General features: G+C 64.8%; 52 protein-coding genes and 2 pseudogenes (1 of these 54 running past the window's edge). 28 read left to right on the top strand and 26 right to left on the bottom strand.

Annotated elements, in window-relative coordinates; genetic code table 11:
* A protein-coding gene (locus ON44_RS41640) for a Gfo/Idh/MocA family protein (RefSeq protein WP_245567540.1) crosses the window boundary here: on the bottom strand, nucleotides 1–894 show its 5' portion. It extends 33 nt beyond the left edge of the window; 894 of the gene's 927 nt are visible here — the first part of the coding sequence; the start codon lies at nucleotides 892–894; the stop codon falls past the left edge of the window.
* A 44-nt stretch (nucleotides 895–938) separates the two neighbouring features.
* On the bottom strand, nucleotides 939–1,064 hold the full coding sequence (locus ON44_RS53620) for a hypothetical protein (protein WP_281005845.1): 126 nt from the start codon (nucleotides 1,062–1,064) through the stop codon (nucleotides 939–941).
* A gap of 188 nt (nucleotides 1,065–1,252) precedes the next feature.
* Between ON44_RS53620 and ON44_RS41635 the strand changes: the two genes are divergently transcribed.
* The 6 genes and pseudogenes from ON44_RS41635 to ON44_RS53210 all read left to right on the top strand — a co-directional run.
* Nucleotides 1,253–2,560, top strand: a complete 1,308-nt coding sequence (locus ON44_RS41635) for an NsdA family TPR-like regulatory protein (RefSeq protein ID WP_245567539.1) — start codon at nucleotides 1,253–1,255, stop codon at nucleotides 2,558–2,560.
* Nucleotides 2,557–3,438 (top strand): phosphotransferase enzyme family protein, encoded by an 882-nt coding sequence (locus tag ON44_RS41630; RefSeq protein ID WP_040700429.1) that lies wholly within the window; start codon nucleotides 2,557–2,559, stop codon nucleotides 3,436–3,438. Before ON44_RS41635 ends, ON44_RS41630 begins: the two co-directional genes overlap by 4 nt.
* Before the next feature lie 357 nt (nucleotides 3,439–3,795).
* Entirely contained in the window at nucleotides 3,796–4,833 is a 1,038-nt protein-coding gene (locus tag ON44_RS41625; RefSeq protein ID WP_174415259.1) for a serine/threonine protein kinase, read from the top strand.
* On the top strand, nucleotides 4,830–5,486 hold the full coding sequence (locus ON44_RS41620) for an ABC-three component system middle component 2 (RefSeq protein ID WP_083898494.1): 657 nt from the start codon (nucleotides 4,830–4,832) through the stop codon (nucleotides 5,484–5,486). Before ON44_RS41625 ends, ON44_RS41620 begins: the two co-directional genes overlap by 4 nt.
* A complete protein-coding gene (locus tag ON44_RS41615; RefSeq protein WP_218007764.1) occupies nucleotides 5,483–7,606 on the top strand; it encodes a hypothetical protein in 2,124 nt (707 codons plus the stop codon). Before ON44_RS41620 ends, ON44_RS41615 begins: the two co-directional genes overlap by 4 nt.
* Before the next feature lie 41 nt (nucleotides 7,607–7,647).
* A pseudogene (locus tag ON44_RS53210) lies at nucleotides 7,648–7,950 on the top strand (transposase); the annotation flags it as partial.
* Nucleotides 7,951–8,003: 53 nt separating this feature from the next.
* On the opposite strand, the gene ON44_RS53205 reads toward ON44_RS53210, so the two are convergent.
* The 17 genes and pseudogenes from ON44_RS53205 to ON44_RS41540 form a co-directional block, all read right to left on the bottom strand.
* Entirely contained in the window at nucleotides 8,004–8,957 is a 954-nt protein-coding gene (locus ON44_RS53205) for a hypothetical protein (RefSeq protein ID WP_040700427.1), read from the bottom strand.
* A gap of 250 nt (nucleotides 8,958–9,207) precedes the next feature.
* Complete coding sequence (gene mobF, locus ON44_RS41605; RefSeq protein ID WP_245567538.1) at nucleotides 9,208–14,826, bottom strand: MobF family relaxase; 5,619 nt, start codon at nucleotides 14,824–14,826, stop codon at nucleotides 9,208–9,210.
* Nucleotides 14,827–14,891: 65 nt separating this feature from the next.
* Nucleotides 14,892–16,472, bottom strand: coding sequence for a hypothetical protein (locus ON44_RS41600; RefSeq protein WP_040700425.1), 1,581 nt, complete (start codon nucleotides 16,470–16,472; stop codon nucleotides 14,892–14,894).
* A gap of 342 nt (nucleotides 16,473–16,814) precedes the next feature.
* A complete protein-coding gene (locus ON44_RS41595) occupies nucleotides 16,815–17,312 on the bottom strand; it encodes a single-stranded DNA-binding protein (RefSeq protein ID WP_040700424.1) in 498 nt (165 codons plus the stop codon).
* Between the two features lie 299 nt (nucleotides 17,313–17,611).
* Complete coding sequence (locus ON44_RS53200; protein WP_051183209.1) at nucleotides 17,612–17,905, bottom strand: DUF4192 family protein; 294 nt, start codon at nucleotides 17,903–17,905, stop codon at nucleotides 17,612–17,614.
* A 58-nt stretch (nucleotides 17,906–17,963) separates the two neighbouring features.
* Nucleotides 17,964–18,661 (bottom strand): annotated as a pseudogene (locus ON44_RS54325) (DUF4192 domain-containing protein); the annotation flags it as partial.
* 283 nt (nucleotides 18,662–18,944) lie between these two features.
* Nucleotides 18,945–19,808, bottom strand: coding sequence for a bifunctional DNA primase/polymerase (locus tag ON44_RS41585; RefSeq protein WP_051183202.1), 864 nt, complete (start codon nucleotides 19,806–19,808; stop codon nucleotides 18,945–18,947).
* A 113-nt stretch (nucleotides 19,809–19,921) separates the two neighbouring features.
* The gene (locus ON44_RS41580; RefSeq protein WP_051183200.1) at nucleotides 19,922–21,757 is read right to left on the bottom strand and encodes a ParB/RepB/Spo0J family partition protein; all 1,836 of its coding nucleotides are present in this window, start codon (nucleotides 21,755–21,757) and stop codon (nucleotides 19,922–19,924) included.
* 142 nt (nucleotides 21,758–21,899) lie between these two features.
* Nucleotides 21,900–22,115, bottom strand: a complete 216-nt coding sequence (locus ON44_RS41575; protein WP_157187582.1) for a hypothetical protein — start codon at nucleotides 22,113–22,115, stop codon at nucleotides 21,900–21,902.
* A 118-nt stretch (nucleotides 22,116–22,233) separates the two neighbouring features.
* Nucleotides 22,234–23,472, bottom strand: coding sequence for a hypothetical protein (locus tag ON44_RS41570; protein ID WP_040700421.1), 1,239 nt, complete (start codon nucleotides 23,470–23,472; stop codon nucleotides 22,234–22,236).
* A gap of 74 nt (nucleotides 23,473–23,546) precedes the next feature.
* Nucleotides 23,547–24,089 carry a hypothetical protein gene (locus ON44_RS41565; protein WP_040700420.1) on the bottom strand — a complete coding sequence of 181 codons (543 nt, stop codon included), beginning with the start codon at nucleotides 24,087–24,089 and terminating at the stop codon, nucleotides 23,547–23,549.
* A 166-nt stretch (nucleotides 24,090–24,255) separates the two neighbouring features.
* Entirely contained in the window at nucleotides 24,256–24,537 is a 282-nt protein-coding gene (locus tag ON44_RS41560; RefSeq protein WP_040700418.1) for a hypothetical protein, read from the bottom strand.
* Nucleotides 24,534–24,674: a hypothetical protein gene (locus ON44_RS51100; RefSeq protein ID WP_157187581.1), complete on the bottom strand. Its 141-nt coding sequence runs from the start codon at nucleotides 24,672–24,674 to the stop codon at nucleotides 24,534–24,536. The genes ON44_RS41560 and ON44_RS51100 overlap by 4 nt, the downstream gene beginning before the upstream one ends.
* Nucleotides 24,675–24,753: 79 nt before the next feature.
* On the bottom strand, nucleotides 24,754–25,158 hold the full coding sequence (locus ON44_RS41555) for a hypothetical protein (RefSeq protein WP_157187580.1): 405 nt from the start codon (nucleotides 25,156–25,158) through the stop codon (nucleotides 24,754–24,756).
* Nucleotides 25,159–25,724: 566 nt separating this feature from the next.
* Nucleotides 25,725–26,561 carry an alpha/beta fold hydrolase gene (locus ON44_RS41550; RefSeq protein WP_083898499.1) on the bottom strand — a complete coding sequence of 279 codons (837 nt, stop codon included), beginning with the start codon at nucleotides 26,559–26,561 and terminating at the stop codon, nucleotides 25,725–25,727.
* A 246-nt stretch (nucleotides 26,562–26,807) separates the two neighbouring features.
* Nucleotides 26,808–27,509, bottom strand: coding sequence for an SDR family oxidoreductase (locus ON44_RS41545; RefSeq protein ID WP_040700412.1), 702 nt, complete (start codon nucleotides 27,507–27,509; stop codon nucleotides 26,808–26,810).
* 49 nt (nucleotides 27,510–27,558) lie between these two features.
* Complete coding sequence (locus ON44_RS41540) at nucleotides 27,559–28,803, bottom strand: NADH:flavin oxidoreductase/NADH oxidase family protein (RefSeq protein WP_040700411.1); 1,245 nt, start codon at nucleotides 28,801–28,803, stop codon at nucleotides 27,559–27,561.
* Nucleotides 28,804–29,013: 210 nt separating this feature from the next.
* Here ON44_RS41540 and ON44_RS41535 point away from each other — a divergent pair, with 210 nt between their 5' ends.
* A complete protein-coding gene (locus ON44_RS41535) occupies nucleotides 29,014–29,598 on the top strand; it encodes a TetR/AcrR family transcriptional regulator (protein ID WP_040700409.1) in 585 nt (194 codons plus the stop codon).
* 47 nt (nucleotides 29,599–29,645) lie between these two features.
* Here the strand turns inward: ON44_RS41535 and ON44_RS41530 are convergent, their stop codons facing one another.
* The 3 genes from ON44_RS41530 to ON44_RS41520 are packed head-to-tail and all read right to left on the bottom strand — an operon-like array spanning nucleotide 29,646 to nucleotide 33,096.
* Nucleotides 29,646–31,163 carry a class I adenylate-forming enzyme family protein gene (locus ON44_RS41530; protein WP_040700408.1) on the bottom strand — a complete coding sequence of 506 codons (1,518 nt, stop codon included), beginning with the start codon at nucleotides 31,161–31,163 and terminating at the stop codon, nucleotides 29,646–29,648.
* Between the two features lie 11 nt (nucleotides 31,164–31,174).
* Complete coding sequence (locus tag ON44_RS41525) at nucleotides 31,175–32,122, bottom strand: alpha/beta hydrolase (RefSeq protein ID WP_040700406.1); 948 nt, start codon at nucleotides 32,120–32,122, stop codon at nucleotides 31,175–31,177.
* An 8-nt stretch (nucleotides 32,123–32,130) separates the two neighbouring features.
* Entirely contained in the window at nucleotides 32,131–33,096 is a 966-nt protein-coding gene (locus ON44_RS41520; protein WP_040700405.1) for an enoyl-CoA hydratase/isomerase family protein, read from the bottom strand.
* A gap of 168 nt (nucleotides 33,097–33,264) precedes the next feature.
* Here ON44_RS41520 and ON44_RS41515 point away from each other — a divergent pair, with 168 nt between their 5' ends.
* The gene (locus tag ON44_RS41515; protein ID WP_040700403.1) at nucleotides 33,265–33,969 is read left to right on the top strand and encodes a TetR/AcrR family transcriptional regulator; all 705 of its coding nucleotides are present in this window, start codon (nucleotides 33,265–33,267) and stop codon (nucleotides 33,967–33,969) included.
* Here ON44_RS41515 and ON44_RS41510 read toward each other — a convergent pair.
* From ON44_RS41510 to ON44_RS41495, 4 genes are all read right to left on the bottom strand, one after another.
* Nucleotides 33,941–34,543 carry a hypothetical protein gene (locus ON44_RS41510; RefSeq protein WP_040700400.1) on the bottom strand — a complete coding sequence of 201 codons (603 nt, stop codon included), beginning with the start codon at nucleotides 34,541–34,543 and terminating at the stop codon, nucleotides 33,941–33,943. The two genes, ON44_RS41515 and ON44_RS41510, sit on opposite strands and share 29 nt — an antisense overlap.
* Before the next feature lie 14 nt (nucleotides 34,544–34,557).
* Nucleotides 34,558–35,493 (bottom strand): NADP-dependent oxidoreductase, encoded by a 936-nt coding sequence (locus ON44_RS41505; RefSeq protein ID WP_040700399.1) that lies wholly within the window; start codon nucleotides 35,491–35,493, stop codon nucleotides 34,558–34,560.
* The gene (locus ON44_RS41500) at nucleotides 35,490–36,404 is read right to left on the bottom strand and encodes an SDR family oxidoreductase (protein ID WP_040700398.1); all 915 of its coding nucleotides are present in this window, start codon (nucleotides 36,402–36,404) and stop codon (nucleotides 35,490–35,492) included. The genes ON44_RS41505 and ON44_RS41500 overlap by 4 nt, the downstream gene beginning before the upstream one ends.
* A gap of 96 nt (nucleotides 36,405–36,500) precedes the next feature.
* Nucleotides 36,501–37,202, bottom strand: coding sequence for a TetR/AcrR family transcriptional regulator (locus ON44_RS41495; RefSeq protein WP_051183199.1), 702 nt, complete (start codon nucleotides 37,200–37,202; stop codon nucleotides 36,501–36,503).
* Nucleotides 37,203–37,434: 232 nt separating this feature from the next.
* Here ON44_RS41495 and ON44_RS41490 point away from each other — a divergent pair, with 232 nt between their 5' ends.
* The 20 genes from ON44_RS41490 to ON44_RS41390 all read left to right on the top strand — a co-directional run.
* A complete protein-coding gene (locus ON44_RS41490) occupies nucleotides 37,435–38,409 on the top strand; it encodes an enoyl-CoA hydratase/isomerase family protein (RefSeq protein WP_040700396.1) in 975 nt (324 codons plus the stop codon).
* 5 nt (nucleotides 38,410–38,414) lie between these two features.
* Nucleotides 38,415–39,353, top strand: coding sequence for an alpha/beta hydrolase (locus ON44_RS41485; RefSeq protein WP_040700395.1), 939 nt, complete (start codon nucleotides 38,415–38,417; stop codon nucleotides 39,351–39,353).
* Nucleotides 39,354–39,425: 72 nt separating this feature from the next.
* On the top strand, nucleotides 39,426–39,923 hold the full coding sequence (locus ON44_RS41480; RefSeq protein WP_169338162.1) for a hypothetical protein: 498 nt from the start codon (nucleotides 39,426–39,428) through the stop codon (nucleotides 39,921–39,923).
* 1 nt (nucleotide 39,924) lies between these two features.
* Entirely contained in the window at nucleotides 39,925–41,505 is a 1,581-nt protein-coding gene (locus tag ON44_RS41475; protein WP_245567537.1) for a linalool dehydratase/isomerase domain-containing protein, read from the top strand.
* A gap of 35 nt (nucleotides 41,506–41,540) precedes the next feature.
* Nucleotides 41,541–42,218, top strand: a complete 678-nt coding sequence (locus tag ON44_RS41470; protein WP_040700391.1) for a DUF169 domain-containing protein — start codon at nucleotides 41,541–41,543, stop codon at nucleotides 42,216–42,218.
* A 97-nt stretch (nucleotides 42,219–42,315) separates the two neighbouring features.
* Entirely contained in the window at nucleotides 42,316–43,068 is a 753-nt protein-coding gene (locus ON44_RS41465; protein ID WP_040700457.1) for an MlaE family ABC transporter permease, read from the top strand.
* An 11-nt stretch (nucleotides 43,069–43,079) separates the two neighbouring features.
* Nucleotides 43,080–43,964, top strand: a complete 885-nt coding sequence (locus tag ON44_RS41460) for an MlaE family ABC transporter permease (RefSeq protein ID WP_040700389.1) — start codon at nucleotides 43,080–43,082, stop codon at nucleotides 43,962–43,964.
* A complete protein-coding gene (locus ON44_RS41455; protein ID WP_040700387.1) occupies nucleotides 43,961–45,127 on the top strand; it encodes an MCE family protein in 1,167 nt (388 codons plus the stop codon). Before ON44_RS41460 ends, ON44_RS41455 begins: the two co-directional genes overlap by 4 nt.
* Entirely contained in the window at nucleotides 45,124–46,143 is a 1,020-nt protein-coding gene (locus ON44_RS41450; RefSeq protein WP_040700385.1) for an MCE family protein, read from the top strand. The genes ON44_RS41455 and ON44_RS41450 overlap by 4 nt, the downstream gene beginning before the upstream one ends.
* Before the next feature lie 7 nt (nucleotides 46,144–46,150).
* Complete coding sequence (locus tag ON44_RS41445; RefSeq protein ID WP_040700384.1) at nucleotides 46,151–47,140, top strand: MCE family protein; 990 nt, start codon at nucleotides 46,151–46,153, stop codon at nucleotides 47,138–47,140.
* Entirely contained in the window at nucleotides 47,140–48,345 is a 1,206-nt protein-coding gene (locus tag ON44_RS41440; protein WP_063721719.1) for an MCE family protein, read from the top strand. Before ON44_RS41445 ends, ON44_RS41440 begins: the two co-directional genes overlap by 1 nt.
* On the top strand, nucleotides 48,342–49,466 hold the full coding sequence (locus tag ON44_RS41435; protein ID WP_040700383.1) for an MCE family protein: 1,125 nt from the start codon (nucleotides 48,342–48,344) through the stop codon (nucleotides 49,464–49,466). The genes ON44_RS41440 and ON44_RS41435 overlap by 4 nt, the downstream gene beginning before the upstream one ends.
* Entirely contained in the window at nucleotides 49,463–50,932 is a 1,470-nt protein-coding gene (locus ON44_RS41430; protein WP_040700382.1) for an MlaD family protein, read from the top strand. Before ON44_RS41435 ends, ON44_RS41430 begins: the two co-directional genes overlap by 4 nt.
* Complete coding sequence (locus tag ON44_RS41425; protein ID WP_040700381.1) at nucleotides 50,908–51,483, top strand: Rv1363c family protein; 576 nt, start codon at nucleotides 50,908–50,910, stop codon at nucleotides 51,481–51,483. The genes ON44_RS41430 and ON44_RS41425 overlap by 25 nt, the downstream gene beginning before the upstream one ends.
* Nucleotides 51,480–52,010: an Rv1363c family protein gene (locus tag ON44_RS41420; RefSeq protein ID WP_063721718.1), complete on the top strand. Its 531-nt coding sequence runs from the start codon at nucleotides 51,480–51,482 to the stop codon at nucleotides 52,008–52,010. Before ON44_RS41425 ends, ON44_RS41420 begins: the two co-directional genes overlap by 4 nt.
* 456 nt (nucleotides 52,011–52,466) lie before the next feature.
* Nucleotides 52,467–53,978 carry a long-chain-fatty-acid--CoA ligase gene (locus tag ON44_RS41410; protein ID WP_040700379.1) on the top strand — a complete coding sequence of 504 codons (1,512 nt, stop codon included), beginning with the start codon at nucleotides 52,467–52,469 and terminating at the stop codon, nucleotides 53,976–53,978.
* 51 nt (nucleotides 53,979–54,029) lie between these two features.
* Nucleotides 54,030–54,458, top strand: a complete 429-nt coding sequence (locus ON44_RS41405; protein WP_040700378.1) for a tautomerase family protein — start codon at nucleotides 54,030–54,032, stop codon at nucleotides 54,456–54,458.
* A 12-nt stretch (nucleotides 54,459–54,470) separates the two neighbouring features.
* The gene (locus tag ON44_RS41400; protein ID WP_051183193.1) at nucleotides 54,471–54,956 is read left to right on the top strand and encodes an RsbRD N-terminal domain-containing protein; all 486 of its coding nucleotides are present in this window, start codon (nucleotides 54,471–54,473) and stop codon (nucleotides 54,954–54,956) included.
* Nucleotides 54,957–54,994: 38 nt separating this feature from the next.
* The gene (locus ON44_RS41395; protein WP_040700377.1) at nucleotides 54,995–55,996 is read left to right on the top strand and encodes an NADP-dependent oxidoreductase; all 1,002 of its coding nucleotides are present in this window, start codon (nucleotides 54,995–54,997) and stop codon (nucleotides 55,994–55,996) included.
* Between the two features lie 210 nt (nucleotides 55,997–56,206).
* A partial coding sequence (locus ON44_RS41390) for a serine/threonine-protein kinase (RefSeq protein ID WP_157187578.1) occupies nucleotides 56,207–57,362 on the top strand: 1,156 nt, incomplete at its 3' end.

Here is a 57,362-nt window from a genome sequence, read left to right as displayed (position 1 = left end):
GGTGCGCGCAGCCTCGTAGCAGGCGGCGACAAAGGCCATGTGCGCGAGGTTTTCGGCTGGACCGCTGAGATTGGGTCGGGTGCCGTCGATGACGCGTTGGAAGTAGTCGATCTGGCAGGCCGCGGCCGAGGGCCAGGCTTGTTCACGATGCAGTGACTCGATGACCTCGCCGCTGTTGGTTAGTCGGCGGATTCGCCCACGCTCCAGATGCACGACGCCGTCAGACCCGACGAGTCGGATCTCTTCGGTCTTCGGCCCGATGAACCGCGAGAGGAGCAACGAGCCGTATAGGCCGCTGTCGTAGGAAAAGTGAATGAGCGCAGTGTCTTCGGCGTCGTAACGCCGGTCCGGTCGCGCACCGACCGACAGCTCGGCAGCGATACTGTCCGGCAATCCGAAATACCACAGGAGCAGGTCGATGAGGTGGTAGCCCATGTCGATCACGCAGCCGCCGCCCGCCTTGGCGGTCTGCCCGCGCCAGCCCTCGGACGGGTCATCGACATGCACGGTGTAGCGCGCGTCGATAAGAAACGGTGCGCCGATCTGATCAGCGAGCTGCGGGAAGCTCGTATAGATCGGATTGAATCGCCGTTGCAGCGTGACCATCAGCTCGATGCCGGATCGTTCGCACAAATCCGCTAGTTCGATGGCCTCGATCAGGTCGGTGGCGAACGGCTTTTCCTTGAGGACATGGACCTTGTGCTCCGCGGCCGACTCGATGACCGCCCGACCGGCGTCGTGTGGCACGCAGACCACCACCAGGTCGAGCGGCTCCGCCTCGAACATCTCGCGGTGATCAGCGAAGCCCGGCACTTGATGCAACGCTTGCTGCTCGCGCATGACGTTCGGGTCCTCATCGCAGACGGCGACCAACTCGACGTGATGCGAGGCCACCAGCGCAGGTAGGTGATCGTTGACAGCCTGATGCCCGAGGCCCACTACACCAGCGCGCAGTGTCGCGCTGCGGTCAGCGCCACGGCGCGCTGTGCGCCACCCGGATCCAACGTCCGGGCGGACGGTACGCGACGCTGGTGCCGCACCGAGAGCGCCCCGGACCGATTCACATGGTCTCATTGGTTCCCCCAACTGATCACGTTGTGCATGACGGCCCCCGCCAAATCGGAGCCGTTGTTTCAGCCTCACGCACGTGGCGCTTCCAAAAGAGGGCAAGTTACGGGGCAGATAATCTGCCCCGACTCAGGGTCGGTGCCGCTGGATAGACTCAACGGACCGATACCGGCAAGGGAAACGCATGCAACCAAACGTGCAACTCCAGCAGCGACGGGAAGCCACACCGTCGCAGGTGACACCTGGTCAGGTAATGGGCCGCGCCGAGCTGGCCGAGGCCGTCAACACCTACATCTGGCGCCAGCACGGTCAGCGGCGCGAACTCGATGCCCACACCATCGCCCGCTACGAGCGCGGCACTGTCCGTTGGCCCAACGAGCTCTACCGGGAAGCCTTCCGCGCCATCCTGCACGCCACCGAAAGCGAACTGGGCTTCGTACCGAATCGTCGGCGACGCGAAGTGGCGGCACAGCCAGACGGGTTGCTCGCGATAAACCTGTTCAGTCCTTTCGATCCAGGCATCGGTCCCGCCCACTATTTCGGCCCGAACGCCGACGACAAGCCGATCCGCCGTGTCGGCACAACCGAAGTCATCGACATCCAAACTGCTACGCGCACAATCGCTTCGGCGGAGAATTTGCGTGGTGGCGGCGCGATCAGCCTTGTCGCGGGCAGACAACTTGGCCGCTTCGTCCGCCTGTTTGATGGAAAAGCGTCGCCAGGCACCCGCCGGGCCCTGCTCGAAGCGATCGGCAACTTCGGCAGCGTCGCCGGATATGCAGCCTTCGACATCGGCGATCATGCGGCGGCCGAGCGCAGGTTCCGGCTCGCCCTATGGTGCGCCGACACAGCCGGATCATGGGAACTGCGCGCCAGCACAATCGCCGACATGGCACGCAAGATGGCATATGTCGGCAATCCTGATGGCGGATTGTCGCTCATCGAGCTGGCCCAGGTGCGATCCGACCGGCTCTCCGCCACAACACGCGCCATGCTCAGCGCTCTGCGTGCCCAATACTTTGCCGCCATGGAACGCCCTGACGACGCACTCTCCGAGGTGGCACGCGCCGACGAGTACTTTGCCCAGCGCAGCCCCGCCCCCGACGCTCCCTGGCTGTGCTTCTACGACGAGGCCGAGCACCTCGGCAGCACCGGCAAGGCCCTGATCCCGATCGCGCGGGCCCGCCACCGAATCGAGTTGGCAGCCCACCGGATTCGACAAGCCGTCGAACTTCAAGCCGCGGAATACCCCCGTTCCCAGACGTTCTCGCTCACCCGACTGGCTACTCTGACCATGCAGCTCGGCGACCCGAAAGAAGCAGTCGCCCTCGGAACCCGCGCCGCCACGCAGGCGAGCCAATTCGATTCCCATCGCATCCAGAAGGAACTGCAGCGATTGGCCGCTGCCTCGTCACGTCACCGGCGAATGAGGGACGTCGTAGAACTGTGCGAGATCATCACCAGCCGATCTGCGGCGAAAGCAGCGCTATGACCGCCACACCGTCATCCGAGGCAACACTGGCGAAGGCTGCCCGACGAGCTGGTCTTGCCCTGAACGAGCAGGAGATGATCCGCGAGGGATCCCACGCCATTTACCGCGTCGGTGACATCGTGGCACGTATCGGGAGACCGGGCAGCCTGAAGGATGCTGAGCGGGAGTTACGAGTGTCGCAGTGGCTCAACAGTTCCGGCATCCCGACCGTGGAGACGGTATCGGAACTGCCTCAACCGATCGTTGTCGACGACCGACCCGTCACCTGGTGGCATCTTATCCCGGACCATCGGCCCGCCACCCCTGCCGAACTGGGAGCAATGCTGCACGCACTGCATTCCTTGACGCCACCGGCCGATTTTGTGCTGCCGACATACGACCCGTTCGGTGACCTTCGCGAACGATTGGCGACGGCGCACAGGGTGGACGCCGATGACCGAACGTGGCTACTGACGCGATACGACGAACTACATCAGCAATATGACAAGCTGCCGGATCCGCTACAGCTCACGGTGATTCATGGTGATGCCTGGCAAGGCAACCTGGTCGTGCCGCCATCGGGCACTCCCACAGTCCTGGATTTGGACAAGGTGTCGATTGGCCGACCTGAATGGGATCTCATTCAACTCGCCGTCGACTACACCGACTTCGCGCGGATTCCCGCGGCTGACTACCTGTCGCTCGTGAACGCTTATGGCGGCCAGGACATCACGGGATGGTCGGACTTCAGACTCTTCGCCGATATCCAAGAGCTACGTTGGGTGGGGTTCGCGTTAGAGCGAGCAGCAGCGAATGAGAATGCGGCGCAACAAGCGAAGCATCGAATTGCTTGCGTGCGTGGGCAAGTACCGCAACCGTGGATATGGAAGGCACTCTGAGTAAGCCTGCTTGTCGTCGCGATTGATATTGGGACAATGTTTCGGGTGCGTGCTCGCTGCCCGGCCCTCACTCTAACGTGCGTTGCTGATAACGGCAGGGTGTGACGCTCAGAATCCGATCTCTCAAGCGTTAATCGGCTGTCGCAGGTTCTTGCCGTGGGCGCGGGAAACGGGGGACAGGGCCTGAGGTTTCGGGTGTTTGGCTGCTGAAAGTCGGCATCGAAACGGCTCGGACATCCATGATCAGCGGTAACGTACTGAACTGATCACGCGATGCGTTTGACGGACGGCGCGACGTCGGTCGTCGGGCTTCGCCAATCGGGTCGGAGGGGTTCGCCAATGCCACAGGACGCTGTCGTGACGGCGCAACCGCCCTCCGGGGTGCCTGCTGGCGGCTTCCCCATAAACTTCGCGGCGCACCAAGTGCGCGCCAATGTGCATGGGGCCCGGCAGGACTTTGAAGAGATGATCGGCCAACTGGTCCGTGCGGTCCGGCCTGGGGTGGCAAGGGTGGTCGCGGCGAACCCTGGCGACTGGGGTATCGACGTCTTCGTCGGCAACCTCGGCGGCGTGGTGACAGTCTGGCAGTCGAAGTACTTCTATCCTGAAGTCGGCAAAAGTCATCAGGAAAAGATTCGCGAATCTTTCAGCTCGGTAGTCAAGAATGCGAAAAACCAGGGCTTCGCACTATCTCAGTGGATCCTTTGCGTTCCGTCGAGCATGGACGGTCCTACGACGAAGTGGTGGGACAACTGGAAGCGGAGGAAAGAACGTGAGTTCGGGATCGTTATCGAGCTGTGGGATGAGACCGAGCTGCGCAGGTTGCTGATCTCGCCTGACGCGGAATGGGTCCGCCGACACTATTATGGGCCTTCCCGATCTGCGCGGCCTACAGTCGAAGTCGTGGGCCTAGCCGAGGCGGAAGCCGATAGGCTGGAGACGGCGCTGTTCGTTCGACAATTGCGGGAAGCTGGACATACGGAGGTTATGACCTCCAAGCAGCAGTTTTTCAATGCAGAGCTCATGGCACGGGAGATAGTCGACAAGGGTGTACCTGCTGAAGTCGCAGCACTCTCCTCAGCCGATGCCGTTGTACACAGCGTGTGGGAGGACAACTTCAACGAGGCGTGTCAAGCAAGCGAGGACGCGCTTCTGCTCGGATTGCATAAGGCGGTGATGAGCGAAATTCGTTCACAACACACAACTTTGGGCGCGGGTCTGCCCGGCGGCCCTGTGCACACCTGTGGACTGATGCACCGTGTGGTTGACAGTCGGCGAGCAGGGTGGGTGAGGCACTGGCGTCAGATTGCCGATGAACATGTGCAGGCTGACGATGTGCTCCGACCGGATCAAACCACCAGTATTTCTGAGCCGTCAGTTACCGAGACGTCATGACGACACCTCCTGTCCTAGTTGCGGAAGTACCTGATCGTCCACCGGTTGTGGTGCCGGAAGACGACGTCGTGTTCCGTCTTGCCCAGTTGCTTCTCCTCCTGGCGTCGTTGCAACGGATGCGGGAGCCTGGTATCGCGTTGGAGCGATTGGGTTGTTATGACTTCTTGGTCGCCAATCCCTTGCTCGTACTCACCGACGAAAAAGACATGGACCGAAAACGCCTGCTGCTGGCGGGCTTCGACGGGCGAGCGTTGAATTATGCAAGCCCAGCGCACCGGTTCACTACTCGCAGAGAGCGCCTCCAACACGACCTGGCCCTTCTGATCGCCTACGGTCTGGTCACGCCCACCGTCGACAAGAGCATCTTCTACACAATCACGCCATCGGGTATCGACCTGGCGGGGAAATTCACAGCTGTCTACGCACGGTCTTATTGTTTGTCAGTGGACATCATCGTCCGCCGCCTTGAACGACTGAGCGACAAGCGTCTTCGTGAAGCGGTGCATACCTGGACCACCGTCGAATGTGACACCCCTCGACCGGAGATGCTGAACCTGCTCGACACGGTCGTTCTGCTGCACAATCCGTCGGCCATAGATGGCCTACCGGGCGTCGGGGCCGCCTCATCCACTGACGACGGACTGCCGATATGAGCGCACAAGAAGAGCCCATAAACACTGAGCCGCAAGCGACAGCAATCCCGGATACCCAAGAAGAGCGGCCCTATGGCTCCGGACAGGAACCCAGCCTTCGACAAGGCATCCGAGTTCTTCGACTGAGACTGAAGGGAATCGACCGCGATTACGAAGTCGACTTTCGGGATGCAAAGGACGGACGTCCGCGGTCGCTGTCGGTGATCGCCGGAGCGTTCAGCACGGGCAAGTCCTCGGTACTCGAGTTCATTGCCTACTGTCTCGGCGCCGACGTTCATCCGCGACACCCCGAGATCCTTCGCAAGGTCAGGGCGGCACTGCTTGAGGTGGAACTCGGCGATCAGCCGCACGTCATCGAACGGGCTGTGGGGGAAGCCTCGACGACCGCGTTCGTCCGATGGGGACGCCTTGGCGAGATCGAAACTCCGCCAATGGAAAAGCGCGTCGTCAAACCCGCCGGCGACCCGAAGAGCCTGTCCAGCCTGCTGCTGTCCTATTGCGGCCTGGAGGGGGTGGAACTGCGGGAGGCGCCCACGCAAGCAGAGTCCGCCACAGATCCGCTCAGCATTCGAGACCTGATGTGGCTGTGCTACATGCCCAACGAACGCCTCGACGACAAGAACCTGTTGTTCGAAAGCTCTCACCAAGTGAAGAAGCTCAAGCTGCGGCAGGTCGTGGATGTGGTATTCGGAATCCACGATGACAAAGCAATCGAACTCGGCCGGCGTGTGAAAGAACTGGAATCCAGACTAAGTAACGCACGCGGCGAATACACCACGACTCAGGTGTTTCTCGATGAACAGGAACTTGGAACCCGCATCCAGGTCGAACTGGCCCGTGACGACGCTGAACACGCATCCTCCGAAGCGATGCGCGCATTGGCAGACGTGGATCACCAAATCCACGCGACATCGACATTTGCGACGGAGCTGCGGACCCGGCATCGCGACGCAGCACGTCGTGCCCTGGAAGCTGCCGCGCTGCTTCGTGACCGTGAGACGCAACTGCGCCGGTTCATTCCGCTGAGAGCTCAGTATGCAGACGACGTCACCAAACTTACGATGCTCGCCGAAGCGCGGATGCTTTTCGATCCACTTCGCGTAAAGGTGTGCCCGGCATGCCTGACCGCCCTGCAGAATGCTCCACATATCGCCGATGGACACTGCACTCTCTGCGCTGCCAGAATTATGGCGCCTGATGCCGTGCAGAGTGCAACGTACGACAGTCGAATCGGCAATGGCGCCATAGAGATAACCAGTTCGGACGACGCGATGACAGAACCTAAGTTCGACGTTTCTTCAGAGCTGAGGGCCACCAAAGCCCGCCTAGCGGAGATCACCAAGTACGTCGAAGACCTGGACGCAGAATTAGCTAGTCTTCGAACGGTCGCAACAGCAGCCAACAACGAAGAAGCTAGGCTTGCTCGGTCGGTCGATATTGCCACAAACGAGGCTGTCAGCCCGTTTCTCAGTCAACGCGACGACCTGATGCGTCAGCAGCAGGCTGCGGCCGCCAGCTTGGAGCGGGCACGAACCGCTATCAAGCTGCTCGACAGCCTCGACCGCCGCGGCGCCGCGGTTGCGAGGCTTGAGATTAGTCTCAAGGCATTGCGGGTGGAGCTGGCAGAAGCCACGGCGCAGCCCGATCGCAACGATGTGATCCACCGTGTTAGTGAGCGGTACGCGCAGATCCTTGTCGCCTGGTGCTATCCTAAGCTCGAACAGGCTTTCATCGACAGGAATCTTGTCCCGCACATGCGGGGTTCAAGCTATGCACACGCTTCTTCAGGCGGGCGCACATTGATCTCGCTAGCCTGGATCCTGGCGTTCTTCGAGATCGCATGGGAGACCGGCAGCTCCCACCCCGGCTTTCTGATGATCGACAGTCCACAAAAGAATCTCGGACAAAGTGGCAACCGTGACGCAGAGTTCGCTGACAGCGTGGCCGTCACAGATTTCTACAAACACCTTCACGACTGGCTTGCTGGACCTGGACAAGGTGCCCAGATTCTCGTCGTGGACAACGCCCCGCCCACCTCGGCCGACGACGAGGTCGTCGTCCGATATTCGCGGCGAGCGGACCGGCCTCCGTATGGGCTGATCGAGGATGAGGTGGCCTGAATGCCTAGCGCCGCGTCATGAGCAAGATGTTTCGCGACTAACTCGCCGCCGCCAGCCCGGACCTTGCGCCGCCATCTGGTGTCAACGTTCATCCTAGCCGTGATGAGCGCCGGAGCCGACAAGCTGTGCGGTCCCGCGTACGGTGAGCGTTCCGATGATCGGGTTAATTCCCGAAACGGGCGCCGGCACAGGGATTTCGACACCAGAGTCGGCGCGATCGATGTCGCGAATCCGAAGTTGCGCCAGGATAGCGATTTCCGGATTGGCTGCTCAAGCGCACCATCGGCGCCGACCTGGCACCTACCTCGGTGGTGGCGACCAGCCAGCTGGTCGGTGTCTCGACTGCAGCCACACCGGGTCTCGGAATCCAACCCGGACCAGACTGTCGTGGCGGTGGTTAGGGGCCAGATACCGGCTGCCGGGGATCCCGGGACGCGCCGAGGGCCTCTACGACGGCGATCGACACCTCAACAGCTGACCTCGCATCGCTTTCAGACACCGACTCTCCCGCGTGGATAACGGCGTTGCGGCAGTCGGCGAGCCGGTTGAGGTCTGAGTGCGGCTGGTAGGACGGCTCGTGCCGCACCAACCAGTTCGATCGTCTGACCATGCCTCTGGCCGTGCACTTGTCCCCCGTGCGCTGCTCGATCTCGTCGATGAGAACGATAAGGCATCGTTCCACAGACGTTGCCGCATCCAGAACCGCCTTGCGAAAATCTCCGCGGCGGAACGCGCCGAGGCTGTCACGACGGAGCTGGTGCTCCACCGGGGGCTGTTCGCCGTCAGCTACCCGGTCGAGAATGGCTTGCAGGAAGACCGCAGACAACGGCTGGGGCCTCGGTGTCATAATCCGAAAGCCGCCATCGCTCCACTTTCCCCCGCGCCACAACTGCAGCCCTGGGCCAATGACGTTGGCATCGAACACCGGCTGTCGGTGGTTGATGTCCTCGCCAGTCACGACCGACACCCAGTCCTCAACCCACGCGAACCATTCCGCGATGATGTTCGCCGTGTAGTCAGCGATCCTGTCCTCCTGATTCTGCTGGTGCAGAAACCGCGCCGGCACGTCCCGACCGTCTTCGCGCAGCTCCAGACCGATGTGGCGCAGCGCGGTAGCGTCGGCGACGTTGAAAGCGGCATACGTCGTGGTCCACGGCGTGGCTGGGTCCCACGCAGACACCGGCACACCCTCCAAGGACGGGTGCTGCGCGGAGTCCGCTAGGCCCTCTGGAGCAGGTGTGACCACGGTCGCGCGCGCGGCACCGATGTAGGTGTCGAAGCGCGAGCCTAAGACCGCGTTCTCGACCCAAATATGGTGGGGCAGTTGGTACTGCGCCGAAACAATGACCACCAAGGCTCCCGAACTCCCGCGTTTACTCGGACTTTCCAGGATACGAACGGCAGCAACCGATTTACCTGTCGGCTGTCGACCAACTCGCTGATGTACGAGACGAGAGGGTAAACCGCCCGCCGTCATGTCATCCGGCCCGCGGCGGGCGGAGACTCGACAATCGAAAATTAGCAACCGAGTTCGTCGATGGCGCGGAATCAGCACCTCCAGGCTCCAGGTGCAGGGTACACCGATGTCGTCGGTGAATCGCCTACAGCTCGAAGTCGTCGTAGCCGAGGGTTGGATCGATGATCGGGTCGGGCTCGTATTCCAGGGGGTCTTCGGTGGTGTTGTCGTGTTGGTGGTGGGCGCGTAGGGCGTGCTCTGCGGTGGTTTGTTCGGGTGTGAGTTGGGTGCGGCGGTGTTGTTCGGTGTCGAGGTCGACGAGTTCGTTGTGCAGCCAGGTGGTGGTGTCGTCGACTGCTGTTGTGTCGGTGGGTGCGCTGCCGGGTGGGGGTCCGTAGATGATCGCTTCGGTCTCGGCGAGGTTGATGCGTTGGCTGATGTCTGTGATGGCTTGAGAGAGTTGGTCATCGGTGAGCATCTGCACGGGATCGGACACGTCGAGGAGATCGTCAGACGGTGGTGCTGCTCGCTCGTTCAGGGGGTCGGGCAGGGGATGCTGTTCGACCCAGGTTGCGATGGCGAGGCGTTCGGCGAGGGTGCGTGCGGCGCGCCAGTCGCGTTTGAGCAGGCCCAGGATGGTGTTCGGTGGGTGGATGGTGGCGATGTGGTCGCAGCGGGCGCGGATGTAGTCGACGGGTGCGTGGTCGGGAATGCCGGGTTGGTTGTCGGTGCGGCATTCACCGCAGAGGCCGTCGTCGCTGCGGCGTGGCGGGATCGGTTTGCTATCGGTGAAGGCGCGTCCGATGCCGCAGGACACACATGGCAGGGCGCGGGTGTTGCGGATTGTTTGGCGGTCGTAGTCGGGTTCGTCGGAGTCGGGATAGCAGTCTTCCCATAGTTTTTCGTGGTAGTAGCGGTGCGGGACTCCGTCGGGTTTGGGTAGGTGTTCGGGGTCGTCGTCGACGTCGCCGCGGGTGTCGAGGTAGTCCTGGTAGTCGCGTGCGGCGGTGATATCGGTGTCGAGGCGAGGTGGCCGCCGCAGTCTGTGGTCGACGCGGTCGGGGTTGTCGCGCGCAGCATGCCGGTGTTGATCGCGCCGGTCCGGTGCAGGGATGTCGTGGGTGGCGGGTCGGTATACGTATGGGTCGCTGGTGGGTGTGCAGGCGTGGATGAGTGCGCGGTGTTGGGGGTATTGGTCTGCGGCCCAGCGCAGTCGCGCGACGGCGACGCGGAAGTGGTTGCGGTAGAGGGTGGTGGCGACGTGTTCGATGATGTCGCGTTGTTCGTCGGTGAGGGTGTCGGCGAGGTCGTGAAAGGCGCGCCGCGCCGCTGCCATGTCACCGGTCTGGATCAGTGCGGCGATCGTTGCGGCGCTGTCGGACAGCGAGTTCTCGGCACTCGTGGCGGTCTGTGGTGGCCGAATCGGTGGACGCCGTGACGGGTGGGCGGGGATGTCGCCGTGCCGGGGATCGTCTAGTTCGGGATGGTGGTGCTCGGATGGGTGCATCGTGGGCTCCGGGGATGGCTGGGGATCGGGTTGGTCGTGGTGGGTGGGTTCGTGCAGGAGTGCGTCGATGCGCCAAGCGAGGGCGTTGGTGAGTTGGTCGGGGCGCAGCGGTGAGGTGTCGTCGGGTTGGGCGGCAAGGATGAGTTCGTATGCGGTGGTGAGCAGTTCGGCTGGTGTCCAGCCGGTGCCGGTGGCGCGGTCGATCGCCGCGACCAAGCGCGGCCAGGCGGGGTCGTTGATGACGCGTTGGGCGGTGTCGGCGCCAACGATGTGGTGGAATTCGTTGCTCCATTCGGGGGTGAGGTTGTGGGTGTCGGTGGCCTCAGCGGCGACGAGTTCGAGCTCGAGTCGTGACCACAGGGCCGCGGCGGGCATGTCGTCGGGCAACGCCCGTTGTGTGGCGGCGTGGGTGAGCCGGGTTTGGATGTCGATTCCGGATCGGTGGGCGATCTCGATTTTGTCGGCGAGGATCGGCCACCACGGGTCGGTGAGGATGCGGGATTCGAGACCTTTGATTAGCGGTGCCCATTTGTTGGCGGGTGAGTGCGGGTCGCCGAGGGTGTCGGTGACGCGTGCGTTGAGGAGTTCTTGGTGTTCGCGTTCGCCCACGGTGTAGCGGGGTGGTCCGGTGGGACGCGGATCGCGGTCGTCGATGTGCAGGGAGGCCCGCCACACGGCGAGGTCTTCGAGCAGGCGTGGCTCGGAGCCGATGAGCGGGCGCGCCCAGTGTGGTGCGGACGCGGGTGTCCATGACTGTGTGTCGGTGCGGATTTGTGTGGCGAGGTCGGTGACGATGCGGGCGCGTGCAGCGAGTTGGGTGGAGTCGAGTTCGGTGCGCAGTCCGCGGGGGATCCCGGTCGCCCAGGGCAGGGGTGCGTTGGTGGTGGAGTGCGCGCCGGAGGGATCCAGGCGCCAGTCGAGCACAGCGGCAACATCATCAGCGGTGTCGAGTTCGCGTGCGTTCGCGGCGATGCGTAAGGCGGTGATCAGGTCACGCCCCGACAGCGCGATCATCGCCAAGTGTTGACGCAACACGGGGTAGGCGGGGCTGTCGGTGAGGTTCGGGTGTATCGCTTCGGCGGCGGTGTCGAGGCGTTCGAGTCCATCGGCGCCGAGGGCGTTTTCGGCGGCGACACCGACCGCGTCGAGGTAGATATCGAGCGCGCGACCGATCCGCTGGTACGGATCCAGAGCATCGCGCAGCATGGTGTGCGCCGACTTCTGCGCGCCGTCGCGCCCGAAAATGCGCAACAAAATCTCGACAGCGGTGCGCGGATAAGCGGCGGGTTCGGACCAGAACGAGCCTTCGGACCCGTCCAACGCGGTCGGCACGTAGACGTGGTTGGCGTGGATTCCACGGGTGAGCGCGACGTAAAGCTGTCGCAAAGACTCACCTCCGGTGAGCGCGACATGACACGAATCCGCGGTAATTCCTTGCGCGGAATCGATCGTTGTCGCGTACCCGAGACGCACATACGTGGCCACATAGTCGGCGGGCAGACGCACACTGTGCCCCTGTTTTTCGTTCGAGCCGACATGGGTGGCGGTGAGGCTGCCGTCGTTGTGGATGGCGGTGACGGTCCAGGCGTAGCCGTTGCGGACCCAATCGTTGTCGCCGAGTCGTAGTCGTCGGTTGTTGCGTCGGGTGCGAATTGTGTCCCCGACCGACGCGTGAAGTCCGTCGGCGAGAACACATTCCGAGCCCACTACACCGCCATCGCGGGCGATGCGGTCGGCGCGAGCACGAGCATTCAGTTCGGTGACAATGTCGTGGGTAGCGGCGAGCATGATGGCATTGCGACCGGCGAGGTGGTCGGTGATCCAGGCGGTGTAGGCGTCGTCGTGGGTGGCGCCTTCGTGTCCGGCGTGGATGCGTCCGTTGTCCAGATACCAGCCCAGCGCGGCTGGGTCACCCTCGCGCAGTTGCAAACTCGCGGTCGCTTCGGCGTTTGAGGCGAACCGCACGACGTGGGTCAGTGTCATGGCCGCTTCGGGTGAGGCCGCGTCCATGTCGGCATCCGCGCCGCCGGCCTCGATCGACGCGAGTTGGCGGGGATCGCCGATGCAGCGGATCGTCGCGCCGCGGTCGTGTAGGAATCGCAGCAGGCGTAGGCGTTTGAGGTTGCCGATTTTGACGTGCTCATCGACGATCACCAGCGTGTCGGCGTCGATGTCGAGGATCCATTGCGGCAGCGACGGCGGCTGCTCGCGGTCGAGGGCATGGTTGTCGCGGCTGGGTGTGTGGCGGGCTAGGACGTCGAGGACCTTGTCGACGGTCTCCACCCGGGTGCCGATCGCCTTGCCTAACTCCGCGGCCGCCGACGCGGTCGGCGCCAACCCGAGGACCTGACCGCCACTGCTATGCCAGGCATCGGTGAGCACAGCCATCGCAGTGGTCTTGCCCGTTCCCGCCGGCGCGTTGGTGGTCCGTATCCGCAGGGGTGAAGAGGCGAAGCCCTCGATCACGCTGATCTGCCCGGCATTGAGCGGGCGTTCGGGATGCTGGGTGTTGTAGCGGTCCACGGAGGCGGCGACGAGATCGGGCCGGAGTTGGCGTGCGCCGGGCTCCAGCGACATCTCGATCAGTTGCTGTTCGATCGACAACATCCGGGCCGAGGTGTAGATCTGCGCACCCGCGCCGGTGTAGACGCTGGTGCCGTCGCGGCGCCGCAACAACTCTGGCACCGTGTGTAATTCGGGTTCATCGGTCAGATCGGGGTCACCGCGCGCGATCACATGCTCGGGAGAGAGCGTTTCGGCCAGGACCGCTTCGGCGGCGTGTTCCCAGTCCTGGCCTCGCACGTTGCCGCGGAGTTGGCGTTCGATTTCTGCACGCAGATTGGTGGCAGCCCAGGTGGAGCGGTGCTCGGAAACCACCTCGATGACCCGCTGCGCGGTGCGGTTGATCCACGCCGTAGTCACCGCAACACGATGGGGCCGCATGGGATTCAGGACCGCGACGACGATCGAAGAGAGTGCTTCTCGGTCGCCGAGCAGGGCCATCGCTTGCGATCGCCAGGTGCTGCGCTGCTCGGCCAGTGACCGCAAAGGGTGTTTGGCGGGCCGGGTTTCGAGGGTGGCCTGCTGGGCCAGGTCATACATTTCGGTGGGGATCGGTTCGCGGTCGAACCGGTGTTGGAACCGTGCGGCGAGTTCACCCACACGTTCTTTGATCGCGGCTTCGCGCCGCGACCACGCGTGGATCAACGGTGTTGGGATGCCGACGATTTCGCGGATCGGGCGCTTGGACGGATCGGTGGTGGGGCGTTCAGCGAACTCGACACCCACCAGGTCCTCGAGATGGTGTTCCAGGCGAGTGTTGTAGATCTCCGAGACGGTGACCACGGCTCGGTAGATCGCGGTGCCGTCGAGGGTGCGCCACCGCCCATCATCGGTGCGGCAACGGTTGGCGATCAGCGCATGCGTGTGGAGATCGGGGTCGCCTGCTCTGCTGTCACGATGCACAAACCGGGCGGCCACAATCCCGTCGACATCCACCTGCCGGATCCCGTTGCGGCCCAACCGAGTGAAGATCGCGTGCTCCTCCAACCAGCGCAGAGCATCATCGACCGCAGCATGGTGGGCAGCCTCGACCTTCTCCGCGACCGCGCGCGGGGCCAGCGCCCACAGCACAGAGACGCTCTTGACGGGTGAGAAAGTGATGTCGAAACCCGCGACCGCGACGGTGTTCGGGCGCGAGTTTCGTGCCACCCACCCCGACAATTCCCGCTCGTTCAAGGGCGGGCGATCATACTGTTCGCAGAACATTTCGAACGCCACATGGGTACGAATTCGCGCACGTTCACGTTCTGGAATTGCATCGTGAGAGCCGGATCCGTGCGCGATATTGTGTCGCGTGAATGCGTCCGCGCACCGTTTACGGAACTCGGAAACCTCGGCATAAACCCGAAACGGGTTGCCTAAACGCGAAGCGCGATCAGCGGCTCGTGTCGCATCTTTGTGCTTCGCACCGAGACGAATCTGCTCGTCATACGTAGCGTTTTCGATCGCTTCGGCGTTGGGATGACGACCCAACCCGAACAGGGATTTCATCTGTTCTTCGGTGACTTCGTCACCCGGTCGCAGGCCCAACGCGGCCAGGCCCGTGCCGTGCCAGCGGCCCGGAGCTTCCCCATGAGCGGAGTAATAATCGGCGAGACTGGAACGGCCACGAGCCGAAACATCATTCGCGGCGACATTGCGCAGATAATATTGATACCCATTGCCTGCCACGACTTTATGAATCGTCGCGGTCATACATCCATCAAGCACCCGACCGGCCATTTACGCCAGAGGGTCGATTTGACTATTTTTTCGTCAAATCAAGCAAAACCCCAGGTCGTTACCAAATCGTTATCCTCGGATGCAAGAGGTGTGCTTGGTGGAAGGGAGATGAGGCGAGGGGAGGGGACGTTGATGATGAGGAGTGTAGTGGTGGTGGGTGGTGTGGGAGATGGATTGTGAGTGATGCGGATTGTGGGGAGCGTGTCGGGGTTGGTCTGTGGGGAGGGATCGGTAGGCAGTTGGTCCTGGGTTGCGGCCCTGCCGGTTTGGGTGAGCCGCCATCGCCGCACACGAGCAGTCTCTGATCGATCGGGTGTGACCGTGGCGGGCCGATCCGCCACGGGCGTGGACACCGCGGCGGACCGGTGATCGGAAGACCCGCCGTCGCCGGCGGGGCGCGGCAGGGGAACGCGGGTCAGGCGGCGGTGCGGTAGTGGTGTCGGCATTCGCCGCAGAGGTCGTCGATGTCGATCTCGCGGTGGTGGGTGCACGAGCAGCAGCGCCCGGCGCGCAACTGCACTGGAGTCGGCGTCGCGATAGGTGCGCCCGGTGTGGATGGTTGTGGGGTCTCGGTCGAGGAACGCCATCACCAGTCCGCGCTCGATCCGTGTCGAGCGCTGCTGCAACGCATCCAGCACTGCGGGTGCGGCAGCGGGGTAGTGGTCGGTGAGGTATTGGCAGTAGGCGGCGACTTCATCGGCGAGGGTGAAATCGGCCGGGAGCGCGGCGATTCCGGCGCGGTCGTGGTCGCGGCAGTGTTGGCATAGTCCGTCGTCGCTGATCCGGTGGCCGGTGGTGTTGGTGCGGAAGTGGTCGCTGCAGGCGCGTTCGCCGAAGCAGTACACGCACACCCACCCCTGCAACGGAGCCAGGGTGGTGTGGTCGTAGTCGAGACCGTTGCCGTTGGCTTGGAAGGCGGGGCGGTCGTCGTCGCGGATGTCGAGACCGGTTCGGGTGCGGGCGATCTCGTCGGCGTCGAAGTCCTCACGGGTGCGGGCACCGGCACGGTCGCGCTCGGCGAGGACCTGGTCGGCGACCTGCCGGACGTAGTTGCGGTCCCACACCGATGGCTGGAATGCGGGATCGGTGTCGAGGAGGAAGCGGGTGCGGATGTAGTCGGTGACCACACGCGGCTCACTCACAGGGCGACGCTTAGACTTGATCGCCTCGATGTGCTCGGGTCGCCGCCACGCGCGCTTGGCTGCGATCGCGGTCGCGGTTGAGGGCGTAGCGCTCCGGGTTTTGTTCGGATCTCGGGCGAGCAGTCGACGGGCGCTGGTCTCGGCTGCGACGAGCGGGACCGTTGCGATCCAGCGGGGCTGGTCCTCGACCGGGCGATGCAGCCCGGGGTCGGTGCGGGTGACGAAGGTGTCGAGCCACGCCCGCAGTTCAGGATCGGAGCGTCGCCACAGCGACCGCAGCGAGGCGCGCGCGATCACGTAGGGCGAGTTGGTGAAGGTGTCGGCGAGGCGGACGAGCCGATCGAGGTCGGTGGGAGACGCGAGCTCGGTGAGTGCCCGTTCGAACTCGTCGCGGGCTTGGTCGTGCAGACCGGCGTCGAGTTGCCAGGAGATGTGGGTGATCGCGTCGAGGAAGGACTGGGATTCGGTGCTGGTCATCTGTTTTCCCTTCGTGCGAGCGGACAGGACCCATCCCGGTGCGAACGTGAGATTCCCACTGGGATGGTCGGCTGGCCGGGCGGCCAGCCTGAGGGCGCCTCGACCGGGACGGCGGTCGGCGCGGTGGGGAACGCGCCGGGGCGTGCACCACCGAATTTCCGTGCGGGACCGCCGCGTTGCTGTGGGGCGAGTGGGAAATTCGGTGGTGCCGGGCGCGGGCCCTGCCGTGTCGGACGACGGTCTGGTAGCCCTCGTCCGGGCTGGACGAGCGGCCGGATGGGCATCCCTACCCACTCGATGACTCCCGCTCACCTACCCCGCCGGAGCGGGGAAGGCGTTGGATCAGAAGTCTGGGTCCCCTGGGGCCGCGGTACCGGCGAACGCCGACTCGCGTGGGGCCGCTGAGGCCCAGGGATCATCGGAGCTCGCACGCGAGGCGGTCGTGGTGGCGTCGTGGTCCTCGCCTTCGCGCCGGTGGGTCCTGCTCACCGCGACGGTGGCCCATCGGGTCGAGGGACCGATCTCGTCGACCTCGAGTTCGGTTACGGTGCGTTTGTGTCCTTCGCGGGTTTGGTAGGTGCGCTGGGTGAGTCGCCCGGAGACGATCACTCGGGCCCCGCGCGGCAGGTTGCTCTCGGCGAGGTTCTGAGCGGCGTCGCGCCAGAGGTGGCAGGGCAGGAACAACGGGTCGCTGTCTTTCCACCGCGCGGATGCGCGGTCGAAACGACGCGGTGTCGAGGCCACCGTGAAGTTCGCTACCGGCGTGCCCGCGGGAGTGTATTTGAGTTCTGGGGAGGCAACGAGATTTCCTATGACGGTAATGATCGTGTCTGCGGCCATGACTGAGTTCTCCTGTCGAGGAATGGAATTGGGTGAGGAGCTGATCGAGCCTCGTGCTGCTGGCGCCTGCGCGATTCGGCTGGCCCGCCAGCGACGTAGCTTGTTGTGATGACACGCTCGTTGGTCGTCAAGGGGCACCAGCGTGGCCGCGCGGCCCGGTGAGGGTGCGACGCTCGTGAGGACGGTCAGTCGCATCGAACGGTGCTGACGAATTCCGGTTGGAGATATGCGCCGCGGGCGGTGGCGGTGTGTGAGAGGAAATCGACCGCGAGCGCGGTGCGGGCCGCAGACTCAGTGGGTTATCGCACACCTGAGCCGAGGTCGATGCCGAGGTCGGCGGCGATACCGAGACCGCAGTATGCCAAGCGGCGCAAGGTGTCCGGGCGCATGCCGGTGCGCAGAGAGGTCTCCAGCAAGATCGCCATGGAGTGGGCGGGGTCGGCGTCCAGGGCCGCCTGCAGAGCGACGCCGGCGAGGGGGCCGTCGCCGCGGATGTAGGCGCCGTAGCCGAGCAGGGTCGCGGCGTCGGCGCGGTCGCTGCCCGAGAGTGCCTGCGTCAGTGCCACCCACAGATTTTCCGCGGGCGCCGGCATGGTCACCGATGGTGAGGGCGAACAGACAGTCGCGCACGACCCGATCACGCAGTGCCGCGCCAAGTTCGGCGTATTCGGCGGCGGTAAGCGACATTCCGGAATCGGTGTTGGCGACCTGCCACAGCACCTGTTCCAACGCCCGCCGGTGATACCCGTCGGGATCGCCGTGTCGCACGGCCGCCGCATACCGCTCGTGCGCGATGGCGAGGGCATCGTCGAGATGTGCCGCCACCTGCCGCGCCAACTCCTCGTTCTGGGCGACCAGATCGGTCAGCTCCGAGCGAGCCCCGCGGATCGGCCGCCCGTCGAGTACATGCGCGACCGTGATCATCGAGGTGGCCGGATCCGGCAGCGTCCCATGATCATTCGCATCAGCAGACTCCACCACCGCTGGCCGGCCTCGATCGCCCGCACGGCCCACGCACCCTGCAGATACACATCCAGGGCCGCGAGTCGTCGCGCGAACGCGGCGATGAGCGTGCTCCACTGCCCAGCGCTGGCCGTGCCCTGTCGGCGTATGCGACCTGGTTTGCGCGTCCGGTCGTCGACGATCACCGCGAGCACCTCGGTCGCTCCTTCTGCGGCGCAGATCTGCCCGACGCATTCGGCATACGCCGCAACGAGACCCCGCCGACTCCCACCGTCGGAGTCGAGATCGAATCGCAGCACCGCGTCGATAATCGGACTGTGCTCCGGATCGGGCGCACTCCGCAGGACGGCCACCACCAACGACCGGCGAGGCACGAACCCGACCATCGCGGGCACCGCCACGATCAACTCGCCGGGATCATCCACCCGTAGCGGCTCTGCTGGCTCGCGATCCTGTTGACTCTGACCGGGATTCGAGGTCGCCTCATTGCTGGTTGGTGAGTGGGCGTCGTCGACGTTGTCAGGCATAGGAGTCTCCTTCGGGATGCGAGGGCTGTGTGCGGCGCGTGAATGTGATGGCCGTGCTGAATGCGGCTGCGCTGCTGAAGCGATGCGACGCGCTGGCGTCGATGTCGGGCAGGGGATGTGGTGCCCTGTTGTGGCGTGTGGATCAGTGGTGCAGGCATCGGGGGCGTGCGCGGCTGTAGCGGAATCCGTTGCTGACGGTGCGGTGCGCTTCGGCGGCGGTGAATCCCTCGATGCCGATGTGGGCTGCGGCGGCGTCGGTGAGGATGGTGCGGGCGTCGTGTTCGCTGATTTCGTCGGCGGCGACGAGCCGCCCGAGGACCAGCGCGGAGCGGAACAGGGTGTGGTTGCGCAGGTGCACCCGTGCGTGAGCGACTCGCTCGGCTTCCCCGGTCAGGATCGCCGCCAGATATGAATCCGGATGCACTGCCATCGCCTTGCTCGAGCCACCGGTCGGTGCCGGAGTCGGCGGAGGCGGGATAATCCGTTGGATCAGCATTTCGGGAAGATCGGCGAGCGGCCGGTTCTCGGCCACGGCGTAATCCCCGTGGGGCGTACGGGATCCAGGGGCGACGATGTAACCGCCGTGCCCGCGAGAATCGATACCCTCGCCGATGCGGGCGACCGTGCACCGCAATATCGGCTGGCTCGGGGCACGGTAGTACAGGTGCCAGCCAGCTGGGGTGGTGACGGTCAGTGTGGGTGGCGCGGGTTGGGGTAGGTGGTCAGTGAGCCGGGCAAGGGCCTCGGTGAGGTTGTGAGTGGGTGGGCTCATGTGGGGTGGATCGAGATCGATGACGTGCAGCCCGCTGGGCGGGCCGGTCGCGATCGCGACGTTGTAGCGCGGGTTGTAACTCCACCAGCGGTGGATGAGATCTTTGTCGGTGCTGGCGAGTTCGGGCCAGCGTTTGATCGCTGGTTTCTTCCCACCTGGGCGCAGCGGGAACACCGGCCAGCCGCGGGCGGCGGCAGTAAACGCCGCCGCCCGCAGGTCCAGGACAGCGGTCACGGGATGGACACCTCCTACATGTTCGGAGGAAGGACAACCCCGGGAATGCCGGTACGCGAAGGCCGAAATGAACGAGGCGCGTACCGGCATGCCGGGGTGGTCGAGGAGGTTGGTCAGGCGGGGTCGGCCTGCTCCTGTTCGTCGGGTTCGGTTGCGGTTGCGGTTGCGGTTGCGGTTGCGGTGGTGGTTGCGGTGGTGGGGGTGTCGATGTCGATGTCGTCGGAGTTGACCTCGCCGAGGGCGGCGAGTTCGACGGGCACGAGCGGGTGGCCGAGCTGGCTGAGGAATTTCAGGTAGCGGCGCACGCCGCGGTCGGCGTAGCGCCACAGGGTTTTCTCGCAGCGGCTTTCGTAGGCGCCGAGGACGAGCGCGAGCACGATCACTTGGGCGCGGGCCGGTTTCGTCGTGTCGAGGTCGGCGATCACCTCATCGCGACCGCGGAAAACCTTGATGCCCAACAGTTCCAGGGCCGTGCTGAAAGCGTGGTACTCGCTGAGCAGCCCGCTGTCGGAGACCAGCGCCTGAGCCAGGAACACCGGAGCTTGCACTGGTGGGGTCTTGCGCGTCAACAGTCGGGTCACGAACTTGGTGCGGGTGGTCTTGGCTGCCAACCCCTGCTTGTTGAGCTCGCGGACCCGCCGCCGCGCCAACCGCTCCTGTTCCCGCGCTTCGGCGGCTGCCTGCGCGGCGGCCTCGGCGGCGGCGCGACGCGCGGCGGCGAGCTCGTCGCCCTCGCCATGGCCGTCTTGTTGGTCCTGGAAGGTGTCGCGGGTGTCGGTGCCGTCGGCACCGGTATCTTCCTCGCGCTCCCGCATCCCGGCCGCCTCCAGCCGGTCCCGCAGCAAGAAGTATTCGGCGAGAATCTGTTCGCGCTGTTGCACATCGCGGGCATGGCGCAGCCCCTCGGCGGGCTCGGTATCGGGGTTCTCGCGGGTGTTCCAGTCCACGGTGTCGGGGTCGACGAGGGCGCCGGTGTCGACTTCGACCCACACCATGTCCTCGCCGACCTCCAGCCACACCAGCCAGAGGTCGGGGTGGGCGTTGATATGGCTGATGTCGACGGCCGAGCCATCGGCGTCGACCAGATCGGCCGCTGGCACGAGCGGCCTGTCGTCGGTGAACTGGCCGGTGCCGGGGTACTCGGTGAGGATCCCGACCCCGGTCTCGGCATACGGCAACGCCACAGCTAGGTAGGCGCGTGCTTCGGTGCGGTCTTGCGCGATCCGGTTGGCTTCGTAGGAGAACCAGTTGCGGTTGGCGGCCATGAGTCGTTGCACGGCGTCGGTGTCGCCGAGGGTGTCGTATTCGGCGATGAGCGCCGCCTGTTCGAGGTCGTATTGGCCTTCGTCGATCAATCCGCGTGCGGTGGTGGAGGTTCCGATCTTGCCTGCGCGTTTGATGTCGTCGCGTTTGGTTTGCAACGCCTTCGCGACCCGGGTGACCGAGGCTCCGAGGTCGAGCATCTGTGCGATGCCTGCGGCGCGGTCGCCATCGGTGAGCGGGATCCGGCGGTCGTTGACGGTGATCTGCTCGGTGATGCGGTCGATCTCGGCTTCAGCGGCATCGACCGAGGGGTCGAAGTCGGTGATCCATACCGGCACCGCGGTCTGTTCGAACGCGAGCGCGGTGAGGGTGCGGACTTGCCCGTCGCGCACGACATGGCGTCCGTCGGGCATCCGGATCACCTTGATCGGGTTCTTCACACCGTGCTCACGGATGGATTCGGTGACCTCGGGGTGGTCTTCGAGCCGGAAGGTCTTACGCACGTTTTCGTCGATATCGAGCTCGGCGGGATCCGTCGTCGGTCCCCGACCCGCCCCCGGCGCGGCGGGCACCGCGCTGTCGCACTCGGCGACGACGTCACTCGCGTCGGGTGCCGTGTCGTCGATGGTGATGGTGGTGTCGGTATCGATGGTGTCGGGGGTGGGCGTGTCGGTGTCGTGTGACATCGAATAGGGCTCCTATCGTGAAACGGGTAGGCACCGGCCAGCTTTGGACTGGTCGGTGCCTACCCGAGAGTGGATATGACAGCTGAGAACGGGTGGCGGGCCGCTTGAGGGCCGGTCTGCGTGGTGGATTCGGTTGCGGGGGTTAGTTCTTGGTGCGGGCTGCGACGTTGATCGGGTGCAGGAACCGCGCGCCGTGCTGGTCGGGGTCGCTGTAGCGCCAGTGCTTGGCTTTCCAGTCCGGGTGCTGCTCACGCCAGCGGGTGACGGTGGGTTCACTGAGGGCGGTGATGGTTCCGGCGGTACCGAAATGTTCGGCGCTGTCGAAGTCGGTGCGGGTGAGGGTCAGGGTTTCGGGCATGCGGGAAACAACCTCCTCGAGGGTCTGGGCCGCCAAGGGCCCCAGGGGATGGATGAAGGAGAACAACGACGAGGTCCGGACGCAGGGCTGTGGCAGGCACCCGCGCAGCCAGTGGGGTTCAGACGAGGGACATCGCTTGCAGGGCTAGGTCGTCGAGGGTGTCGGCGCGGACAGGGTCGGGGATGGTTTGGGAGTAGCTGGTGACGGCGTTGGCGATTCCGGCGGCGGTGAGCTGACCGCCGGCGATGAAATGGCTGAGGATGCCGGTGCGTTCGTCCTCGGTGAACCCCAACTTCTTAGAGACGACTTCGATGGTGCGTTCGGGGTGCGCGACCGGAGTCGCGGCATGCCGCTCCAACTCGGTGACACGGGCGGCCAAGAATTCCGGCGACAGCCACTCGGCGACCTTGTCGCGGGTTTCAGCGGTGATCACCGCCAGGCGTTTGCGGTAGGTGTCCTGCGACCAGCCGCCGACACCGCCGGCCTCGAGGCGGTCCCCGATATGGCGTTTGGTGTAGGCGAACATCGGCAGGGTAAGACCGTTGCCGCAAATCTGGACGACCAGTTCGGGTTTCAATGTGACTGCGTGGTGGCCGATCTCGGAGTTGGAGAACCGGAACCCGGCGAACACGATCGGCTCGCTGCCGGGGCGATAGCCGTGGCCTTCGCGGGCCGCGACCGGGCGCCACTGCTCCAATTGCCCTGCGGCGCGGCGGCGTTCGGCCTCGAGTTCGGGGTTGGCGAACGGGGTCCGATAATTCGCGAGGAAGCTCGGTGCCAGCGCCGACACCTTCGGTGAGTACACCTTGCAGTGCATGGAGGATTCGGTCAGATCACACGAGCGCACCGACACATCCGCATCCGCTTGGCGGATGCCCTCCAGTACGGCGGTGAGGACGTCGAGGTTGTCGATGATGCCGTAGCGATCCGACAACACCGCGCGCAGAATCCCGGGCTCGTCCGAGGCGCCGGAGGTGAACAGGCGCAGCAGGAATGACCGGTCATCACCCGTGCTGGGTAGGCGTGGGTCGTCGCAGCCGTGGAGCAGGCCGTTGATGTTGGCGTCGTAGAGATCGGTTCGCGATTCCTGACGCAGCCATTTGAGATAGCCGACGGGGATCTTGAGCTTGGATCCGAGGTGGGAGTCGGCGGCGGCGGTGGGCCGGTAGAGGCCGTCGACGAGGGTGAAACCCCGCTCATCCAGGACCGGTTCGACCCCGCACAGCTGCAGCAGACCATCACTGGCACGCAACGCCGATGCCGGGGCGACGACATCGAGTTTCGCGGCCTGCTGAGCATTCAGCAGCCCGACCAGGTCCCCCAACTCGGCGTGACGCACACAGGTAGCGATCGACATGAGTCAAAACTCCTTTCCGACAGAGAGATACGGATCTCAGGGCAGGGAATGCAGGCGTGGGCCGCCGTGCGGGTTCAGTGCTGTTGGCGCAGTGCGGCCACCAGCGCCCACGACGCGTCGACCTCGGCGCGGGCCGTAGCGTGGCGGCGACATGCGAGTTGCTCGAGGGTTTGGATGGCCTTCAGGGCGCGGGCGGTGTTCTGGCGGCGCTGCTCTGCTGCCCAGTGCCGATAGCGAGGGGCGCGGTCATCGGTGAGGAATTCACCGATGACCTCGGTGACGGTGTCGGACACCAGCTCACGGATGTCCGCGTCGGCGGTGGCCAGCGGATACCCCAGATGCACATTCAGGTAGCCGGGTTCGCCCAGACACACCAGCGTGGTCGCGCCGCGCCCGATCGTGCCGGGTTCGAACCGGGCGGTGACGCGGGGATTGCCGAGGCGCTCATCCTCGACGACGAGACCGAAGAACCGCAGCACCACCATCGGGCGGGTCTCGGTCACCCCGTCGACGACCGGGTGATGTTCACCCATATCGGCTAACACCTGCCCGCGGATCGGGGCGTCGTCGGAGGCGAACAAGGTGTAGGCGCTGTTGGCGAATGCTGGGGCGGGCATGAGGAATCCGGGTTTCCTTCCGATGGCGTGGTGTGTTCAGTTGGCTGCCCGGACGGGACCGGAGAATGGCTGCCCGATCTGGGTTTTGATGCCCGCGACCGGCGGCGCCGCGCGATCGCGGTGTCGGCGAAGCCGGTGGTGACGACCGGCAGTAGCGAGGCCGGGCTCAGGGGCGCAGGGCTGCGGGCCGGGTGCACTCGAACCCGGGACCGGCGCCGATATCGCGGCCGTGGCACCAGTTGGTCCACGCGTCGGCGATATTCGGGCGCGAACCGCCCGCGGCGACGAGTACGGCGAAGGCATGCCCGAAATCGATCGCCTCCCCAGCACCAATCCCACGCGCGTCGCACCAGCCCCGCACATAGCCGATCGCCTCGAAACACAACAACTCCGCGCTCCGGTTCCGCATCGCGGCGGTGTACTGCTCGAACTCCGGTACCCGGGTCATCGGTCTGCTCCGGGTTCGTCGGCGACCTCGCCACAGATCAGCCACGCCCGCCAGGAGTTCGGGTTTGGAGGCCGGGTGGTGCGCCGCTGGGCGAGGAACTCCGGCGGCGCTGGTCGGGGCGGCTGGTGTGCGGACATTGCGAACCACTCCTTCGTGGGATCGACGAGCCCGCCCAGCACCCATGCGGGCGCGGGGCGGCGGTGACAGAGTTTGTTTTCAGGCCGTGGCGGCGGGTAGGTAGGTGCGGGCCTCGACGATGCCGCGGACCTGGTTGTGGACCTCTTCGGGCCAGCACACCGGCCCCGACACTGCGAACTCGGTGACGGGCAGCTCGATCGGTTCACCGCGTAACCGGCCCGGTTCGCGGCGCTGCGCGCTCACCCGCACCACCCCCGGGTCGGTGACCGGCTCTGGTGGGGTGGCATACCAGCGGTCGGGGTGCGCCCACACCGCGGCGTATTCGAGGCCGCCGATTTCCCAGTGCCAGCGATCGGACTGCGGCCCGCGGTGGTGGTCAAGTTTGGTCTTACCGCCACGGCGTTTCGGACGCGGCGCCAGCATGCTCGCGTCGAGGTGATCGAAGACATCCGGGAACCGGTCGCGGGCTTCGGGTTCGGTCATCACCGTGGTGATCTCGTGGTAGCGCACGGTGTAGTCGGGGGTGGGCTCACGGTGGCAGGGTCTGCTTGGCGGCGATGGTGTGTAGCGGTGTGTGGCTGCGGAATGTTAACCACCGACACCGATTTCGTGTTCACGCGGGTGACCTGCCGCCACGCGCGGCAACAACCGACGCGGACGAAATCGCCGACGCTGAAATCCGAAGGTCCCCAGCCCAGCGTCAGGCCGTCGGCGATCTGCTGTTCGCGGACCTGGTTCCAGTAGGCGATCTCACCGGCGCGTTGCGCCATGCGGTCCGTGCAGTTGCTCCCTGGTTCCGGCAAAGGCCTCCGAGCTGTCACAGCGCCTGCAGTCACTGCCGGTGCAGCCGAGGCTGCGGTGGACTGGTGGGCCCGGCGTACACGGCCCTGTCGCTGCTTTCGGCCTCGACACCCTCAGGGCGGGTGCGGCGGCGGTCGGAGTCCACGAAGTCGACAGTCCGTTCCTGACTGTCTGATCACGTTAGCTCGCCGATCGGCCGTACCGAATCGCTACGCAATCCCGTACGGCCGATCGGTGCGGGCCAGAATTCAAGAATCGAGGAAATTCAGAACCTCGTCGACGAACTCCTCGTGATATTGAAAGATTCCACCGTGTCCGGCGTCGGCATAGATTCTGAGTTTGGCGTTCGGTAAACGTTGAGCCAAGTCGAAGGAATTCCGGGTGGGCACCATCCGGTCGTCTTCGCCGTTTACCACCAGGACACGCTGCCGGATGCTCGCCAAGTTGGTGGGCTCCTGCGTCCCCCAGGCATGGATGGCCTTCAGCTGGGTGCGGAAGGCGCTGAGGGAGATCGCTTTATCGCGATCGTCGGTGCGTTCCTTTAGCCGATTCACGAACTGCCGCGCCGCTGCCTTTCCGTTGGCTGTCCTGGTGAAGAACAGGTACTCCTTCGGATCCTTGAAGGTCAGCGTGGCTTTTATCATGTCGCGGATGGTGACACCGGTGACTTTCTCGATGCCTTCGCCACCGGCCGGGCCGGTGCCCGCGAGCACGATCTTTCGAACGAGCTGTGGTTGTTCCTGCACAATCACCTGCGCGACGAAGCCGCCCAAAGAGAATCCGAGGAGATCGACGTGATCGAGGCCGAGCGCCCGGATAAAGGCGATCGCGTCGTGCGCCATCGCCTTTACTGAATTCGGTGTCTTGCCTTCTGATGCGCCGATACCTCGGTTGTCGAAGGTGATCACCTGGTGTTCGGCGGCGATGCCGTCGACGACCCGGGGATCCCAATTATCCAGTACCGCGCCCAGGTGGTTGAGGAAGATCACTGGCACGCCGTTATTCACGCCCAGCTGCCGGTATGCGAATCGTGTTCCGCCGACATCGATAATTTTGGTCGGCGTGTTTTTATATTTGGTGCTCACAGTCGCGGTCACTCCTCACTGGTGGTGCTGCGGATGGGCTGTGCTGCTGATCAGCTGGTCAAGCGATCCTGCCCATGTCTGACATCCAGCTCCTGCGCGATGCTCTGGGCGCCCGCGTGTCGAGACACACGCCCTTTCGCCGACGGTGATGACGGCGATTTTCCCGGCGAGTGATGACCTGTTCTGCCGATCGAGCACAGCAACTCCTTTGTCGCAGCTAGGTTTTCGACTTGTTCGGTGCTGGTGTCAGCCCGCCAGCTGCGGGTATTGCGCCGCGATGTCTCCGGCAAGCCCTGCCTTGACCTGCCGGGAGATGTCATCGGCCAGAACTTCGTGCGCGTCGGCCTCGATGCCGTCGAGTGCGAGTGCGGCGACGTCGGCAGCATTGGACTTGGGCGCGGTGACGCCAGCGGTCATGTCGGTGTCGACATATCCCATGTGCAGTCCGGTCACCGCGATGCCGCGCGGCCGCAATTCCAAACGCAGGGAGTTGGTCTGTGACCACAGCGCTGCTTTGGACGCGCTGTAGGACCCGGCGATGCCGAGCCAGGAAAGTACGGAGTGGACATTGAGGATGTGTCCGCCACCGTTGCCTTCGATGATCGGTGCGAAGGCGCGGGTGACGAACAACGGGCCGTAGAAGTTGGTCTCGAACTCGCGTCGCACATCGTCGAGTCGCGAGCCGAGGAACGGCGCGCCGACCGAGGCGCCCGCGTTATTGATCAGGATCGTGACGTCCTGGGCCAGTTCGGCTGCGGCGGAGACCGCGTGGAGGTCGGTGACTTCCAATGCCACCGGGAAGGCTTCGGGGTGTGTCACATTGCGGAGGTTGCGGGCTGTGGCGTAAACCTTGCGCGCGCCGCGGGCGTACAACTCCTCGACCAGCGCCTTGCCGATGCCACGGCTGCCGCCGGTGACAAAGACGACGGCATCCTTGATCGCGGTCATCACTGACTCCTAATTCTCTGTGGTGTGGCGATGCGCGGGCTGGGGCTGGCTAGAGGCCGCGTTTGCGTCCGAATGACGTCCGGCCGTTGCGACGCAGCAGCGCGAGTGCGGTGGCGATGCGACCCCGATTCAGATCGGGCTGCAGACCGGCGCCAACCCGGTGCAACTGGTCGGTGTGCCAACCGAGGTCGAGCATTCCGTCGAGCCCCTTGAGGTCGGTGATCTTGCCCAGCACGCCGCGCATGCCGGCGCGCAACTGGTGTGCGGTGAGCGCTTCGGTGCGGCCCGCGAGAATCATGTCGGCGGCATCGGTGGTGGTCGCGGTGGGGCGGCCGATACCGACGACGTCGCATTCGCCGGACTCGACCGCGGTGTCCATCGCCGCGCGAGAACGGAATCCGCCGGTGACCGCCAGCGGGATGTCGCCGACGAGGCTGCGCACGGTGCGGGCGTATTCCAGGAAGTAGGCTTCGCGGGCCCTTGTGCTGGCCGCGGCCGTGCCCATCATGGCCGGTTCTTCGTAGCTTCCGCCGCTGACCTCGATCAGGTCGAGGCCCTCGCGTGCCAGTGCCGCCACGACGCCGCGGGACTCGTCTTCGGTGAATCCGCCGCGCTGGAAATCGGCCGAGTTGAGCTTGATGCCCACCGCGAATCCGGGTGAAACGCGCGCGCGGATGCGCCGGACGACCTCGATGACGAAGCGCATCCGTCGATCGGAGTCACCGCCCCAGGCATCGTCGCGCTGGTTCGTCAACGGCGAGAGAAACTGTGCCACAAGGTATCCGTGCGCACCGTGTATCTGCACGCCGTCGAATCCCGCTGTTTCACAGACGACCGCCGCGGCCGCGAAGCGCTCGATGATGTCCTCGATCTCGGCGGGTGTCAGCTCACGAGGCGTGGCCGCGCCGGGCATGTTCAGGGGGATCGGGCTGGGGGCGACGGGGGTATGTCCGAGGTTGAGGGGATTCGACTGTCGTCCCGGATGGTTGAGCTGCACCCAGATCGGGACGCCCGCGTTTTTGGTTGTCTTGGCCCAGCGGGTCAGCGCGTCGAGGTCGCGCTCGTCTTCGATGACGACATTGCCCGGCTCGCCGAGTTGCGTGCGATCGATCATGACGTTGCCGGTGATGAGCAGGCCGTATCCACCTCGGCTCCAGGTCGTGTACAGCTGTTCGAGGCGGCCGTCCGGGGAATTCTTTGTGTTGCCGAGCGCTTCGCTCAATGCCGCCTTCATGATCCGATTGGGGAGCACCTGGCCACAGGGCAGCGTCAGCGGGTCGTGCAGGGAGGTCATTGAGATATTCCTTTCGGGGGTCGGCCTCGAGCCGGATTGTCGGCACCGATAGAGGCGCGGCCTCGCTGATGGTCTCTCGCGGTTTTCTGGTCGAATGTGCGGTTGGAACGCTGATCCGCGCCTGGCCGCATTGAATTACGATCATAATATAATCGGATGAGGGCCGCCAGGGGCAAAATGGTTGTCCTGGCGTCGAAGGAGTGTGGTGGGATGCGCTACGGGAGTGAGCACAAGGAGGCGACGAGGCGTCGGATCATCGAGGCGGCCGGTCGTCGGTTCAAGCGCAGCGGCATCGATGGCTCGGGGGTCGCCACGTTGATGAAGGATGCGGGCCTCACCAACGGCGCCTTTTACGCGCACTTCGCGTCCAAAGAGGATCTGGTCGCGAACGCGGTCGCCGATCAGCTGCGTGAGCAGGGCGACAGCGTCGGTGCGCGGGTGCGAGACCGAGCCGGATTGGAGCAATTCGTCCGTTGGTATCTTTCGCCGGACCACCGCGACTGCCGCGAGGACGGCTGTCCCTCGGCCGCGTTGCTCGATGAGATCGGGCGTTGCTCGGATGCGACGCGGCGGGTCTACACCGACGGCGTGTTGGCGGTCATCGATGACATCGCGGTCTTGCTGTCGCCGGCGGATCCGGGATCGCCGCGCGTGCAGGTGCTCGGTGTTTTCGCCATGATGGCCGGGACGCTACAACTTTCCCGCGCCGTCGCCGATCTTCAACTCGCCGATGACTTGCTGGACCAGGGCATCCGGAATGCGCTGGCGCTGTTGGGCATCGCGCATAAAGAATGACCCGCCACAGGAGATCTCGCAGCGGGTCATCGCCGAAGTAGCCGTGATCACGCCCCGGCAGCGGCGTGGGCTGTGCGTAGCGAGACCTTGTCGATCTTGCCGACCGCATTCTTCGGGATAGCGTCCACCACGACGAACGCGGTCGGACGCTTGTAGGGCGTGAGCTGCTCGGCACACAGTGCTTTCAGTGCGGCGGGATCGATCGTCGAGTCCGGTCGTGGCTGCACATACGCGACGACGATCTCTCCCCATTTTTCGTCTGGCACGCCGATCACGGCGGCCTCGAGTACCGATGAGTCGCCGACCAGGACGTCCTCGATCTCCTTCGGGTAGATGTTCTCGCCACCGCGGATGATCATGTCCTTCGATCGCCCGACCAGTGTCAGATATCCGTCCGCATCGATATGACCGACGTCACCGGTGTGCAACCAACCGTCGACGATGACGCGTGCTGTTTCGTCCGGACGGCCCAGGTACCCACGCATGACATTGGGGCCTCGCACGACCAGCTCACCGTCCACCCCCGGCGCCACCTCGGCACCGTAGTCGTCGACGATGCGAATCTCCTGCCCGGGGAAGGGAATTCCCACTGTCCCGGCTCGTCGAGGGCCCGCGAGCGGATTGATGGTGGTGCCGCATGTGCCCTCGGACAGGCCGTAGCCCTCGATGAGGGGGAACCCGTACCGAGCCTCGAACCGGGTCAGCAACTCGGCCGAAGCCGGTGCCGCGCCGCAGATTCCGAAACGCAACGACGACATGTCCGGCCGGACACTGTCCGGGAGCGCGGCAAGAATGCTGTAGATCGTCGGCACGCCGCTGAAGAACGTGGGACGCTCGGATTCGACGAGGTCGAAGAAGGTTCGGGGATCGAACCGGCCCGCGATGACGACGTTCGCACCGGCGAGCAGCGGCGTGAGGATGCTGACCACGATCCCGTTGACGTGGAACAGCGGCAGGATCAGCAGGCACCGGTCGGTCGGTCCGACGCTCAGTGACTCGACGCCCATGGCCGCCATGGCGTCGATATTGGCGTGGTCGAGCATTACGCCCTTCGGAACGCCCGTCGTGCCGCTCGTGTAGATGAGCAGAGCAAGCGTGGACGAGTCCACCTGTGGCTGTTGAACCCACTCAACCGCCGTTCGATACAGCAGATCCAACGCGGACGACTGCTCCGGTGCGATATCCGTCGTCTCTGTGTGCAGATCGCCTACCGCGAGCGTGGTAATGCTGCACGCCGGGGTTATGTCGTCCTCGACCACCAGCAGGCGGGCGCCGGAATCGTCGAGCTGGCGAGCGACTTCGTTGTCGGTCAGGCTCGGATTGACCGGCGTGATGGTGGCACCCAGCCGCCAGGCTCCGAACAGCAGCAGCACGAATTCGACGCGGTTGCGCAACTGGAGGGCCACGACATCACCGGGGCCGATTCCCAGTTCTCGAAGGCGCTGAGCTGTCGCTCGGACATGGTCCAGCAGTTGGGCATTGGTGAGCGAGGTAGACCCGTCCGATACTGCGGGCCCGTCCGGGTCCAACTCGGCGCGGCGGTCGGGCAGAGAGGCAAAATTCATCGCGAGCGTACCTACCTTGATGTGACGCGATCCGGGACCGAAGTCGAAGTGGCGGGTGCCGGGGCGAGGTGGCGGGTCAGGAACTCGATCTGGTCCTTGACCAGCGCCTCGAAGGCATCGCCGAGGTAGAAGTCGAAGTGGCCGGCGTCGTAGGTCTTGATCTCTCCGCGTGGCGCGGTGCGCGCGTATCGGAGGGTCTGCGCGGGCGGCGTGACGGTGTCGGTGTTGCTGACGCAGAAGAGGATGGGGATGGTGATCTTCTTCGCCACTCGTCCGGGCCGGTAGGCGGCGATGGTCGGAATGACCCGTGCCGCTGCCTCGTTCACGAACGTCATCCCCGAGGGAATCAGCGCCTGGTACCCGGGAAGCGCATCCGGGGCATGCATCAGGGCCAGTGAACCGGGTTGTGCGGCAAGGGGAATCGTCACCGGCGCGCGACCGAGGACCTGGGCCTTCAGGTCCCGGGCGAGTACCGGAGCGAGCTTGAGTGATGCGACCGGGCCCAGCGCGAGCGCGGAAGCCAAACCGTCGGTGAACGGGCACTGGGCCACGGCCGCACGCAGTTCGGGATGGTGGGAAGCGACGGTGATCGCATGGCCACCGCCGAAGGAGCTGCCCCACACCGCAATGCGTGCGCCGTCGACGTCCCGACGGGCCCGCACGTAGTCGATGGCGGCATCCCAGTCTTCCAACTGCTTCTTGATCGACAGTAGCTGGCGAGGTTGGCCGCCACTGTCGCCGAAGTGCCGATAGGTGAAGGCCAAGCAGGCGATTCCGGCCTTGGCGAAACGTTCGGCGAAGGCGTCCAGGCGCATCTCGCGGGTCGCGCCGAGGCCGTGCCCGAGGACGACGACCGGCGGCGAGGCGATGCCGGTAGGGAGGTAGAGCCATGCGGAGCACGTGCTGGTGCCGGAGGAGAAATAGACGTCTTGACGCGTGAAGGGCTTTTTAGCGGCCATAGCTGGTGTCATCGTCCGTTCGTCGAGCGACGCCCGGGCACAGTGCCCAGTTCGAGCGCTTGCTTGTAGATGTCCGGGTTGTAGAGGGGGAGTTCACCGGTCGATTCGGTGCTCTGCATGTAGTCGAGCATCAGTTGCTGCCCTTCTTTCGACAGCGCGGTGCTGAGGAACTCGGTGCGTTCGACGTGCAGGCCGTCGGTCAGCGACATCGAGCCGCCGAAATACACCGCCCGCTTGATGGCCTCGACCGATCCCTTCGTCCGTGAGCCGAAGTGCGCTGCGAGTTCGACCGCCCTCGTGACGACTTCGTCCTGCGGCACAACGTCATCGACGGCCCCGTTGGCGAGTGCTTGCGCGGGCGTGAACGGCTTACCTTCGAGGATCGCGACCAGGGACTTGTGGGTGCCGATGAGGCGAGTCAGCCGCTGGCTGCCGCCACCACCCGGCATGATGCCGAGCAGCACTTCCGGTTGGCCGATGAAGTAGTCACCGTCGGCCATCACCCGAAGATCGTTTGCCCAGGCGAACTCCGCCCCGAGGCCGAGAGCCGAACCGTTGAGAGCGGCGATGAAGATGACGCCGCTGCGGTTCATCCGCAGGAATGTCGTGTGCAGGCGCTCGAGCTCTACCGCGGGCCCCATCGGGGTGCGGTTCACCAACGGGCCCAGGCGGGCCCGGTCCACATTCTTGGCGGTACGTGCGAGGACGGAGGCGCCGAGTCGGTTGACCGGGGGCACCGCGGCGCCACCTTCCTGCAGCCAGCGGACATCGGCATGGCTGACGAACCGCTCGGGATGCGCCCCGGTGAAGACGACCGCGTGCACGCTCGGGTCGCGGTCGACCCGGTCCACCAACGCCTCCAGCTGGTTGGCGATCTCGAGGCCGAACAACCCGTGCGGGCCGCCGTCGACGCGCACGATCAAAACGGAGCCGCGATCCTCGATATCGAGGTGCCCCTTGCTGTGATGTCTCATCGACTCTGCCTCCGTGATGAAAGTTGATAGGAATCGGCGAGCCGAGCGGATTGCCTGGCCACACTGCCAATAACGAAGTTACACGACTAATATAACGAAGTTACAGTACTGGTGGCAATAGCCATCCGACGGTCTCGGGGCCCGGGTGGTGTGGAGTCAGGTGGAAATATGAGGAACGTGTCAGAGGAGTCGACAACCGAAAGCGTGCCGGACCGACTCGTCAAAGCGACCATCGGTCTGCTGGCCGAGCAGGGGCCTTCGGCCATCAAAGCGCGGACGGTGGCGTCGGCGACCGGGCTCTCGACGATGGTGGTCTACAGCCACTTCGGCGGGATCCCGGAGCTCGTTCGTGCCGTCGTCGATCAAGGATTCAAGGAACTGGACAGGGCGTTTTCCCGGATGCCGGTGACTGCGGATCCGATCGCGGATCTCTTCACGATGGCGCTGACCTGTCGGCGGGTCGCCAGGGAGAATCCACACCTCTATGACCTGATGTTCGGATTGTCCACGCGTGCGACGTACCGGCCGATGGGGGATTCCGACATTCGGTTCAGCGGGCGGTCGCCCGCCTTCCGAGACGCCTACCTGCACATGGTCGAAGCATGCCAGCGGCTCGTGGCCTCCGGCCGGATCGAGCAGCAGGATCCCGAGGTGGTCGCCGCTCAATTGTGGAGTTACGTGCACGGCTATATCACCCTCGAGTTGGCCGAGCACTTCGCCGACTTCAGCGACGCGGTTGCGCAGGTGATGCTGCCGATGGGGGTCAACTTCTCGGTTGGGCTCGGTGACGAGCGGGAACGGGCCCAGGCTTCGCACGAGGCGGCCCTGCGCTTTTACGACTCGATCAATCCCCGGCCGGTCCATCCTCGGTGAGCAGGGCCACCGGCGTGGCCTCGATCGCGTAGTCCCATAGTCGGGCGGCAATGGCGTCGGCAGCGGCCCGCGGCGCCATCACGGGATCGGTGCTGATCTGCACCGTCACCGGCACTGTCAGGCCGAGCCGCGCACTTTCGGCGAGCACCGCCGCTTCGAATGCCGCGGTGTAGCGCCGGTATCGCCGTAGCGTCTCTGCGAGGGGACCGTTGGGCTCCTCGATTCCATTGCGGCGCAGGAGGTCCCAGATGTTCAGCGATACGACCACGGGCACCGTTCGACCCGGCGCCAGCCACTCGACGGTGGCAGATTCGCCGCCGGCGAGGCCATGGATCCAGACCGCCTCACTGCTCCTCGATCCTCCAGCGACGAGCCGGGCGACGCTGCCGACATTGGCGGCCACGGTTTCGAGAACGCTGGCGAGGAATTCACCGAAGTCGATCGGTTCGCCGCCGGGCGCATACTGGACCGCCTCGGTCAGGGCGTCAATAGCGGCGGTACGCAGCTCCGCCCAGCGATCGCTGATCGGGATCGCGGTTGCTGAAGGTGCCGCAGCGTGGCTCGGATCGGTCATTCCTGGTGGGACCGTCAGACCAGGGTGAGGACGGTTTTGCCCGGCCCGCTCTTGGTGGAGTGGGCGGCAGCGGCGTGATCGAGGGGAAAGGTCGCGGCGATCGCGGGGATGAGCTCGCCGGTGACGGCGAACTCGGCCAGGGCCGTCATGCCGAGCCGGTCGGCCTCGACGAACAGCCCAGCCACTCGGACGCCGCGCGCGGCCGCCTCCTCTTCCAGCGGCGTGACCGATGGCGGCAAGGTCGAAACCAGGACGCCACCAGGTTTGAGAACGTCCAAGGCCCTGGCGGGGTAGTCGCCGCCGATGACCTCCAGGACGGCGTCGACTTCCTTGACGGCCTGGGTGAAGTCGGTGGTGGTGTAGTCGATCACCTCGTCGGCACCCACCGCTGTGACGAAGTCGGCGTCCCGCGCCGAAGCCAATGCGATGACATGAGCGCCACGGATTTTCGCGATCTGTACCGCGAGGTGTCCGACACCTCCGGCCGCACCGTTGATCAAGACGCGGCTGTCCTGGTCGATGCGAGCCGTGTCCACGAGGGCCTGCCAGGCGGTGAGCCCGGCCAGGGGCAGGGCCGCGGCATGGATGTGATCGAGGTGCTTCGGCTTCGGGACGAGTACGCGGGCCGGGGCGACGGCGTACTCGGCGTAGGCGCCGTGGCCGTGTGGGAAGGGCAGCATGCCGAATACCTCGTCGCCAAGCTGGTAGAGGGTCGAGCCCGGGCCAACGGCCGCTACCTGGCCGGAGATATCCCAACCGAGTACGAACGGCGGTTCGCTGACGAACAGGCCGCTCTGCCGAGCCAGCGCGTCGACCGGGTTGACGGCGGCGGCGTGTACTCGGACGACGACCTCGCCGATGCCGGGCGCGGGGATCGGCAGGGTGACGCTCCGGAGAACCTCCGGTCCGCCGAGCTCGTTCTGGCTGATGGCCTGCATCGTTTCGCTCATGTCTGTCTCCTGATGGCCACGGGTGTTGTGGCGGACGGTTTTTTGTCGGCTCCCGGCGTGAGTTGGTCATGTCGCCCCAGTGCCTCGACCTCACGCTCGAGGGTGGGAACCAGTTGGGCCGCGAAGCGCCTCGCCCAACGCCAGGTCAGCGGCGAGTTCACGGCACCTTTCGCCCAGTTGGCCACGGAGACCGCGCGTGGGACGTACACGCGGGCACGTCGGCGTGCGAGTCCTTCGACGATCGCGGCAGCCGCCTCGTCGACGCTCGTGGTGACATTGCCCGGATAGGGCAGCTTTTCGCGCATGCCCTGGAATGAGGGCAGGTCCGCTTCCGCGCCTCGGACGAGATCAGTGTCGATCCACGAGGGATGGACCACACCGACCGTGATACCGAGGTGCGCCACCTCCTGGCGGTAGGCCAGGGTGAGCATTTCGACTCCGGCTTTGCTCGCACCGTAGGAGGCCAATCCGGCCAGGGGCATGAAGGACAGCGCGGACGCGATGACCAGCACGTGACCTCGGGTGCGCTCGAGATGCGGTGTCGTGTGCTTGAGGGTGCGGAAGACGCCGTTGAGGTTGATGTCCAGAACTCGATCGAACGACGCCTCATCCATCTGCCGCACGGTCCCGTAGGCCGCGACCCCGGCATTGGCGACAAGGAAGTCGACGCCACCCATGATCTCCGCGCAGTCATCGATCGCCGACCGCAGCGCGGTGCCATCGCGCACGTCGGCCTCCCGCCAACATGCGGTGGGACCCAGATCTGCGGCTAGTGCGCGCAATTTATCGGGCTCGAGTCCGATCAGGGCCACTCGCGCGCCTCGGGCGGCGGCCAGACGTGCCACCTTTTCCCCGATACCGCGTGCTGCTCCGGTAATTACCAGTCTTCGACCCGCCAAGCTTCGTTGCATCGGCCGAGGATAACTTCGTTATAGATGGAAGGCAATAGTGCCCGTCGATTACTGCGCCATGGTTCGACGCCGGTGCCACCGTCGTTGGCTGTCCGCCTACTTCGAGTCGGCGCTCGGTGCGTGCGATGCGGCGGTCTCGGAAGCGTTCGCCGACTCGGCGGTGTCGCCCAAGCCGACCAGCAGGTTCACTGTCATCGGTTGCAGTATCTGGCGGACGGGGTCGGGGACGTCGGTGAAGGAACCGCCCAGTTCAAGCGTGATGAATCCGTGTACGCAGCTCCAGAGTTGGGTGGCGATGGCGTCGGGGTCCTCGTCGCTGCGAACGCGGCCGCTGCGTACTAGTCGAGCGCATGTCTCGACCAGATGTGCGTAGTCCGCCTGGAATTCCTTGGAGCGTCTGATGGCGCCGGAGTTCGAGGTTTCCCGTGGCCGATAGCTGCCACGGGTCGAGAGGCCGAACATCGCGTCGTAGAGGTGGGGATTGTCTTGGGCGAACCCACGGTAGGCCAGCGCCATCGCAAACAGATCGGTGACCGGATCCTCGCTCGGTGGTACGGCGACTAGGGTTCGGCCGAGGTTGCGGAATCCTTGCTCGATGACGGCTCGGAGTAGCTCGGGCACGCCACCGAGGTGGTAGTACACCGCCATCGTCGATACCTGCGCGGCCTCGGCCCACCGACGTGCCTTGATCTGCGACGGTCCCTTCTCGGCGAGCAGTCTCGTGGCCGCCTCGACCAGCCGTTCGACGATCTGATCAGGCGTCAATCGAGCGGCGGCTTCCTTGCTTGGTTTCGGCATCGGAGCCGCGTACCTCCAGGTTCGGACTGCTGTGGGTTGTGAAACGAGGCTACCGGGCGTCGATGCGGCTCGACTCTGCGACGACCGTGTCGGCGGACACAGCGCTTGCCCAATGTGACCTGGTGCACTATCTTCCATAACGAAGTTCATAACGAAGTTCCAAACTTTGTTCTCGCATCCGCGTCCGGGTGCGGTTTCCCCACATCGGAGTAGGTAAGGAGGAAACAGCGCTATGTCGCAGACACGCCCCGGGGCGCAACGCATCCAGATCGAGGAACTCGACGGCGGGGTGCTCGTCGCGCGTTTCATCGGCGATCAGCTGGGCCTGTTCGGCCGCGCGGATGCTCCCGAACTGTTCGATCTCGTCGAGCGCGCCGATCGCGATCCCGACGTTCGCGTGGTGGTGTTCACCGGGTCGCATCCGGGGCGATTCATCAGCCATGCCGATCTGGCTTGGCTGCAGGAAGACGGGTCGGTCATACCCCCGGTCAGCCGCGGTGTCACAAATGTGGTGGCGCGGATCGCCCATCAGTTCGGCCGGAACAAGCTCACCCGATGGGTAGCGCGCAAGACTCCGCTGACCGGGGCGGTCCAGCTCGACCTCATGCATGAGACCCTGCTCCGGATGAGCACGAGCTCCACGATCTTCGTCGCGGCACTCAACGGTTCGGTGCTCGGTGTGGGCGCGGAGATCTCGTGGGCCTGTGACCTGCGATTGATGGCCGAAGGCGACTATTTCATCGGGCATCCGGAGGTGCTGTTGGGCTTCGCGCCCGGCGCCGGCGGCACCCAGCGCCTACCTCGGCTCATCGGATCACACCGCGCGCTGGTCGCGATCTTGGAAGGCAAGCCCTTCCCGGCTGAGGAAGCACTAGCGATCGGTGCGATCGATGAGATCGTCCCCGCCGATCGGCTCATGGGCCGCGCGATCGAACGTGGCATGCACCTCGCGGCACGGCCGACCGAGGCGATCGCCGCCATCAAGCGGTCGGTGAATGTGGGTGGATCGCTATCGATGGCCGAGGGCCTACACCTCGAGCGCACCGAATTCCTGGCATCGCTGCCGCAGCGGCAGGCACAGGAGATCATGCTGCGCTACCTGCGTGAGACCGCCGACAGCGGTGAGCTGCCGCTGTATCGGCCCGGCGGCTATGACGCGGCGCTACGGCACGGCAGTGCCGCGCTCGGCACCACATCCAGGAAGTGAAAGAAATGGCTCGCAAAGCACCTCACGCATTCGGCCGCCGCACCGTGGATTTTCCCTCCGGCGACTCCTTCTGCTCGGCTTGGTTGTACCTGCCCGATATCGCCGTCGATAAGCCAGTGCCCGTGGTTGTGATGGGGCACGGTTTGGGTGCCACTCGGGAGATGGGGCTGGCGCCCTACGCCGAGCGATTCGCCGCGGCTGGGCTGGCGGTGTTGGTATTCACCTACCGCCATCTCGGTGACAGCGGCGGCGCACCACGCCAGGTGTTGTCGATGAGCAAGCAGCTCGCCGACTGGGACGCCGCGCTCGAGTACGCGGTCAGCTTGCCGGAAGTCGATCACGCTCGGGTCGCGGTATGGGGGAGTTCCCTCGGTGGCGGACACGCCATTTCGGTTGCCGCTCGGCATCCGGAACTTCGTGCCGCGGTCGCCCAGTGCCCATTCACCGACGGACTCGCTTCGGCGGCCGGTCTGGGTTTGGGCGAGACGCTGGCGCTGTTGCGCGTTGTGGCCCGCGACCTGCTGGCGGCGGCGCGGGATGAGGAGCCGATCTCCGTTCCGGTCGCCGCGGCACCGGGCGAGATGGCCCTCATGAACGCACCCGATGCGCTACCCGGAATGCACGCGCTGCTGCCTCCGGGCTTCCAGTGGATCAACCGTGCCGCGGCCCGCAGTGTCACGAGCCTGATCCGGTATCGGCCCGGTCGATCGGCCAAGCGCATCGTCGCGCCGATCCTGATCTGCATCAGCGCAACCGATTCGGTCGCCCCGCCCAAGCAGACCGAGCGCTACGCCCGCCAGGCACCGCGCGGCGATGTTCGGCTGTACGACGCAGGACATTTCGATTTCTACCTCGGGGAGGTATTCGAGCAGTTGGTGACCGATCAAACCGCATTCTTGGTCCGCCACCTGCAACCCGTGCCGGTCATCGGGACGGTGCGGTAACCGATGTCGAACGCGGCCATGCGCCTGCTGCTGTGGTTTCTCGGGCAGTGCATCGCCCGGGGATCCCGGTTCATGCCCTCTGTGCGGTCGCAGATAACCCGCTCGCTGACCTTCGAGATGTCCGCTGGTGACCGGGTCGCCCGGCACTGGATCTTCGACACGCAATTGCGCCGGGCGACATCACATTCCGGCCATGCCGCCGCGGCGGACTGCGCGGTGCACATCGGCTCGAGTCGGCAAGCACTGCGCATTCTCAGTTCCCCGAGGGCGGTCGACAAGCTGGTCGAAGCAAATCACCAGGGCACAGTCGAGATCAACGGCAGTGCGTTCGTACTGCTGTGGTTCTTCGGCCTTACTCGGAAGTTCATCAAGATCGGGCGCACGAGTGGACCCCGCCACCGGATCCCCGATGCCTACGTTGCCCACGACCCCGCTGCGAGCGGGGACGAGACCATCCTCATCGAGCCTGCGGTCGTGCGCCTGGATCCCGAGTGGAAGGCCGCCTGGAAAGCCAGGTCCACGTTGTGGATGGTTCGTGCCACCACCGACGAACCTATGCCGGAGCCATGAGATGACACAGCTGGCAGTAACGCCGATGACCCCGACACCCGCAACCCATGTGATGACGACGACAACCGCTGCGGCGGGACTCAACGACCGATCGGTGGGCTGGCTGAGGTTCATGTGGGACAAGTCCACGACCGACGACGACTGGTCTGATCAGGGCGAGCCGCATCCGTGGTGGGATCGCTACAGTGAGCCGCCGATGTGCGCGTTCCCGCGCTTCGACCTTGCCGAGATGGGCTACGTGCTGCCCATGATGGTGGAAGCGACTCCGGCGTGGCGGGAGGGCTATACCCGCATCCTCGATGAACTGGCGCGCCGCTACGTCACCTTCTGGGGCGGTATCGATTGGAACACCCTCATCGGGCCCGACCCCAATGTCGACAAATATCCCCCTGAATGGTTGATGGTTGTACCCGAGCACCTGCGTGGCCGGTATGCCCTGCCCGGCTGGACCGGCAACGGCGTCGAACCATGGGGACTGCAGCCGGACCCGGTGGGCTGTGACGGGAACCTCTTCTATCGTGGCTGGCTCAATCTGCTGCTGGGCATGCGCCACTACGTGTCGGGACAGCCGACCCAAACCACTCCATTCGAGGTTTCCGGGTACCAGAACCGCAAATTCACCTGGACACACCGGCGGATGGCAAAGTTCATCTCCGATCAGATGGCGGCGCGGCCTCAGGGACCGCACTGCGAGAACACCAAGATCTGGCCGTTCTGTGTGACCGCGGCCGGTCTGGGCCTCAAGATGTACGACGCGGTACTGCACACCTCGCTCAACGAGCCGTTTCTGGATTGGATCGCGTTCGCCAAGAAGCACTACATGGGACGTGACCGGCAAGGCCGCATCGATTGGGTGGCGCTCTTCTACGATCCGATCGAAAACGCGACGATGACCTTCCCTGGGCCGGTAAACGGCTACAGCGCGCTCACCCTTGTGCACTACATCTATCCGCAGGATCCCGAACTCGGGATCGAGCTGTATGAATCGGCGATGCGCCAGTTGGGCTGGAACAACCCCAAGGTGCCGGTCGTCCAGTTGGCCGATGACCCGCAGATGTTGTCCATCGGTCTGTGGATGGCCCGCGAAATCGGTGACACCACAACCTGGGAACGCTTGCGTGCGGTGTCCGAAAGTCAGTTCGAGCCAAGGTATTTCGGCGAAGATGACAGCCGCTTCGCGTTCTGGTGCGGGCTGGGTGAGCAATGGCCTCGCGGCCAGATCAACGCCACCATGATGATGATCGAATGCGCGGAACCCGGCGCCTGGTCCCGGGTTTTCAACTCCCCGAACACCACCATGTACGACGAACCGACGGTGCGCGGTCTCGACTACCCGCTGATCGGTATTCGGCGCACCCACAACGACATTCGGCGCCGCGTGCTCGAAATCGATACTTTCGCGGCGACACCGTCACGACGGGGAACCCCGACTTCTTTCACCGTCGACAACCTGCCGCACGACGCGACGATCTCGCTGGAAGTCGACGACCGCCCCAACGACACCTGGCGCCGATCACAACCCGGTGCGGTGGCGATCGACCTCGACATCGACACCCACCGGATCCGCCTGACCTACGCGTGATCACCGTTTCCTGACACCCCTGAAAGGCCCCACGCATGAGTACATTCGCCGTATCGGCCCGCCGATTGTCCGAGCTTCTCGGCCTTACCGAAACACCCGTCGCGGTGAGCTTCGATGCCACCACGAATGCGCCCGGTCCGGTCCCGGCGCAACCGGCCGGATGCTGCTTCTGGACGCCGGCGCAGCAGCTACGCCTCGACACCGTCGCGGCCGATCACGCGCATTGCAGCGTCGGCAGCTACACCCACGGGCTGATCCCGCTCGAACAGGCCGCCGCGGGCGCGGACACCGCCGCGCTGGTGGGCAGCGGCTGGGTCGGTGAGGCCGACCTGATGGCCGCCGCGGCATTGCCGTTCCGCCCGTCCTCGATCACCTATCAACCGCTGGCCGAGGCGGAAAGCCCGGACGTGATCCTGGTAAAGCTCTCGCCGACCGCGTTGATGACTCTGCTCGGCGCCGTCCCCGATCTCACCTTGGCGCGCAAGCCGCAATGCGTGATCGTCCCCCTGGCCCACGCCGGGCAGGTCGCGGTGAGCCCTGGCTGCGCGGTCAGCCGGACGCGGACCAACCTCCCTGAGGACGAGTTGACCTGTGCGCTTCCGGTCGGTGAGCTCGCATCGATCATCGAGCGGCTGGAAGCGTCCACGGCCGCGGACCGCGCCGTGAGCGAGTTCGCGGCCGCCGATATGGCCAGCAATTTCTCCCTGACGTGAACGTCGGATTTCCCGGTCAGTGATTTTCGAATAATCGGAAGGTTCGACGATGGTGGACACCGGCAGCGAGATCTCCTCGCGCGGGCGATGGGACGGGATGCTGTCCGCGGCAGCGGTCGCCCCGCGCGCGGTGGGGGAGTTCTTCGCCACCGTTCTGGATACCGGGCGGATGCTGCCGCGGCGGCCCTTCCAATTCCGGGAATTCGTGCACCAGGCATGGTTCATCGCCAGTGTCTCGATCTTGCCGACTTTGCTGATCGCGATCCCGTTCTGTGTGATGGTGATCTTCCAGATCAACGTGCTGCTCAACGAGATCGGCGCCATCGATCTGTCCGGCGCCGGTGCCGGTATCGCAGTAATTCGCGAAATCGGTCCGGTCGCAACGGTTTTGGTCGTCGCCGGGGCGGGTGCCACGGCGATCTGCGCGGATCTCGGCGCCCGCACCATCCGCGAGGAGATCGACGCGATGCGGGTGCTCGGGATCGATCCGATTCAACGGCTGGTCGTGCCGCGGGTACTCGCCTCCACGACGGTCGCGTTATTCCTCAACGGGCTCGTGACGGCGGTCGGTTTGACCGGTGGCTACCTCTACGCCGTCTATCTGCAAGGCGCGACTCCGGGGCAGTTCATCACTGCGATTCCGCTGCTGACCGGGATACCGGATCTGCTGGTCAGTGAGCTCAAGGCCGGGGTGTTCGGGCTGTTGGCCGCACTGGTCGCCTGCCATCTGGGGCTGCACGCCAAGGGCGGGCCGAAGGGGGTCGGCGACGCCGTCAATCAGACCGTCGTCTTCAGCTTCGTCCTGCTCTTCCTGGCCAACTCCATCATCACCACGCTGTGGCTGCAATGAACGGGATCGATATGACCACCAGCAGGGAGCCGGGCGCGATCGAGCTACTCCGCCAGAAGCCATGGGGACGTCGGCTCACCGCGACCGCGAACCGTCCCGTCGACGCGGTCGGCGGCCTCGGCCACCAACTGTCTTTTCATTTGCACGGAATCGGCTGGATTCCGCGCACGCTTCGCCGCTACCGCGGTGAAGTGGTCCGCCTCATCGCCGAGGTGAGCCTCGGTACCGGCGCGCTGGCAGTCATCGGCGGAACCGTCGTCATCGTCGGATTCCTCACCGCCGCAGCCGGTTACGAGGTCGGCCAGCAAGGCAGCAACTCGCTGGGCCGGGTCGGCGTCGAGGCGATGTCGGGGTTCATTTCCGCGTTCTTCAATACCCGCGAGGCGATTCCGGTGGTCGCGGGGGTCGCGTTGACCGCGACCGTCGGTGCCGGATTCACCGCGCAACTCGGCGCGATGCGCGTGAGTGAGGAGATCGACGCACTCGAGGTGATGTCGATTCCCGCGGTTCCCTATCTGGTCACGACCCGCATCCTGGCCGGACTGATCGCAATCATGCCGCTGTACGGCATCGCGCTGTTCATGGGCTACGCATCGACCCAGTTCGTCAGCATTGTGCTGTCCGGGCAGTCGCCGGGCACCTACGAGCACTACTTCAACGTCTTTCTCGTACCGAGCGACGTGCTGTGGTCACTGGTGAAAGTCATTGTGTTCTCGGTGATCATCATGTCGGTGCACTGCTACCACGGCTACCACGCCGCCGGTGGTCCCGCCGGGGTGGGGGTGGCGGTCGGCCGGGCGGTGCGCACCTCGTTGATCGCGATCATGATCGTCGACCTGATCATCGGCGTGGCGGTCTACGGCGGTGTCCACTCGACGGTGCGGGTGTCCGGATGAACATCGAAGTCTCCCGCCGCCGCGCCCTACTGCTCGGAATCAGTGCTCTGGTCGCCTTCATCCTCGCCTGGACGGGTGCCATCGCTTCCTGCAGTGGCGAATTCGTCGCGAGCACACGCGTCTATCTGGTCGCGGATCGGGCCGGGCTGCTGATGGGGCCCGGATCCGATGTCAAGGTGCACGGAGTCGTCATCGGGCGGGTGAGCGCCGTCGATTTCGACAACGACCGCGCGAAGCTGACGTTAGATCTGAATCCTGGCCAGGCGCACCGGATTCCGGCCAACGTCGGTGCCGAGATCGCGCCGACCACCCTGTTCGGCCGCAAGTTCGTCACGCTGGTCTGGCCGGATCAACCGGCGACGACGACGCTGACCGCGGGGTCGGTCATCGACGGCTCGAAGGTGCCCGTCGAGGTGAACGACGTGTTCGACGCGTTGCTGACTGTTCTGAAAACGGTTGAGCCGCAGAAGCTGAACGCGACGCTCACCGCCCTCGGGACGGCGCTGGGCGGGCACGGCACGCGATTCGGCGACCTGATGGTGTCCACGGATCGCTATCTCGGGCAGTTCAACGAGGCCATGCCGACACTGCGGCGCGACGTCCCGCTGCTCGCCGACAATCTCGACACCTTGGCCGCCGCGACACCGGATTTCATGACCACACTGCAGAACCTGTCGACCACCGGCAACACCATTGTCGAGAAGCAAGCGAGCCTGAGTGCCTTCCTGCTGTCGTTCACCGAATTCGGCAATACCGGCAAGGCATTCACGGATGCTTCGGCCACACCGCTGATCGGCGCTGTCGAAGGATTGGAACCGAGCGTTCGGGTGCTCGCCGAACAGTCGCCGTCGTTCCCGTGTCTGTTCTCGGCTCTCAACCAGGACCGCAAAATCCTCGAACGTGCGCTCGGCGGCGGACGGCCGGGCCTGAACATCCTGAGCACCCTGCTGATGGGCGACGCGCCCTACCGCTACGACAAGGATCTGCCCGTGAACGGTGCCGATAATGCACCCTCCTGCCATGGATACCCGTACGCGCCGGACGGCCCCGCCCCCGGTCACACCGACTTCAACACCGGTACAACGGTTTACGGCCCGATTCGTGGTCCGGAGGATCTGCTGGGCAACCCGTTCGCGGCACTGATCTATGGACTGACCCGATGATCGCCCGCCACGCAGGCATCAAGTTGGTGGTCTTCCTAGTGATCACCTCGATCATTTCGGCCATGCTGGTCGTGCTCGTCGGCGAGTTGCGATTCGTGCCGACCCGCACCTACCGCGCGCTGTTCACCTCGGTCTCGGGGATGAAGTCCGGGAATGACGTGAAGATCGCCGGTGTCCCGGTGGGCAAGGTGAGGTCGGTGGACTTTGCCCGCGATCACCTCGTCGAGGTCGTTTTCACCGTCGACCGTGACATCGAGGTGCGGACCAGCTCCACCGCCGCGGTCCGGTACAAGAATCTGGTCGGCGACCGGTATCTCGAGGTGGTCGTCAAACCCGACCGCTCCGGGTTGCGCTCGGAGGACGATCCGATTCCGGTCGCCCAGACCGCACCCGCACTCGATATCGACAGCTTGGTCAATGGATTCAAGCCGCTGCTACAGGGCCTGGATCCCGACCAGACGAACAAGCTGTCGGCCTCGCTGATCGCGGTGCTCAACGGCCAGGAACAGAACATCGCCACCCTGGTGGAGCAGATCGGCGAACTCGGCAACACGCTGGCCGACCGCGACCAGGTCATCGGCGACACGATCGACAGCCTCGCCGCCGCCCTCGGGGTAATCCAGCAGCGCGGCACGCAATTCGACCAGTTGGTGGTCGACCTGCAACAGGTCGTCAGCGGTCTCGACGCGGACCGCGCCACATTGACCTCGGGCTTGGAACGTATCGACGCCGGGACCGCCGAGGCCGCGCGGCTCCTGCAGGACAACCGGCCCGCCATCGCCACCGATATCGCCGAGCTGCAACGTTTGGCAGGCAACCTCAACGCCGATTCCGACACCCTGTCACTGCTTTTGGCGAAGCTGCCCACCACGTACAACGTGGTGGGGCGCGCCAGTAGTTACGGCAGCTTCGTCAACTTCTTCGTCTGCGGTCTCGCCATCCGGTATCCGGCGATCGGCGGCACCGGCTATCAGGACACACCGATGTTCACCGCTCCGGCCGAAAGGTGCAGGTGAAACCGCCATGAGATCGTTCTCCGAACGCAACCCCCTCCAGATAGGACTGGTCGGCACCGGCATCGTGGTCGCTTTGCTGGTCGGCCTGTTCAACTACGAGCGCATCCCCGGATGGCCGGGACACCGGACGATCGTGGCCGAGTTCGCCGACGCCAGCGGACTGAACACCGGTGACGCCGTGCAGATTTCGGGAATCGAGGTGGGCAAGGTCGACCACATCGCACTCAGCGGCGACCACGTCGACATCGCCCTGCGGGTCGACACCCACGGACAGCAACTCGGCACCCGCACCACCGCGGCGATCAAAGTCGAAACGGCTCTCGGCCGCCGCTACGTCGAGCTGCGGCCCGACGGTGACGGCGCGATCGGCGACCGAATTCCTTTGGACCACACCACCTCCGGCTTCGACATCACCGAATCGCTGAACCAACTCACGACTCGGTTGGCCGGCACCGACAAAAAGCAACTGACCGACGCTGTCGACAGCCTGTCGAAGGTGCTGACCTCGTTACCGGAGAATCTGCGGCCGTCGCTCGACGGTGTGTCGCGACTGTCGGAGACCATCGCCTCCCGCGACGGAGCCGTGCGGGATCTGCTCGACCACACCCAATCGGTGACCGGCATTCTCGCGCAACGAAATCAGAACCTGACCGCACTGCTGACCGACGGCGGTTCGCTGTTCGCCGCACTCAACGACCGCGCCGCCACGATTCGCACCCTGCTGGTCAACGTTCGCGCCGTCAGCACCGAACTGCACGGACTGGCCAGGGACACCAAGCAGACACTCGCACCGATGCTGGCCGAACTCGACCGGGTCGTGGGCCTGCTCAACACCAACTACGACAACATCAACGCCGCGATCACCGGCTTGAGACCATTCGTAACCCAGCTCGGTGAGGTCGTCGGGAGTGGCCCCTTCTTCGGGGTACTGCTGCACAACATCGCTCCCGCCAACCTCGACGGGCAACAGCCCGGCAGCCCCGGAGGAGGACGCTGATGGCGGCGCCGCGCGCGGGCGCGTCCCGCATCCCGGTACCCGGACGGATTCTCGCCGTCCTAATCGTCGCGGCGACCATCGCCACCGGCGCCACCTGGTGGATGACTCGCGACGCGACCGTCCGGGTCACCGCCTACTTCACCAACTCGGTCGGCCTCTATCGCGGCGACCGCGTCGCGCTGCGCGGCGTGCCGATCGGCGAGGTCGACGACGTCACGCCGATGGGCGATCGCGTCCGCGTCACCATGCATTTCGATTCGTCGCATCCGGTGAGCGCCGACACCCACGCCGCGATCGTGGCCCCCACATTGGTGTCGGGCCGCTACATCCAGCTCGTCCCGAAACGAGGAACAGAACCGCAACTGCGCGACGGGGCTGTCATCCCGCTCGAGCGCACCGCCGTCCCGGTCGAATACGACCAGATCAAGCAGCAGGTCACCGACCTCGCCACCCAGCTCGCGCCCAAACCCGGCGACCCTACGGGCACCTTGGCCCGATTCACCGACGCCACCGCGAAAGCACTCGGCGGCAACGGCAAAACGCTCAACGACACACTTGTCAACCTGTCCAAGGCGATGCAGACACTGGCCGAGGGCGGACCCGACCTGTTCGCCACGGTGCGGAACCTGCAGACGGTGATTTCCGCGCTCGCGGCGAACGATGCTCAGGTCCGGAACTTCGTCGATCAGCTAGCCGGGGTGTCGAATATATTGAACGACAACAGAACTCAGCTCGACGCCGCGCTACAAGCGGTCCAGGCGATGCTGCCCGAGATCCGCGGCCTCGTCGCCGACAACCGTGACGCGCTGAACTCCGATGTCACGTCGCTGATTCGGATCACCTCGCTGCTGGCGAACCGGGAGGACGACCTCGCCCAGATCCTGCATATCGCGCCGACCGCGCTGGATGATCTCTACAACATCATCGACCCGTACTCGAAGTCGGTGACCGCGAATCTGATCATCCCGGACTACCCGGACCCGATGTCGCTGATCTGCGCGCTGCTCACCACCGTCGACGCACCGCAAGCCGAATGTTCCCGCGCCAGTGCACAATTCGGTGATCTATTCGGTGCTGCGGCGCGCGCGGCGATGGGCGCGGGCTCGTTGCCGCAGCCGATGCCAGCCACGGGTGTCCCAGGGCTGCCCGGCATACCACTTATTCCAGGACTCACCGACCTTCTCATCCCCGGAGCCCGACGATGAAACCCTCGATCCGACGGCAGGCCGGAAGCGTGCTGCTCCTGGGCGCCTTGCTCAGCGCCGGTTGCCGATTCGACGGAGCCAATTCGATCCCGCTGCCGGGCAACGCGATTCACCACGGTGCCTACACGGTGCGCGTGCAGCTACGCGACACCCAGAATCTGATCGCCAACTCGCTGGTCAAGGCCGACAACGTCACCGTCGGCACGATCACCGCGATCACTGTCCGCGATTACGTCGCGGATATCACTCTCGAAATCGACAAGAGCGTCCAACTGCCCGCGAATACCACCGCCCGTCTCGCACAGACCAGCGTGCTCGGCGCCCAGTATCTGGAACTGATCACTCCCAAGGACGGCAAAACGGACCGGCCGCTGCGCGACGGCGACGTGATCCCGCTTTCGGCGACCGCCGAATATCCCGCGACCGAGGATGTGCTCGCCGCGTTATCGCTGGTTCTCAATGGCAGTGGGCTGGAACAGATTCGGACCATCATGACCGAACTGAACGGTGCGTTCGGTGGCCGCGAGGACGCGATCAACCGATCCTTCGCCCGACTGGTCACCTTCGTCGACGGCTTGGACACCCAACGCGACAACATCGTGCGCGCCATCGACAGCCTCGACGAATTCTCGAAAGAGCTTGCCGCACAGAAGGACACACTCGGCGGCGGGATCGAACAGATACAGCCCGCGCTGGCCGTGCTCGACGAGCAGAGGACCCAACTGACAACCATGCTCGACCGCGTCGGCGCCTTCGGCGCGCAAGCCGCGCAGGTGTTGGCCAGCAGCCGCGACGACCTCACCGCCGACCTACACAACCTGCAGCCCACGCTGAGCCAGCTCGCCACAGCGGGCTCCGATCTCGCCGGGGCCCTGCTCGTCGCACTGAGTTTCCCGTTCCCGGTTACCGTCGCCGACCGAGCGGTGCGGGGCGATTACGTCAATTTGTTCCTCACCCTCGACCTCACCGTCGAAGGCATCCAGAACAAGGTCATCGGCAGCATCCCGTTCAACCGACTGGTCCCGATGTCCAACCGTGCCGTGGATCCGCTCATCGCACCGACCCAACCCGCGCCCGGCGACCTGCCCGCGACCGCCGACCCGAACGGGGGACCCCGATGAAAACCCGTCTGGTCAAGGGCCAGCTCATCGCCTTCGCGATCCTGGCAGTGGTGAGCCTCAGCTACGGCTTGGGCCACTACATCGGCATCCAGCGCCTCACCGGAATCGGAACCTACACGGTCACAGCCGATTTCGCCGATTCGGGTGGTCTGTACGAATCTGCGTCGGTCACCTACCGCGGCGTGGAGATCGGCCGCGTCACCGGCATCGACCTCAACGGCGAGACCGTCCGAGTCCACATGCAGTTGCGTGACGACCGCAACGTCCCAGCCTCGGCCTCGGCCACGGTCAAAAGCATGTCCGCCATCGGCGAACAGTACGTGGACCTGATACCTTCCGGTGACACCGCGCCCTATCTGCGCGACGGCAGCTCGATCCCACTGTCGAAGACGACCGTGCCGATTCCGACCAGCGACGTGCTCGACAAAACGCAGACCCTGCTGAAGAGCGTGTCCACCGACTCGTTGCGAACCTCGATCGACGAGACCTTCAACGCCGTCTACGGCGCCGGGCCCGCCCTGGCCACCCTCATCGAATCCTCCGCGAAGCTGCTCGACCTCGCCCAAGCTGATATCGGCCCCACCCTCACCCTGCTCGAAGACGCCGAACCGCTGCTGCGCACAGGAAATTCGGTCCGGACCGAAATTCGTTCCACAACAAGCGATCTGGCATCCTTCACCACACAGCTGGCACTGAACGACGCGCAGTTGCGCGATGTGCTGGATCAGGGCCCCACCACCGCCGACACCATTTCCGGCACACTCGCCGACCTGACAACGCCGCTGCCGGTGCTGCTGGCCGATCTGCAGACCGTGGGACAGGTGCTGCGGGTCAATGTAGCGGGACTGCGCCAGATCCTGGTCGTGTATCCGGCGCTTGCGACCGGCTTGAACTACACCGACGCCGCCGCGGGCCTGCAGACCACCGCCGACACCAGAGGGCCGCAGCTGCCGCTGGATGTCAAATTCGGCAATACCGAGAACCCGCCACCTTGCACGGAGGGATATCAGAGCACGCAGCGCCGCGACCCATCCGACACAGGTCCCGCGCCGGTTTCATCGACGGGCAACTACTGCCGGGTCGCCCCGGGCAACCCGAAAGTCATCCGCGGGGCCCGCAATACCCCCTGCGCCACTGATCCCTCGGTCCGCACCGCCGATATCGCGAATTGCCCGGGCGGACTGCCCTCGACCTGGCCGGACATGCTCGCACACCCCCGTGATCCCTATCCGGCGGCAGCCTCGCAACGCCCGGCGCCCGACCCGGTCGCACCGACCGGACGCGCACCCACCCCCGATCCGGCCGCGTCCGCACCGGTCGCACCCGCCGCCATGACCGCACCATACGCGGAGCGCGACGGAACCTTCCACGGACCGGACGGTCTCACCTACGTCGTCGGGCAGCTGGCCCAATCGGCTGCCCAAGCAAAGGAGTACCAGGGATGGCAATCGCTACTGATCAAATAGACGCCGACGAGGCCACATCCGAGTCCGACTCGGCTTCCGGCCCGGTGGACTCACCGCGTCGCCCAGGTTCACCGTGGCGGGTCTGGGCGATCACGATTGCCTCCGCAGTAGTGGTGACGCTCGTCGCGGTGAGTTCGCAGCTCTGGCTGACTGTCCACCACAACCACCAGGACGACACCCGCGATCGTGCCGTGCTCGATACCGCGCGCCGTATCGCCGTCCAGTTGGTCACGCTCAGTCATGGTTCGGCCAAACAGAATCTCGACGCGATCGCCGCCGATTCGACCGGATCATTCCGTGACCAGTGGGACAAGATCTCCGGCAACTTCGTCGCCGTACTGCAGAACGGCAAGGTCGAATCCACCGGCGAGGTCAAGGAAGCCGGGATCGTCTCGGTCGACGACGCGCACGCCACCGTGCTGACCGCGGTCACCTCCACGGTCAAGAACACCGAAGCCCCCGAGGGACAGCAGCGGGTCTACCGCATGAAGATGACCCTCGACCACACCGACGGGCGTTGGCTCGTCTCGAACGTGGAGTTCGTCGCATGAGAATCCGTCCACGCCAATGGTTCCGGCGTTTATCCACGATCGGAAGGCGGGCCACCACTGCCACATTCGTTGTGCTCGCGCTCATACTGGTTACGGCGATAACCACGACGGTCCTGTGCGGACGCAGTATCTCCGACCACAGCGCGACAGTGACCGCCGCACGGGCGGCCCGGGATTCGGCACAGTCGCGAATTCCCACCGTGCTGTCCTACGACTTCAACACCATCGACACCGAATTCCCCAAGGTCACCGATAATTTGACCGGCACCTTCCGCGACGATTTCGCCAAGTTGAGCTCGAGCGTGATCACCCCCGCGGCACATCGCGATTCGATCATTACCACTGCGAAGGTCGTCGAATCCTCGGTGGTCACCGCAGCCGTCGACAAAGTCACGATGCTGGTGTTCCTCGATCAGGAGACCACGAGCAGCAAGTATCAGGGACCGCGCCTGGACGGCAGCCGCATACGAGTCACCATGACTCAGGCCGACGACCGATGGCTCATCTCCGACATCACACCCGTCTGACATCGTTGCCCGAGGAGACGAGAGCCCATGTCCGCCAAAAATTGGTTCGCACCCGAAGGTGATGTGCACCTGCGGATCTGGCTGTCAGACTTGGTCTTCAACTATGCGGTAACCGGGGCGGCGGTGCGCAATTTTATCCACGATTGGAGGCGAAAGCCTTGGTGCACAATCGAATTGATCGGCGACACCGTCGAGGACGGTAGGTTGCTGCCATACCTGCCGGGTGAGCGATTGTTCGTTGGGCCGTGATCAGCAGCGCCGAGATATCAGCAGGTCAGGTTGATCAGCGAGTTGCGATCGAACTCGGAGTGAACCGACACCCTCACGATCGGCTATCTTCAATAACAAAGTTTTAAATGAAGTTCTACGAATGCCTTGGAGTGCACTATGCCCCCCGGGGGGCGACGTGCCGACGTACCGAAGCCGGACCTTCGGCACCCGACGAAAGCAAGTGAAATGAATCTCGCCGAAAATCTCGTGATCTCTGCCCACAACCGTCCCCACCATGTTGCGATTCGGCTCGACGAGACAGTCGTTTCCTACGCGCAATTGGACACGCTCAGTCAACGCGTCGCCGGTCTACTGGCCGCATACGATGTGGCACCGGGTGATCGGGTCGCGATCATGCTCCCGAACGTCCCGCATTTCGCCGCTCTCTACTACGCCATCCTGCGGGTGGGCGCGGTCGTGGTACCGATGAACCCCTTGCTCAAGGAACGTGAAGTCGCCTACTACCTGCGCGATTCCGGCGCCAAGCTGATATTCGTCTGGCCGGACTTCGCCGCCGAAGCCGCCGCGGGTGCCACGCAGGTGGGCAGTACCGCGATACCGGTTGCTCCGGCCGAATTCCTCGATCAAATGATGGCCATCGAGCCGCGAGAGGAAGTGATCGATCGCCGCCCCGACGACACCGCGGTAATCCTGTACACCTCTGGCACCACCGGCTTGCCGAAGGGCGCCGAGCTGACCCACGCCAACCTCGGGAGCAACGTCGACGTCTGCACACAGACCCTGCTCGAGCTCAGCGCCGAGGACGTGATCTTCGGCGGGCTACCGCTGTTCCATGTGTTCGGGCAGACATGCGCATTGAACGCCGCTGTGCGCGTCGGCGCGACGCTGACGCTGCTGCCGCGGTTCGACCCGGCCAAGGCATTGGAGCTAATGGTCCGGGACCAAGTGACGATCTTCGAAGGGGTGCCGACGATGTACTCGGCGCTGCTGAATCATCCGGGTGCCGCCGACATCGACCTCGGCGCGCTGCGGATCTGCGTCAGCGGCGGCTCCGCGCTGCCGGTGGAGGTGCTGCACGCCTTCGAGAAGCAGTTCGGATGCGTGGTGCTCGAAGGGTACGGGCTATCGGAGACCTCGCCCGCCGCTTGCTTCAATCACCCCGATCGGCCTCGTGTACCCGGTTCCATCGGTACCCCGGTCCGCGGCGTCGAACTGCGGGTGGTCGACGACGAGGGCGGCGAGGTGGCCGACGGCACGGTCGGTGAGATCGTGATTCGCGGCGACAACATCATGAAAGGCTATTGGAACAAGCCCGAGGAGACCGCCGAGGCGATCACCGATGGCTGGTTTCACACCGGCGATCTGGGTCGGAGCGATGCGAACGGCAACTACTTCATCGTCGACCGCAAGAAGGACATGATCATTCGCGGCGGCTACAACGTCTATCCCCGCGAGGTCGAGGAGGTGCTCTACGAGCACCCCGATGTCGCCGAGGCGGCGGTCGTCGGTATCGCGCACGCCGAGCTCGGTGAGGAGGTCGCTGCCGCGGTCGCCCTCAAGCCCGGCGCATCGATTGGTGCCGACGAACTGCGTGACTTCGTCAAGGAACGCGTCGCCGCCTACAAATACCCCCGGCACCTGCACATCGTCGACGCCTTGCCGAAGGGGCCGACCGGCAAGATCCTCAAGCGCGAAATCAATCTGCATGTCGACCACAGTGGATCGACCATTCACTGACGCTCTTTGCGGAATTACGTTCGGCCGCTGATCAATTCGAAAGGAAAGCCCATGCCTTTGTATCAAGTTCTGGTTCCCGCGGGGTCGCTGGCTGAGGACCACCGCGCCGAGCTGGCCGAAGCAATCACCGCCATTCATACCTCGGTCACCGGCGCGCCTCGGGGATTCGTCAACGTTGTATTCGTCGAATACGAGCCGTCGGCGTTTTTCACCGCCGGTAAGCCCAACACGGTATCGGTGATCAGCGGAAATATCCGGGCCGGTCGGGATCGCGCATCGCGGGCCGAACTGCTCACCCGGCTGTCGGCGGCGTGGACCGCCGTCACCGGCCAGGACGCCCGAAGTCTGCTGCTCGGACTCAACGAGATGGATCCCACTTCCATCATGGAGGCGGGGCTGATCATGCCCGCTCCCGGCGAGGAAGCGGACTGGATCGAACAGCACAGGCAGGAACTCGGCGATGTGCTGTCGACCCAATAGCTGATCGCGCATATGGGGTACCCGGGATCGACGGACCTCGCCACACAGGTCGCCGCCTGTGTGGCAGAGGTCGGCGCGGCACTGAGCCATGACCGTGCCGCCTTGATTCGCGATCTCTACCAACGACTTTCGAGCGAGATCGCGGAGTTGCGCGGCGACGAGAGTCTGCAAGCATCGCTCGTCGCGAGCATCGAGGGCAACGTCGAGACCTCCCTGCCCTTCCTGCAACACGGCGTCGATATCGGCCAGGCGGAGGCGCCACCCGCGGCGATCGAATACGCCCGACGCCTCGCCCAACACGGCGTTCCGGTTCGAGCTCTCGTCCGCGCCTATCGGCTCGGCCAGGACACGGTCCTGCAGCGGGCCTTCAACACCAAGGTCAGCGACCCGTACCTGCTGACCGCCGTCGCGCAACGGCTGGCGGCAGCGAACTTCGCCTACATCGACCACGTCACAGAACAGGTACTCGAGGCCTACGAAGAAGAACGGGACCGCTGAGGCGCTCGGCGCGGCATGACAAACAGTAAGGAGAACCAGTGACGAAGACCCAGCAGGTACTACTCGCGAAGCGGCCATCCGGGTTGCCCGATGCGGACACCTGGCGTATCGCGACCGAGGACCTTCCCGCCATCGCCGCCGGGCAGATCCTGGTGAAGGTCGATCTGATATCCATCGACCCGGCCATGCGCGGGTGGCTGAACGATGTCCGGTCGTATCTGCCGCCGGTCGGCATCGATGAGGTCATGCGCTCGCTGGACGTCGCCACCGTCGTCGAGTCGGCGCATCCTGACTTCGCGGTCGGTGAAACCGTCAGCGGCACCTTCGGTGTGACCGAATACGCGATCAGCGACGGCAACGGCGTACAGCGGATCGATCTCAGCATCGCACCGGCGGCGACTTGGCTCGGCGCCCTCGGAATGCCAGGTATGACAGCCTATTTCGGTCTACTCGAGGTCGGCAAACTGCGGGCCGGCGAGACCGTCGTGATCTCGGCCGCGGCCGGAGCCGTGGGTGGGGTCGCCGGTCAGATCGCGAAAGCCTTCGGAGCACGGGTCATCGGGATTGCGGGCGGTGCGGAGAAGTGCCGCGTGCTGATCGAGGAACTCGGCTTCGACGCAGCGATCGATTATCGCGGCGAGGATGTGCTGCACCGACTTCGGGAGCTGGCACCGGATGGAATCGACGTGTTCTTCGACAATGTCGGTGGTGACATCCTCGATGCTGCGCTGGCGAATCTGGCGCGGGGTGCGAGGGTGGTCATCTGCGGGGCGATTTCGTCTTACAACGACGACAAACCGGCTCCCGGCCCCTCGCGATATATGTCTCTGCTGATCTTCCGGGCCTCGATGACCGGATTCGTAGTGTTCGACTACCGCGATCGCTACGGCGAGGCCGTCGCGAAGATCTCGCAGTGGTTGGCCGACGGCAAGATCAAGGCGCGAGAGCACGTTGTCGAGGGTGGTGTCGCCCGGTTCGGTGAAACACTGAACATGCTGTTCGCGGGTGCGAACACCGGAAAACTCGTCCTCGCGATCTGAGTCCGCACGAATAGGCCCCGTACCGCCGGCTGCTAGGAATCGCCGGTTCTTGCCCGTCGGAAGACTATCCTCGAATTGTCGGGGCACTTTTCCCAGGTCGAGAGGTGGCGCGGATGAGTGGCTGCGGCGGGGTCTTGTCGGGCGGGCCGACTGCACGATGGTGTGTCGCGGTGGGGGTTTCGCGCGTCCGCTGGTGTGGATAAGCGGTCGGTGGCGCACGACACGGAGGGGACGCAACGCGACCTGCAGTTCGGTATCGCGGCGGAATTGGCTGCGGCCGGGTTCGATGATGCGCAGGAGATCGGTCGGGGTGGTTTCGGTGTTGTGTACCGATGTGTCGAGGGTTCGCTCGACCGCCAGGTAGCGGTGAAGGTGTTGACCTCGGAGGTTTCCGGCGACGAGCGGGCCCGCTTCGTGCGCGAGCAGCAGGCACTGGGCCGGTTTTCCGGGCACCCGCACATTGTTCAGGTACTGCGAGCCGACGTCACCGCGACCGGGCGGCCCTTCATCGTGATGCCACTGCATGCGCAGGGGTCGCTGATGAGTCGGGTGCGCGACGAGGGACCGGTGCCGTGGCAGGAGGTGTTGTCGATCGGGGTGAAACTGGCCGGTGCACTGGCCGCGGCCCATGCGTGTGGGGTCCTGCACCGTGATGTGAACCCCGCCAATATCCTGCTCAGCGACTACGGCGAACCCCAGCTCGCGGATTTCGGCATCGCACGGATCGGTGGCGCCTTCGAAACCGCGGCCGGTGTGGTGGCGGGGACACCGGCGTTCACGGCACCCGAGGTCCTCAAAGGTGAGGATCCGTCGGTGCCCTCGGATGTGTACGGTCTCGGCTCCAGCTTGTTCTGCCTGTTGACCGGCCATGCGGCGTTCGAACGCCGCGCGGGTGAATCGCTGGTCACCCAGTTTCTGCGAATCAGCTCGGAGCCGATTCCGGATCTGCGTGGCGGCGGCGTTCCCGCGATGCTGTGCACGGTGATCGAGTCGGCGTTGGCGACCGACCCGGCCGAGCGGCCCGCCGATGCCCGCGAATTCGGCGAGCTGTTGCGCAACGTGCAGTTCTCCAGTGGTCTTCGGGTCGACACCATGGCGCTGCCGCCAGGTACCGGGAAGGGAAGCGGGATCGAGCGATCCGCCGAGTCCCGATCGGTGTTGGTGGCCGAAACGCCGGTGCCGGACGTTCCGTTGCCGACTCCGTCGACCCGGTATCGGCCGCCGAGCACGTTGCGTCGGCCGGTGGAGCGGCCCCGGTTGCTGGATATCTTGCGGGAGGCGCGGACGCGGCGACTGGTGCTGATTCACGGGCCCGCAGGTTTCGGGAAGACCACCGTCGCAGCGCAGTGGGGCGATGTGCTCGAGG

The organism is Nocardia vinacea NBRC 16497 (assembly GCF_000308835.1).
Classification (GTDB): Bacteria; Actinomycetota; Actinomycetes; order Mycobacteriales; family Mycobacteriaceae; genus Nocardia; species Nocardia vinacea.
The sequence above is the reverse complement of the archived record's forward strand: the minus strand, read 5'-3'. Positions and strand labels throughout refer to the sequence as shown.

Excerpts from the sequence above, each read along its gene's own strand:
- ON44_RS41635 (WP_245567539.1), top strand. The coding sequence starts at position 1,253 with ATGCAACCAAACGTGCAACTCCAGCAGCGACGGGAAGCCACACCGTCG.
- ON44_RS41630 (WP_040700429.1), top strand. The coding sequence starts at position 2,557 with ATGACCGCCACACCGTCATCCGAGGCAACACTGGCGAAGGCTGCCCGA.
- ON44_RS41620 (WP_083898494.1), top strand. The coding sequence starts at position 4,830 with ATGACGACACCTCCTGTCCTAGTTGCGGAAGTACCTGATCGTCCACCG.
- ON44_RS41615 (WP_218007764.1), top strand. The coding sequence starts at position 5,483 with ATGAGCGCACAAGAAGAGCCCATAAACACTGAGCCGCAAGCGACAGCA.
- mobF (WP_245567538.1), bottom strand. The coding sequence starts at position 14,826 with ATGACCGCGACGATTCATAAAGTCGTGGCAGGCAATGGGTATCAATAT.
- ON44_RS41600 (WP_040700425.1), bottom strand. The coding sequence starts at position 16,472 with ATGACCAGCACCGAATCCCAGTCCTTCCTCGACGCGATCACCCACATC.
- ON44_RS41595 (WP_040700424.1), bottom strand. The coding sequence starts at position 17,312 with ATGGCCGCAGACACGATCATTACCGTCATAGGAAATCTCGTTGCCTCC.
- ON44_RS53200 (WP_051183209.1), bottom strand. The coding sequence starts at position 17,905 with ATGCCGGCGCCCGCGGAAAATCTGTGGGTGGCACTGACGCAGGCACTC.
- ON44_RS41580 (WP_051183200.1), bottom strand. The coding sequence starts at position 21,757 with ATGTCACACGACACCGACACGCCCACCCCCGACACCATCGATACCGAC.
- ON44_RS41575 (WP_157187582.1), bottom strand. The coding sequence starts at position 22,115 with ATGCCCGAAACCCTGACCCTCACCCGCACCGACTTCGACAGCGCCGAA.
- ON44_RS41570 (WP_040700421.1), bottom strand. The coding sequence starts at position 23,472 with ATGTCGATCGCTACCTGTGTGCGTCACGCCGAGTTGGGGGACCTGGTC.
- ON44_RS41565 (WP_040700420.1), bottom strand. The coding sequence starts at position 24,089 with ATGCCCGCCCCAGCATTCGCCAACAGCGCCTACACCTTGTTCGCCTCC.
- ON44_RS41560 (WP_040700418.1), bottom strand. The coding sequence starts at position 24,537 with ATGACCCGGGTACCGGAGTTCGAGCAGTACACCGCCGCGATGCGGAAC.
- ON44_RS51100 (WP_157187581.1), bottom strand. The coding sequence starts at position 24,674 with ATGTCCGCACACCAGCCGCCCCGACCAGCGCCGCCGGAGTTCCTCGCC.
- ON44_RS41555 (WP_157187580.1), bottom strand. The coding sequence starts at position 25,158 with ATGACCGAACCCGAAGCCCGCGACCGGTTCCCGGATGTCTTCGATCAC.
- ON44_RS41545 (WP_040700412.1), bottom strand. The coding sequence starts at position 27,509 with ATGACCGCGATCAAGGATGCCGTCGTCTTTGTCACCGGCGGCAGCCGT.
- ON44_RS41540 (WP_040700411.1), bottom strand. The coding sequence starts at position 28,803 with ATGACCTCCCTGCACGACCCGCTGACGCTGCCCTGTGGCCAGGTGCTC.
- ON44_RS41535 (WP_040700409.1), top strand. The coding sequence starts at position 29,014 with ATGCGCTACGGGAGTGAGCACAAGGAGGCGACGAGGCGTCGGATCATC.
- ON44_RS41530 (WP_040700408.1), bottom strand. The coding sequence starts at position 31,163 with ATGAATTTTGCCTCTCTGCCCGACCGCCGCGCCGAGTTGGACCCGGAC.
- ON44_RS41525 (WP_040700406.1), bottom strand. The coding sequence starts at position 32,122 with ATGGCCGCTAAAAAGCCCTTCACGCGTCAAGACGTCTATTTCTCCTCC.
- ON44_RS41520 (WP_040700405.1), bottom strand. The coding sequence starts at position 33,096 with ATGAGACATCACAGCAAGGGGCACCTCGATATCGAGGATCGCGGCTCC.
- ON44_RS41515 (WP_040700403.1), top strand. The coding sequence starts at position 33,265 with ATGAGGAACGTGTCAGAGGAGTCGACAACCGAAAGCGTGCCGGACCGA.
- ON44_RS41510 (WP_040700400.1), bottom strand. The coding sequence starts at position 34,543 with ATGACCGATCCGAGCCACGCTGCGGCACCTTCAGCAACCGCGATCCCG.
- ON44_RS41505 (WP_040700399.1), bottom strand. The coding sequence starts at position 35,493 with ATGAGCGAAACGATGCAGGCCATCAGCCAGAACGAGCTCGGCGGACCG.
- ON44_RS41500 (WP_040700398.1), bottom strand. The coding sequence starts at position 36,404 with ATGCAACGAAGCTTGGCGGGTCGAAGACTGGTAATTACCGGAGCAGCA.
- ON44_RS41495 (WP_051183199.1), bottom strand. The coding sequence starts at position 37,202 with ATGCCGAAACCAAGCAAGGAAGCCGCCGCTCGATTGACGCCTGATCAG.
- ON44_RS41490 (WP_040700396.1), top strand. The coding sequence starts at position 37,435 with ATGTCGCAGACACGCCCCGGGGCGCAACGCATCCAGATCGAGGAACTC.
- ON44_RS41485 (WP_040700395.1), top strand. The coding sequence starts at position 38,415 with ATGGCTCGCAAAGCACCTCACGCATTCGGCCGCCGCACCGTGGATTTT.
- ON44_RS41480 (WP_169338162.1), top strand. The coding sequence starts at position 39,426 with ATGCCCTCTGTGCGGTCGCAGATAACCCGCTCGCTGACCTTCGAGATG.
- ON44_RS41475 (WP_245567537.1), top strand. The coding sequence starts at position 39,925 with ATGACACAGCTGGCAGTAACGCCGATGACCCCGACACCCGCAACCCAT.
- ON44_RS41470 (WP_040700391.1), top strand. The coding sequence starts at position 41,541 with ATGAGTACATTCGCCGTATCGGCCCGCCGATTGTCCGAGCTTCTCGGC.
- ON44_RS41465 (WP_040700457.1), top strand. The coding sequence starts at position 42,316 with ATGCTGTCCGCGGCAGCGGTCGCCCCGCGCGCGGTGGGGGAGTTCTTC.
- ON44_RS41460 (WP_040700389.1), top strand. The coding sequence starts at position 43,080 with ATGACCACCAGCAGGGAGCCGGGCGCGATCGAGCTACTCCGCCAGAAG.
- ON44_RS41455 (WP_040700387.1), top strand. The coding sequence starts at position 43,961 with ATGAACATCGAAGTCTCCCGCCGCCGCGCCCTACTGCTCGGAATCAGT.
- ON44_RS41450 (WP_040700385.1), top strand. The coding sequence starts at position 45,124 with ATGATCGCCCGCCACGCAGGCATCAAGTTGGTGGTCTTCCTAGTGATC.
- ON44_RS41445 (WP_040700384.1), top strand. The coding sequence starts at position 46,151 with ATGAGATCGTTCTCCGAACGCAACCCCCTCCAGATAGGACTGGTCGGC.
- ON44_RS41440 (WP_063721719.1), top strand. The coding sequence starts at position 47,140 with ATGGCGGCGCCGCGCGCGGGCGCGTCCCGCATCCCGGTACCCGGACGG.
- ON44_RS41435 (WP_040700383.1), top strand. The coding sequence starts at position 48,342 with ATGAAACCCTCGATCCGACGGCAGGCCGGAAGCGTGCTGCTCCTGGGC.
- ON44_RS41430 (WP_040700382.1), top strand. The coding sequence starts at position 49,463 with ATGAAAACCCGTCTGGTCAAGGGCCAGCTCATCGCCTTCGCGATCCTG.
- ON44_RS41425 (WP_040700381.1), top strand. The coding sequence starts at position 50,908 with ATGGCAATCGCTACTGATCAAATAGACGCCGACGAGGCCACATCCGAG.
- ON44_RS41420 (WP_063721718.1), top strand. The coding sequence starts at position 51,480 with ATGAGAATCCGTCCACGCCAATGGTTCCGGCGTTTATCCACGATCGGA.
- ON44_RS41410 (WP_040700379.1), top strand. The coding sequence starts at position 52,467 with ATGAATCTCGCCGAAAATCTCGTGATCTCTGCCCACAACCGTCCCCAC.
- ON44_RS41405 (WP_040700378.1), top strand. The coding sequence starts at position 54,030 with ATGCCTTTGTATCAAGTTCTGGTTCCCGCGGGGTCGCTGGCTGAGGAC.
- ON44_RS41400 (WP_051183193.1), top strand. The coding sequence starts at position 54,471 with ATGGGGTACCCGGGATCGACGGACCTCGCCACACAGGTCGCCGCCTGT.